Raw genomic sequence first — 57,671 nt, forward strand, 5'->3', positions numbered from 1 at the left:
TTGATTCCGTAATCATCCAGCTTAACCTGGTAATAGCCGGCTCTTGCCGATTCATGGTCATGCGAAAACCTTGAGCCATAGCCGCTGCCCGCCTGCTGGGCGTTGCCTGCGCGTGTTTTTTCATCACCGGTGTATGGCATAAACAAAATATCAAACAAATCCGGCGCGCCGGTACCACTTAAATGGGTGTGACTAAAGCCCGCTATGAAGTTGTCATTATGATCGTACCCGCAAGCCGCGTCCCATTCTGGTTCGTCGCGCGTATCGGGGCTTAATTGTACCATGCCAAAAGGAACAGTTGCTCCCGGGTAATTATTGCCCGATAGACTGCCTTTCACCGCGCCCGTGCCTATAAATGGGTTTACATAGGATGTAAGTTTAGGGTTTATTTGTGCCGATGTAAACAGGGGCAGGCTACAGCTTAAAGCAAGCAAATACTTTAGTAATGGCTTTGGTGTCATAAAATTATCCGCAGATTATAATTGATTTAATCAAGGCCGACCGGCATATGTTAGTGCCAACCTCAATACCGACGAAAGTATGACGCATGGCGTGCCCCGCCAATAGATAAAACGGTGAAAAGAATGGACAATTATTTGATTGCAAATGGCCGGGATAGATAATGTTACCCTTAACCCGTATTTTTTGCAGTAATGCGGTATTGCTCTGGCGATGAACCAATGTACTTTTTAAAAATGCGCGAAAAATAATAAGGATCTTCATAGCCCAACTCGGCTGCTACTGCTTTTATTTTGTCGCCGTTGGCATAAAGCAGTTGGCAGGCCTTCTGCATTTTCAGATGGATAAAATAGTCAATAGGCGGCATTCCGGTAGCCTTGCGAAAAAGGTTTGAAAAATGCGATACCGATAAATTATGCTTGCCGGCCATATCCTCTACACTTAATTTCTTGTTCAGGTTATCGCGCATGTTGTGGATGGTTTTGGTAATGATGTCGCCTTCATCATCTTTATCATTCTGTATATGTCGTTCGGGCATTAAAAATGTAGCTATAATATGATACAGGCAAAAGCACGCGCTATTAATGTTTTCCAGGCTATAACCCATCTCTAACGTTTGGTAAATATTATGCCATATGTTTATCGCGTTTTCATTAAAGGGAGTTTGTACCGGGCCGCGATTAATGCTTAAATTGAGCGAGTTGTTGAACTCCTGGATCTTATCGCCGGTAAAATGTACCCAATAAATAGTCCATGGATCGTCATTATCTGCCCAGTAGCGCATGTATTTATCTGTGGCTGGTATCAGGATGTATTGGTTGCTGCGCACCTCGTAGCGCTTATTATCTACAATAAAGTAGCCTTTGCCTTGTAAGCAATAAATAAGGATATTGTCTTCACAGCCTTTGCGCCGTTCGCGGTAATGGAACGATGCTTTGGGGAAATAACCAATATGGGTTATATAAATATGGAAAAGCTCAGGATCGCGCTCTTTGGCATCGCGCAGCACTTTTTGAGGAATGCTGATAAATTTTTCACCCTCAAAACCCTGCCGTCTTTTAAAGCTGTTACTCATCAAAATAATATTAGGTGTAATTGGTATTACAGTGGGATACTACATTACCTAAAATGCACGGCCCGGTGTATATGATGCTATTATAGATAAAACAATCTGTAAATGCAATCATTTATACCTAATTGCAAACTATTCACACCATTATGCCAATAAAACATATTTTAACTGGTTGCTTAGTGGAATAATCCATTAAAAAAAATGTTTTACCTATTATAATCACCAAAGCAGGGCTTTACTTTTGGTTTGTTCATCATAACCAATATAACCAGGTCTGCAGATTGATATTTTTAAAGTTTCTTACTAATGCTGTTTACGGCAATAAACTTAAACTGTCTGCAAATTTTTTATAAGGTAATACCATGGTGGTTTAAACCATAAAGTTTAGGCGCATTGAATTTTACGTCTCAGCTTCAACTTTTATATAATATGCTACTAAAAAACAAAGTGATTTTTTTAACCGGGGGTACCGAAGGTATTGGCTTTGAGTGCGCCAAAATATATAACGCGGCTGGGGCAAAGCTCAGCATCGTTTCCAATTCGGAGCGAAGCATCGAGGAGGCCCGCCTCAAACTACAAACCGAAGATATCCTGTATATAAAAGCCGACGTAGCCGTTGCCGCCGATATTCAGCAGGCTATTATTGAAACTGTAGGCTACTTTGGCAAGATAGATGTGATTCATAATAATGCAGGTATCAGTAACCCGTCAAAGGCCTTGCACGAAACTACCGAGGACGAATGGAACGCGCTATTTAATGTAAACGTAAAAGGAGTTTTTAACACCACCCGCTATGGTATTGAGGAACTGAAAAAAACAAGGGGCAACATCCTGAACACCGGCAGCCTGGTGGGTGAAATAGGACAGGAGATTCACGCCGCCTATAGCGCTACCAAAGGCGCTATAAGTGCCCTTACCAAATCAATGGCATTGGATTACGCCCCGTATGGTATTCGGGTAAATGCCGTGGCGCCTGCAGGTGTGTGGACACCCATGCTGCGGGTATGGAGCCAGCAACAACCCGATGCAAATTCTATTGAAAACTACCTGGATGATATTCATGCCCTAGGTTATTGCCCCGAAGGTGATGTGGTGGCCGATGCCTGTTTGTTTTTAATATCAGACCAGGCCCGCTTTGTTACCGGTTGTATTTTACCTGTAACCGGTGGTGCCGAGCTGGGCTATCGCCGGGTAATTAACCAAACTGTTCAAGCTATCCAGGAAAAAAACGACCATATTTAAGATGATCAAAAATATACAAGTTGATGATGTTCGTTACGCCCTTGATGGCGCCGCGGGCAGTGATGCCATCCATACCGACCCAATTTACTCTTACGCGGTAACCCGTTTATTTGACGATAGTGGCCATACCGGCGTTGGCTTCGCCTTTACCTTAGGTGAAGGGAACGACCTGGTTTGCAAAGCCGCTCAATATTACGCCGATAAGATTAAAGGTAAAGACATTGAAGAAACCATGGCCAATTTTGGTGAGTTGTTTAAAAGCTTATCAAACGATCAGCAATTTCGTTGGTTGGGGCCGCATAAAGGCGTGGTGCATTTGGCTTTAGCATCGGTCACCAATGCCTGTTACGATCTTTGGGCCAAAAAAAGGGGCGTGCCGCTTTGGAAGCTGTTAATCGATCTATCGCCAGAGCAAATTGTAGCAACCCTTGATCTGAGCTATTTAGAGGATGAACTAAGTCATGACCAGGCTATCCAAATGCTGCGCTCCCAACAATTAACCAAAAGCAGCAGGGAAGGTATCCTGGAAAAAGGTTACCCAGGTTATGATACCTCAATAGGCTGGTTCAATTACTCTGACGAAAAGGTGCGTGAGAATTGTAAGATAGCGCTTGCCGAAGGTTTCACCGCCATGAAGCTTAAAGTAGGATCGATAAATCCCGAGCGCGACATTCGCAGGGCGCACATTGTACGGGAAGTAGCTGGCGATAGTGTTAAGGTAATGCTTGATGCCAACCAGCAGTGGAATCTGCCACAGGCCATATCTATTTGCAATAAACTGAAAAGCATGAATCCTTACTGGATAGAGGAACCTACTCATCCGGATGATGTAATCGCTCATAAAACACTGGCCAAAGCCATATCGCCATTAAAACTGGCCCTTGGTGAACATGTACCCAATAAGATCATTTTTAAGAATTATCTGCAAACCGCCAGCGCATCATTTATTCAGGTAGATGCCGTAAGGGTAGGGGGAGTGAGCGAATTTATAACCGTAAGTTTATTGTGCAAAAAGTACGGCGTCCCAGTGGTACCACATGTAGGTGATATGGGGCAACTGCATCAGCACCTGGTATTGTTTAACCACATAGCTATGGGGCATGAAGCATTGTTTTTAGAACACATTCCACACCTGCAAAAACATTTTGTAAACCCGGTGAATATTGAAGGCGGCGTATACAAAACCCCGCAAACACCGGGAAGCAGTTGTGATTTGAAGATATTAGTTTAAAAAGAGAGTCAAGAATTAAGAGTCAAGAAGCAAGACGAGGGGAAATACAAAATGGCGAAAGACTTACGAAATTTTTAAAACTTCGTAAGTCTGGGTTCTATACCCATGTCATTGCGAGGCACGAAGCAATCGCACGCCTGGTTGGCGTACCTGCATAGTTCGCGATTGCTTCGTGCAATGACATAAAAGAAAACACTTGCAAAAAAAGTCTTAATTCTTGATTCTTAACTCTTGATTCTATTCCCAAAAGATATGATACATACACCCGATCTGATCATTAGTGCCTTGTACATAGCCGTAATATTTATTATTGGCTTGTGGTCGGGTATTCGTCATCAGCACCGAACTAAGAATAATAATAATGAGGCCGGAGAGTATTTCCTGGCAGGTAAAAAGCTGCGCTGGCCTATGATAGGCCTGGCGTTGTTTGCTACTAATATTTCTTGTGTCCACTTGGTAAGCCTTGCCCAAAGTGGTTTTGATACCGGCCTCCTTAATGGCGATTTTGAATGGATGGCGGCCTTTACGCTTATCCTGCTGGCACTGTTTTTCGCACCATTTTATATCAAATCCGGTGTATCTACGTTGCCCGATTTCCTGGAGAAGCGATATGATCGTGCCAGTCGCGATTGGCTGGCCATAGTATCTGTGGTGTCGGCTATCCTCATTCACATCGCGTTTTCCCTATTGGCGGGTGGCATAGTATTACATACGCTATTTGGGGTTGATATGTATACCAGCGTTATTGTAATCTCTGTAATCACTACCATATATACGGTTGTAGGCGGTTTAACCGCGGTAGTGGTAACAGAATCTATCCAAACCATTGTATTGCTGGGCGGCGCCATTATTATGAGCATCGCAGCCTACACCAAAATGGGCGGTTGGGAACCAATGGTTGATGTACTGAAACATACCGGCGAATTAAACAAACTATCCATGTTAAGGCCGCATGGCGACGCAAGTGGCATGCCCTGGTACGCTGTATTTTTAGGTTACCCGGTATTAGGTATCTGGTACTGGTGTGCCGATCAAACCATTGTACAACGGGTATTGGGTGCTAAGGACGAGAACCATGCACGGGTCGGTCCGCTGTTTTGCGGCTTTATTAAAATTTTGCCGGTTTTTATTTTTGTTATGCCTGGCCTGTTTGCCTATACGTTGGCGCAAAGCGGTCACCTGGATATATCGGCTTTAAAAAGCATCGTGAACGGTAAAGAAGTGGTAAACAGCAAAGGGATCTACACCTTAATGATCACCCAGCTAATCCCGCCGGGATTAATAGGAGTGTTGGTTGCCGCGTTATTATCCGGGCTGATGAGCCAGATCTCTGGCGCGCTCAATTCTATATCAACCATTGTAAGCTACGATATTTATAAAAGGTACCAGCCCCAGGCTACTGATGCCAAACTGGTAAACGTTGGTAAAATAGCAGCAGGCGTATCGCTGATAGTTTCGCTGTTGATGTTGCCACTTCTTAATAATTACGAAAGTATTTTTAACGGCCTTAACGATATTATAGCTCATATAGCCCCACCTATAACCTGTGTGTTTTTGCTAGGTGTATTCTGGGAAAAAGCATCAGCAGTATCAGCTAAATATACCTTATGGGTAGGGTCGGCAATTGGAGTGGCTGTATTTATAATTGGTAAAGTTTACCCCACTGGTTTCATCGGGTCGATACCATTTATGATGATGGCCTTTTACCTGTTTTTGGTTTGCCTGTTTATGCAGGTTGTACTATCATACCTATACCCGGTACAACATACTAAAGAAAGCCAAACCCTTTACTGGCGATCACCATGGGAACCGCTTAGGGGCGTGGCGTGGCCCGGTCTGGGAAATTATAAAGTATTATCAATACTGTTGATCGGTATCATGGCTGTTTTATTTTACATCTTCAAATAAAAAATTATGATAAGAAAAGTTAATTTCATCAACGTATTTTCCATCATCTTTATAACTGTTTGTATCTCATTGGCCGCTTATAACCATAGCAGGATAGATAAGGCCAGGCAACAGAATACTGCATCAACTGTACAGCCGCAAGTTAAAATACAGCGTTTTGGGATGGTAACCGGGTTAAAACCCGAGAAGATGGCCTATTACAAAAAACTACATGCCAATGCCTGGGCAGGGGTGCTCAAAAAGATAAAGGAATGTAACATTCGTAATTACTCTATCTACCTGCAAAAAATAGATGACAAATACTTCCTGTTTAGCTATTTTGAGTATGCCGGCACTAATTTTAAGGCAGATATGGCCAAAATGGCCTCAGATACCACTACGCAGCGCTGGTGGAAAGAAACAGACCCAACGCAAATTCCACTCCCCGAAGCTACCGCTAACAAGCAGCAATGGCAAAATATGGAAGAAGTTTTCCATACCAATTAGCACAACTCCATTTTTTAGTTTTTATTGCTTTTGATGAATTATTAACTTTTTCGATACAATTTTGCCTGATTCGTAAAGCTTGGGTGGTAATGTTACAAGGATGTTAATAGTAGCTGTACTATTTGATGGCAATATAGCTTTTAAAGATAATAATCCATCAACTCAGATACTTTTTAAAATTTTTAAGTAAGTTTTATATAGGGAGTTATGTGTATGTTGTACAATTATTATTAATGCAAAAAAAGTTCTAAAAGAATAGCATAGTCCATCAAATTTAAAGATTTATCCATTTCAAATGGGGCCGGGGTAAATTAGTTTTACTAAACCAATAGTAACCAATTTAAAACTTAGAAATATGCAGCACAACTACTTTCAGTTAAAACCTATCTGACTCTTTTTATTAATTGCCAAAAAGCCACATTGGATAATTAACCTTTAATACTTGTTGAGTTTTCACTGTTCAAAGTATTAAACCGGTAAGCTACTATCCTGTAAAGCTTTATGATTTTTTACATAGCTAAAATTACGTTTTACCACGTGAGGGCATCGCTTTGCCTTTTTTATAGTAAAAAATAAATAAACTGTAAAATATACATTAATCAGCAACGGAGTTAATCAGGAACGTCTTTCAATATAAACCAGTTATAATACCCCATAAAATAATGATCAAAAAGTATTACCCTAATTTTTCACTAAACCAATTAACTAACCAATAATTAACCAATTTATGAGAAAATTTTACGATGTATTCAGGCGCCTTTGGGTGTTAAAAATTCCTTATAACTCACTAACAGCCGCCTGCGTGCTGGTTTTTGTGTTTGTAGGTTTTGGATCTGTTAACCATGCCGCGGCGCAAACAAAGGTTACTGTAATAGGCAGCGTTGTTGATACGCTTGGCGCGCCAATAATAGGTGCCAACATTGCGCCGGTGAACAAAAAAGGCAACAGCACTGCAACAGACGGTAACGGTAAGTTCCTGTTAGATGTTGAAGTAGGTACTGTTTTGAAAATTAGCTATGTAGGTTACATTGCCAAAGAAGTTACTATTACCGCAACCCAAAAAGTAATTAAGGTAATATTATCTGAAACCAAAAACCAGTTTGATGATGTGGTTGTAACCGCTTACGGTCGTAAGCAGTTAAAGGAGGCGGTTGTTGGTTCTGTTACCACGGTAAAACCAGGTAACTTGAAAATTCCGGCCAGTAACCTAACCAATGCGCTTGCCGGGCAAGTGGCAGGTGTTATTGCTTATACCCCAAGCGGACAACCAGGGCAAGATAATGCCCAGTTCTTTATCCGTGGTGTAACTACTTTTGGTTACAAACAAGATCCTTTGATTTTGATTGATAACGTAGAGCTGACAACAAATGATCTGGCGAGGTTAAATGTAGATGATATCGAAAGCTTTTCAGTATTAAAAGACGCGAGCGCTACAGCATTATACGGTGCCAGGGGTGGTAACGGCGTAATTTTGGTGAAAACCAAAGAAGGTAAAGCAGGTAAAGCCCAGATTAATTTCAGGGTTGAAAATTCATCTTCAAGATCGGTAAAAACACTTGAACTTGCCGATCCTATTACCTATATGAGAGATTTTAACGAGGCTACCCGCACACGTTATCCGTTAAATCCGCTGCCATATAGCGAAAATAAGATCATTAATACCGAAAATACCATAAACCATACTCCGGGTAGTAACCCTTACGTATACCCGGCTGTAAACTGGATGGATTTATTATTTAAAAACCACACCAACAATCAGCGCGGCGATCTGAGCCTGCAAGGTGGTGGTGGTGTGGCCCGTTACTATGTAGCAGGTTCATATAATAATGATAATGGTATATTAAGAACTGATATCAGGAACAATAATAACAACAACGTTAATTATAAAACTTACCAGTTACGTTCAAACGTAAACATTAATGTTACTGCCAAAACCGAATTGGTGGTACGTTTATCTGGTACATTTAGCGATTATAATGGTCCGCTTACCAGCGATGGTACACAGCAAACCCAGCTTTATAACCTGGCTACACATACCAGCCCGGTTGATTTCCCAGCCTATTATCCACCAGATTCGGCCAACGTACTTACCAAGCATATTTTATTTGGTAACGTAGCGTCCGCATCGGGTAGCGATGGCGCAAGTCAATACCTTAACCCGTATGCCGAATTGCTGAAAGGACACCAAAATTCGTCAGAATCAAGGATGCTGGCACAATTAGAGTTAAACCAAAATCTCGATCTTATTACTTCGGGTTTAAATTTCCACGCCATTTTAAGTACCAACAGGTATTCGTTCTTTCAATCATATTTGGCTTATTCACCTTTTTATTACCAGGCTACCAACTATGATAAAGCAAGTAATACTTACCAGTTACAGTGGATCAATAGTTTACCTACCGGTAACAACGTAGCCAGGGAATATCTTCAGTATTCAACATTTGGTAATAACGTAACGTCTGCCTTTCTATACCTGCAGGGCGTAATGGACTACTCGCGCACTTTTGCTAAAGATCATACAGTAAGTGCAGCACTGATAGGTACAGAGCAGCAAACACGTTATAGCAATGCCAGCAGTTTGCTGGGTTCTTTGCCATATCGTAACCAAACAGTAGCAGGCCGTGCCACATACTCTTATAAAAGCAAGTACTTTTTAGAGGGCAACTTTGGCTATAACGGTTCTGAGCGTTTTTCTGCCAATCACCGCTTTGGTTTCTTCCCTACCATTGGTGCTTCTTGGATCATCAGCGAGGAAAAATTCTGGGGCGACCTGTATAATGTATTTGATCGCTTTAAAATCCGCGCCAGCTACGGTTTAGTTGGTAACGACCAAATAAGCGGACAAAGATTTTTTTATGTGTCTGATGTAAACCTTAACGGCGGTAACCCGGCATCATTTGGTACAACAAATGGTTACACCCGTAATGGTGTAAGTATCAATAACTACGAAAACGACGATGTAACCTGGGAAAAATCAAAACAAACTAACTTGGGCCTTGAGTTTACTGTGCTTAAAAAGGTAAATGTTATTGCCGAGGTTTATAATAACGATAAGTACGACATTTTGCAAAACCGTTCATCCGTACCAACAACTCTTGGTCTTGAATCGGGTATAGCTGCAAATATTGGTAAAGCTAATTCAAAGGGTATTGATATCTCTTTAGATGGTAAGCAAAATATAGGTCGTGATTTTTCGATAGCGGCACGTGGTAACTTTACTTATTCTGAAAATAAATACACACAATATGAACAGCCAGCTTATCCCGAAGCCTATAGAAGCAATATTGGGCAGCCAATAAACCGGGCCTACGGTTACGTAGCCGAGCGCTTATTTGTTGATGACAATGAGGCGGCAAACTCGCCTTCACAAATTTTTAGCAACGGCGGCTTTGCACCTAAAGGTGGCGATATCAAATACCGCGATTTAAATGGAGACGGTAAAATAGATGGGGCAGATCAAACCTTTATAGGTAACCCAACTGTACCGCAAATAGTATACGGTTTTGGTGTCTCGGCTACTTACAAAAACTTCGATCTTTCCGGATTTTTCCAGGGACAGGCTAAAGTTTCATTCTTCATCAATCCGGGTACAACATCACCATTTATCAAAAGTCCCGAGTCTCAGTATACTGGTAACACACAATTGTTAAAAGCTTATGCCGATGATCACTGGTCTGAAGATAACCAAAACTTATATGCTTTGTATCCAAGGCTTGGTCCTGATGGTGCAGTTATTGAAAACAACAGGCAAAATAGTACCTGGTGGTTGCGTGATGGCAGTTTCCTGAGGCTTAAATCTGTAGAGTTTGGCTATACAATCCCTACACGCATTGCCAAAGCCATACGGGTAAAAAATCTAAGGATCTATTTTAACGGCTTGAACCTGTTAACCTGGAGCCCCTTCAAATTGTGGGATCCTGAACTTGGAGGCAACGGTTTTGCTTACCCAATTCAAAAAGTATATAACATAGGTATCAACGCCAATTTATAGCATTAACTGAATATAATTCAATATATGAAATCATATTATAAATATCTGTTCATGGCAATTCTCGCAGTTTCTTGCGTGTCATGTAAAAAGTATCTTGACGTTACGCCTGATAACGTAGGTACCATAGATTATGCCTTCAGGAACCGTAACGAAGCAGAAAATTATCTTTTTAGCTGCTACGCCACATTACAGCAATTAATTTATCCGCAAAATAACCCTGGTTTTACAACATCGGCCGAAATTATTTTCCCAAATAACCTCACCGATAACCAGGGAATCGATCCTACCGGGTTTAACCTTATCCGTGGTACCCAAAGTGCCCAAAACCCGGGCCTTAACTATTGGGATGGTCAAAACGGTGGACAGGCTACTTTCAGAGCTATCAGGCGTTGCAATACCATGCTTGAAAATATTGACAAACCGGTTGATTTGGGTGCTGATGAAAAAAAGCGGTGGATAGCAGAGGTGAAATTTTTGAAAGCATACTATCACTTTATTTTATACCGTATGTATGGTCCAATACCTATTACGGATGTAAACCTACCCATCAATGCTTCAACCGAACAAGTAAAGGTAAAAAGAGACCCGGCAGATTCTGTTGTAAACTATATGGTTAGATTGCTTGATCAGGCTACACCTAATTTGCCTGCCGTAATTCAAAACCAGACAAAAGAGCTTGGTCGTATTACCCAGCCAATCGCATTGGCTGTAAAAGCGCAAATACTTGCAACCGCTGCAAGCCCCTTATTTAACGGCAATCCCGATTATACAGGTGTCAAAAATAAGGATGGCAAAGTGTTATTTAACTCGGCTTATGATGCTACAAAATGGGATAAAGCTGCTGCCGCTTGCTTAGCCGCAATCCAATCGGCCGAGGCTAATGGCAATAAGCTACATACATTTATAGCGCCCGCAAATATCACTACTCTTTCCGATTCGTTAAAAACAGTACTTGACCTGCAAACGGCTATTACCGAAAAATGGGATCTCAATACCGAGATCATCTGGGCTTTAAACCCCTATTTTCCGGGCCAAACCTATTGCGGACCAAGGTTAACGGCTAAGGCGGCTGCCAATCCTCAATTTCAGGGAACATTTGCAGTGCCTATTTCAGAACAGGAATTATTTTACAGTAATAAGGGTGTGCCCATTAATGAAGATAAAACATTTGATTACACCAACCGATATAGCCTGCAAACCGGTGATAAGGCAAATCGTTTTTACATAGCCAACAACTACACTACTGTTAAGGGCCACTTTAACCGCGAACCCCGGTTTTATGCCGATTTAGGTTTCGATGGCGGTATATGGTTTGGTAACGGTTTGGTTGGCCAGGAAAGTTTGTATTCTATCCAGGCGCGCGGCAGTGGCGACCTTGCCGGCCCAACCGATAACGTAAGGTTAAATATAACCGGTTACTGGCCCAAAAAACTTGTTAATTATTTAACTGTTTATGACGATGGCTATACTATAGCCGATTTTCGTTTACCAGTTATACGTTTAGCCGGTTTGTATTTACTATACGCCGAGGCGCTGAACGAACAAGGAAAATCATACACTGAAGTAGTGACTTACCTTGATAAAGTACGTTCAAGGGCCGGTTTGCCAGGGGTTGTTGATGCCTGGAGCAACTACTCAAATAATCCAACAAAATATACTACCAAAGATGGTTTACGCCAGATCATTCACCAGGAATCGCGTATTGAACTTGCTTTTGAATGCCAGCCGGGCTGGGATCTGCGCCGCTGGAAAGAACTGCAAGCTGTTTTAAGCCAACCATTGCAGGGATGGAATATTTATGAGCCGGATGCCATAAACTACTATCGCCCAAGAACATTGGTTGCTCCGGTATTCAATGTGCGTAATTACTTATGGCCAATAACCAATGACGATCTGATAGTTAATGATAACCTTGTCCAAAACTTAAACTGGTAATCAAAAAATAGTGATCATCAACATATTAAAAGGTATGAAAAAGATTAAAAATTGTGCATTTCTGCTCGTAATGGGTTTGATAATGACAAGCATGTATGCATGCAAAACGGATAACGGAGATAGGGAGCCTATATCGACAGATAAAAGCAAACCAGGTGTTATTACCAATGTTAAAATAACCAACTACGAGGGAGGGGCTTATATAACTTACACGCTGCCAAATTCCGATAATATTTTGTACGTGTCGGCCCAATATAACATCAGGGATGGGGTTTCAAGGCAAACTAAGTCATCCTATTATTCTGATACCGTAAATGTAGAGGGATTTGCAAAAGAGGCAGATTATGATGTAACGCTTTATACTGTATCAAGAGCAAATGTGCAGTCAGATCCGGTAAAAGTTACGGTGCACCCAAAAACTCCGCCTTATATTTCAATCAAAGCTACTACAGCTATATCTGCCGATTTTGGTGGCGTAAACGTTGTGGCTTTAAATCCGCTGAAAAAAGAAGTAGGTGTAATAGTAACCGCTTTTGATAAATCAACCGGGCAAATGGAGATCCAGGACCAGCACTATACCAAATCTGATACCATCAACTATTCGGTAAGGGGCTATAATACTGATCCTCGTAATTTTGGGGTTTATATTACCGATAGGTTTGGCAATATATCTGATACCCTTAAACAAGCGATAACACCATTATTTGAGGAACTTTTGGATAAAAGCAAATTTAGTGTTTACCAATTGCCAACAGATACAGAGATTGGTTACGGCTGGGTGCTTCCAAACCTTTGGGACGGAAAAACTGATGGAAGTTCTGCAGGCTGGCACACTAATCCGGGCCATGTACCTCCATTTGTATGTACCTTTAACGTTGGATTGAGTTATAAATTAAGCCGTTTTATCATTTGGGAAAGACCGGATGACGGCTCAAATTTGTATGCCTTTGGACATGGTAATCCACGTAAGTTTACTATTTGGGGTTCAAATGCTGCTTCACCTAAAGATTCGCAATTGCCAGCATCATCAATAGTTGGTACTGTGGTGGGCGATTGGACCAATATAGGTAACTATACCTACCCTGATCCGCCATCGGGCTTACCTCCCGCTGCTCACAATTCGGCCGACAACGCGTTTGTATTGGCTGGGGTTAACTTTAACATCCCGCTTACTGCACCGCCGGTTCACTTCATACGTGTTGGGGTTAATCAAACATGGTCGAATGGTAACTTCGCCCACATTATGGAGCTCTCATTTTATGGTAAACCACAATAGTAATTAAAAACATGAAAAAGCTTATATTGATACTAATTGGCTGCGCAATGCTGGCCACGTGGTATGGTTGCCAAAAAGATAACCACGCTACAGATTATAAAAACTTTTATAACGGCCACGAAATTGTTTATACCGGTGCAGTTGGCCTGGCTATTGTACAGCCCGGTAACCTTGAGATTGGCCTGAAATGGAAAGCAAGCAGCGACCCAAGCATTGTTAAGTATGTAGTATACTATAACAATAAGGCCGACTCGCAGATTGTAGCCGTTTCTGGTAAAACGGATACCATCAGAACTGTAATTAAAGGCTTGTTGGAGTACACCTACACTTTCACTATTTACTCTTATGATGCAAAGGGCAATAAGTCAATTCCCTATGAAGTAAATAATGCGAAAGTATATGGTCCTATCTACCAGTCGACCTTGTTAAACAGGGCTTATAACGCAACTACACCCTATACTGTAGATGCCAAAGGAAATGTTACGCTTAACTTTATAACACCCGATACCATAAACGTTGGTACTAAAATAAAATATACCAATCGCGCAGGCCTGGTAGTTACCAAAGTTTTAAGTGCAGATAGCTCGTCAATAACCATCCCCGATTATAAGGGAGGTACAGCGCTTACGTACAACTCGGGCTACATCCCTCAGCGTACAGCTATTGATACGTTTTATGCGGCCAGGTATGATACATTCCCTACTATTTTAGGTTATGCCATGTGCGATAAGTCGTTATTTAAAAAACTGAAATTGCCTAACGACATGAACCCTTATGAAGGCGATACCGATATCGACAGGCTTTGGGATGGTTACACTACGCCGCAAGGTTATCCGCAAATCTTCCACAGTGATGGTGCGCACTCATTACCGCAAACATTAACTTTTGATATGGGTAAACTGTATAACAAACTTACCCAGGTTGAAGAAATTGGCCGTAACTGCTGCCACAATCCAGACGATTTTGAAGTTTGGGGAATTGCAGATATCACCAATGCCGCCACAACCTTGCAACCAAATGATGCAGGCTGGAAAGCAGAAGCTATTTCAAAAGGCTGGAAATTGCTGAAAGAAGTTAAAAGAACAGATGATGGCCAGGCACCATTAAAAACTGATCTGGATAACGTTAATGCGCCAATCCGTTACATCAGGATAAGGGTTATCCATAATTCTGACAACGAAGGCAGCTATACCAACATGACCCAGGTATCATTATTTTACGATGTGCTTAACTAAGCTAAAATTGAGTACTTAATTTGGGCAATTATAATTAGTATGTGAAAAGAGAGTTCCCGGGTATTTGTATCCGGGACTTTCTTTTTTATATTGGTTTGTGATCCCCAACTGCCACATAAAATACCTGGAAAAGTTACATCCAATGTTATAATACCATAGTAATTTGCCAAGATAAGTGTTAGATGAAGTCCAATTTATATAGATATTTAAACCATCCAATTTAAACTGAACATGATTAAAAAGATACTTGGTATAGCTGCGTTAACACTTGGTATTGGCCTTGCAATAACGGCAAACGCACAAGAAGATCGCGGTGGATTACCCCGCAGGGATTTAACTATTTGGGCCGATAAACCTGCTAAAACATGGATGACTGAAGCCTATCCTATGGGTAACGGCCGCTTTGGCGGGATGGTTTTTGGCGGTATAGCACAGGAACACATTCAGTTTAATGAGATCAGTTTATGGACCGGCGACGAAGAGGAGACCGGTGCTTACCAGGCTTTTGGCGATCTGTTCGTCAATTTTAATGGTAAGGATACCAGTATGGCTGTGCCTGCCGGTTATAGCCGCAAGCTGGATATCAGCCAGGCTGTGCAGCGGATTGCGTATTCTGATAATGGCGTAGCCTACAAACGCGAATACTTTTGCAGTTTTCCGGATAAGGTAATGGCGCTGCATTTTGCCGCTAATAAAAAAGGCGCGTATTCGGCCATTGTAGGATTGAAAGATGCGCATGGCTCAAAAGTTACCGGCGCAGGCACCACACTTCAATTTGAAGGCAAACTGGATAACGGGCTGGCATACCAGGCATCTATTCTGATAAAAACAGAAGGCGGCTCGGCAGTGGTAGAGAGTGATGGCAAAGGCGGCTCGCAATTAAATATCAGCAATGCCGATGGTTTTACCATTTTGCTTTCGGCCGCTACAAATTATAGTAATAAACGTGAACAGCACTGGCGTGGTGAAGCCCCAGGGATCAAAATAAAACACGATTTGGATGCGGCATCAGCCAAAACATATGGTGAGTTATTACGCAATCATCTTGATGATTACCAAAACCTGTTTTACCGTGTAGATTTAAACCTGGGTAAAACTCCGGAGCAGATAGTATCGGCGACAACTTTCAAACGCCTGGTAAATTACAGGAAAGAAGCCGACCCGCAGTTAGAAGCTTTGTTATTTCAATATGGCAGGTACCTGCTTATCAATTCATCAAGAAAAGGCGGTTTGCCCGCTAACTTGCAAGGCCTTTGGAATGAGAGCAACAATCCGCCATGGCGAAGTGATTACCACTCCAACATCAACGTACAGATGAACTATTGGCTGGCCGAACCTACCAATTTATCTGAATGCCATTTCCCGTACCTCGATTATATTAACAGCATGCGCGAGGTAAAAAAAGTAAGTACCCAAAAGCAATATCCCGGTGTACGCGGCTGGACAGTTAAAACCGAAAACGGTGTGTACGGCGGTGGCAGCTTTTTATGGAATACACCAGGCAGCGCCTGGTATGCGCAGGGTATTTGGGAGCATTATGCCTTTACAAAAGATAAAAGCTATCTGCAAACCTTTGCCTACCCAATCCTGAAAGAGATAGTTGAGTTTTGGGACGATCATTTAAAACGCCGCCCCGATGGTACGTTGGTTTCGCCGCTGGGCTGGTCGCCGGAGCATGGGCCTACCGAAGATGGGGTAACTTATGACCAGGCCATTGTTTATGACCTGTTTACCAACTATGTTGAAGCAGCCGATGTTTTAAAAATAGATAAAAGCTATCGCGATCATGTTGCCGATATGCGTGAACATTTACTTAAACCTAAAATTGGTAAATGGGGACAGCTACAGGAATGGGAAACCGACAGGGACGATCCTAAGGATACACACCGTCATTCTTCAAACCTGTTTGGGTTGCACCCGGGGAGGCAGATCAGTACCATAAAAACGCCCGAGCTTGCGCAGGCAGCTAAGGTAAGTTTGATGGGCCGTGGCGATGTGTCAACAGGATGGTCAATGGCCTGGAAAATGAACTTTTGGGCACGTTTGCAGGATGGTGATCATGCTTATAAGATCCTCAAAAACTTTATTACTCTTGTTGGTGGTTCCGGTGTGGATTACAATGAAGGAGGGGGCGTATATTCCAACCTGTTTTGCGCGCACCCGCCGTTCCAGATAGATGGTAACTTTGGCTACACCGCAGGCGTTACCGAAATGCTGCTGCAAAGCCAAACCGACGAGATTCAATTATTACCGGCATTGCCAAAAGCATGGCCTACCGGCAATGTTAAAGGTTTAAAAGCCCATGGTGATTTTGAAATTGATATGGATTGGAAAGATGGTAAGGTAACAAGGATCACTATTAAATCACTTGCAGGTGGTATCTGTAAAATACGGGTTCCTAACGGTCTGAAAACCAATTTTACGGCGATTAAGAACGGCAAAGCCGGTACCGATTATCAATACAGTTTCCAAACCCGGGCAGGCAAAAGCTACGTTTTTAAAAATATTGATTAAGTAATCACTCAAAACGGAAAAGGGATCGTAATACGGGTTATAAAGTTCTTGGACTGTGAAGGGGACACAGCATAAAAAGTTTTGGCATCCTGAGGAACGAAGGATCTTCTTCGCTCTGCTCATTGCAGACTTTTCTAACGAAGAAGATCCTTCACTATGTTCAGGATGACAGATGTTTTTACGAGACATCATGGGTGGCAGGAACAACGAAGCAATGACGATTTTTTTTGATAATAATATTTTTGCGAAACCATTTTTAAACAGTTACTAAGTAATGGCTAAAATTGATCCGGCTCAAAATGTGGCCTATCGTTATTTTTTATTGTTGATATTGTTCTTTTGCGTACATGCCAATTTATCGGCACAAAACGCCAATAACTATAACGGTGTTGACCATAGGACTGTTTCGCGTGGCAACGTTACCTACTACGTAAACCCTGCAAACGGCGATGACAATAGCAATGGTAAAACAGCTAATAAAGCATGGAAAACATTTGCTCATGTAAACGGCATCATCTTTTCTGCCGGCGATAAGATCATGGTAGCGGGAGGCGGCGATTTAAAAGAATCGTTATATCTGGTGGCACGCGGCAATAGTAAGAGCCACGTTAAGGTGGTCTTTTCAGAAGGTATTTATAACTATTACCCGGAAACAAGTTTTAAAAGGCAGTTTTTTATAACCAACACTAATGATGATGCTTATTCGCCAAAAGCCATTGCGATTTATATTGATAGTTCGGCATATGTAGATGTTGAGTCGCGTGGTGCTAAGTTTATTATGCGTGGCAAAATGATAGAAACCTGTGTTGACCATAGCGAAAACGTCAGCTTGCATGGTATAACGTATGATTATAAAAGGCCAACCGTATCTGAATTGAAAGTGTTGAAAACGGATGCCAACTATGCCGATTTGCAAATCCATCCCGATTCTAAATACAGCATCAAAGATAGCCTGCTTACCTGGGAAGGGGAGGGTTGGCGTTGTAAACCGATCTGGCTGTGGCAGGAGTTAAACACCACCACCAAAGAATTGCAACGCCTCGACATCAGCATGGATAATTTAAAGTATGCCGAAACCGGTAAAAACCAGGTTAGGGTATACTTTAAAAGCAACCCCGGCTTTAAAACCAATTTTATTTACCAAAGCCGCGATATCACCCGCGATTGCAGCGGCATATTTTTGGTGCGAAGTAAAAACCTGCGACTAAAAAATATAAATATTAATTTTATGCACGGCATGGGAGTGGTGAGCCAATTTTGCCAAAACCTGCTGCTCGATTCTGTAATTGTTAAGCCTGCTGCAAATTCCGGTCGCACATCATCGGCCTGGGCAGATATTTTGCATTTTTCGGGTTGTAGGGGGAAAATCACAATCAGCAATTCGTATTTATCGGGTGCTAATGACGATGCCGTTAACATCCACGGAACTTACCTGCGCATCATCGAAACTCCAAAGCCAAACCAGGTTTTGGTGCGCTTTATGCATAGTCAAACATTTGGTTTTGAGGCTTTTGTTCCGGGCGATAGCATTGGGTTTATTCACGCTAAAACGCTGCTGCAATACGGGCTTAATGTGGTACAGGGGGTAAAACGTGTAAATGACAAAGATATCCTGCTTACGCTTAAAAACCCTGTGACCGAAAAGCCTGAAGCCACAGATGTAGTAGAAAATATCACCTGGACACCGGAGGTTTGGATCCATCATAACACCATCGCTCAAATCCCTACCCGGGGTGTGTTGGTTACTACCCGCCGTAAGACTGTTATTGAAAATAACGTTTTTTTGCATACACATAACAGCGCCATTTCGGTAGCCGATGACGCGGCAAGCTGGTACGAATCGGGCATGGTCAATAACATGCTGATCAGGAATAATAAATTCAATTTATGTGGCGAGCCGGCAATTCTCATCGAGCCGGAAAATACCCAAAATGAAACCAGTAAAGTACACAGCAATATCGTGATTGCTCATAATTGGTTTCAGCTACAGGGCTCCGGTGCGGTATCGGCAAAAAGTACATCAAACATCAGTATAATCAATAACTATTTTAACGTCGTGGACTCGTCAAAAAAAGAGACCGACATGGTGAAATTTAAGGATTGCGTAAATACTTCGGTGTCACAAAATAAGGTCATCTACACAAAAAATATTCAATAACAGGCTTCATTGCCATTTTTGAACCGCATATGCCATTATTTTAGATAACAATTGTGATACAATTATTGTGCGAAATAATCACGTCGCCTGAATTTTACAGTAAAAAGGACAAATATCCCCATATAACAGGATAGTTTATGTGGATAGCGTTTTAAGCAATAATTCATCAGTGGATTATCCATCTTTTTAGAAGGTTTATCCATTTTTTGAAACCAGATAAGCCAATACATTTACCCTAACCAATAATAACAAGTTCTGGTAAATGTAGCTTTTTTTTAATAGATGTGCCCGGCCGTGCTTTGTAGTAAATACATATCATTTGTTTGGTGCCCACATGAAATACATTAAATCATTTAGCCATTTATCAAAAACGAATAATCAATGTTAAAGCCCAAACACTACATTATTTTATTGCTCTTAACTGTTGCTTTTGCACCTGCAAAAGCCCAGGATAAAAACAACCTATGGAAAGGTTTTGAAAAGGTACAATTAAACATAGCCGGTCACGATGCCTATTACGTAAAACCGGCTAACCCGCTGCCCGGTAATCCCTGGGTGTGGCGTACATCGTTCCCCGATTGGCATACCGAAATGGATAGCATTTTGCTCGCCAAGGGTTTTTATATCGCTTTTATTAATGTAGATAACCAGTATGGTGCACCCAACGCTATCAATTTTTACGACGTGTTTTACAAGTACTTAACCACGCAAGTAGCCTTTGCCCCAAAAGTTGCAATGGAGGCTGTGAGCAGGGGAGCGTTATACGCCTATGCCTGGGCCAAACGTAACCCTGATAAAGTTACCTGCATTTACGCCGAAACACCGGTTTGCGATTTTAAAAGCTGGCCGGGTGGCAAATTAAAAAGCCCCGGTGATGCCGCCGCATGGAATGAATTAAAGCAGGTTTATCACTTTACCGAAGAACAAGCGCTTGCTTATAACGATAACCCTATTGATAACCTGGAAGGCCTTGCGTCATTCCGCGTGCCTATATTGCATACCATCAGTTTAGAAGATAAGCTTGCACCGCCTGCCGAAAACAGCGACGTTTTAGCTAAAAGATATATTGCTTTAGGTGGCCCTATCAGCATCCACCCTATAACCCAAGGTTCGCTTGAATTGCAGGGGCATCATTTTACGGTAGATAGGCCGGAATATTATGCCAATTTTATTTACAATAACTCGTACCCGGTACAAAAAATACTGCCTTATACCAATTATGTTAAAACCGCGGGTGGCTTAAATAATTTTTATTACGCGGTTACGGTTAAAAAGAAAGCTACGGTTTCCTTCCTCGGCGGTTCTATCACTTTTAATCCCGGCTGGCGCGATAAGATCTGTAAGTACCTGAAAGAAACTTACCCCGAAACTGATTTCCATTTCATAGCAGCCGGTATTCCATCGCTGGGTAGTTTACCACACGCTTTCAGGCTGCAAAGGGATATTTTGGACAGTGGTAAAACCGACCTGCTGTTTGTGGAAGCTGCCGTTAACGACCGCGGTACCGATAGCACCACACAGGTGCGCGCCCTTGAGGGTATTTTACGGCACGCCAAATTAAGCAACCCCATGATGGATGTGATCATGATGGCCTTTGTCGATCCGCAAAAGATAGATAACTACGCCAAAGGCAAAGTATCGCCCGAGTTATTGAATCACCAACTGGTTGCCGGTCATTACAACCTGCCTTATGTAAACCTGGCACTTGAAGTAAACGATAAGATCAAAAATAAGGAGCTAACCTGGGCCGATGATTTTAAGGATATTCATCCCTGGTATCACGGGCAGGAAATCTATTTTGAAACCATGAAAGCTTTGTTGCAGGAATGTGTTGCAGCTAATTACACAATACAGGTAAAAGCTGTTTTGCCCAAACCAATTGATAAGGCCAGCTATAATAATGGCAGTTACTACAATATCAACAACGCTAAGCTGGATAAAGGCTGGTCTATCCATCCAAAATGGAACCCGCGTGATGGGCTTTCAACCCGCCCCGGTTTTGTTGATGTACCTATGCTGATAGCTACCGAGCCTGGCAGCGAATTAACCCTGCCGTTTAAAGGTACAGCCGCGGGCATTGCTGTAGTGGCAGGGCCGGATGCCGGCATCATATCCTATTCGGTTGATGGCGGGGCATATAAGGAGCTGGATCTGCTAACCGAGTTTTATAGCTGGATTCACCTGGGCGTTTACCATTTATTGGCCGATAACCTGACTAACGGCAATCACACCATCAGAATTAAAATAAGCGATAAAAAGAACAGCCAAAGTAAAGGGCATGTCTGTAGGATAGTTAACTTTTTTGTAAATAGATGAGTTGATTAGGTTGGATTAAGTTGATTAGGTGAGTGGTTGATTAAGTGGAACGGTCAAGATAATTAACCGAACTCAACCAACTAACCTAACTTAATCCAATCTAATCAACCCAATCAACATAATCCAACTTAAAAAAATATGAAAAGAAAAGCAGGGCTTGTAGCGGCCCTTTTATTAAACACCTGCCTGGCATTTGCCCAGCTCAAAACACCTAAAGCGGTGATGGACGAGTTTATGGATAAGCGTTTTGGCATGTTCATTCACTTTGGGCCGGTTACACAGCGCGGTACCGAAATTGGCTGGAGCCGCAACGATCAGGTGCCCGAAGAAGAATACGATAACCTGTACAAAGAATTTAATCCGACGTTATTTAATGCTGATGCCTGGGTAAAAGCGGCCAAAGATGCCGGTATGAAATACCTGGTGATCACCGCCAAACACCACGATGGCTTTTTGCTGTGGCCAAGCGCGTTTTCTGATTATAATGTTTCCAAATCGCCATTTAAGCGGGATATAGTTGGCGAACTTGCCAAAGCCTGCAAAAACCAGGGCATGACCTTCTGTATTTACTGTACCGTGCTTGACTGGCACGATAAAGATTACCCCATTGATAACCCCCATCATCCGGAAATAAACGCCCGCACAGGCGATATGACTGCTTTTAAAACCCGCATGAAAAACGAGTTAAAAGAGGTGATCACCAAATACCATCCCTTTATGCTTTGGTTTGATGGCTACTGGGAAAAACCATGGACCCAGGCCGATGGTAAAGAAATTTACGACTACATAAAAAGTGTTAATGTTAACGTAGTTGTAAACAATCGCCTTGGTAAAATAAGCGATAAGTTGGGCGGCGATGCTGTAGGCGATTTTTTAACGCCCGAGCAAACCATTGGCAAACTTAATATGGATGAGCCATGGGAAAGCTGCATCACCATTTGTAACCAATGGGCCTGGAAACCAAACGACCAGATGAAATCATTAAAACAGTGTATTCAAACCCTGGTTACTTCGGCATCGGGCAATGGTAACCTGCTGTTTAACGTTGGGCCGGCAATGGATGGCCATATGGAAGCGAGGCAGGTGGCACGTTTAAAAGAAATGGGTGCGTGGTTAAGGCAAAACGGCGAGGCTATTTATGGTACCAAAGGTGGTCCGTATGTGCAAACTGCCGATTATGGTGCTACCCGTAGCGGCAATAAGATCTATATCAACGTTTTTCAACGTAAGGATAGCACGTTGAATATTCCGTTGCTGCCAAACGCGAAAGTTTTAAAATCCTATTTCCTTAACGGGAATGCTGTCGCTATGAAATCGGATAGTAAAGGGTACCATATAGAACTGCCTGCTACTTTACCCGATGAAAATTGTACCGTAATTGTATTGGAACTGGATGTAAACGCGTTAGATATCCCCGTAATAAAATCATAAACTACTCATGAATTTAAAAAGCTTTATACCTGCCACAACAGCGTTTTTACTGGTATCGGTTGTGGCGTTTGCACAAAAGCAGCCGCTTACATTACATTATGATAAACCCGCCTCGCGCTGGGAAGAAACATTGCCATTAGGTAACGGCAGGCTTGGCATGATGCCAGATGGGGGAGTTGCCCACGAAAAAATTGTATTGAACGATATTACCTTATGGTCTGGCTCAGTGCAGGATGCAAATAATTACGATGCCTACAAAAAACTGCCCGAAATTAAAGCGCTTTTACTGGCAGGTAAAAACGTAGAAGCACAGGCGCTGATAGATAAAGACTTTGTATGTAAAGGCCCGGGATCTGGCGGCAGGCAATGGGGATGTTTTCAAACCCTTGGCGATCTGAACCTTGATTTTGATTATAAAGGTGCCGATGCCACGCAATTTAGCAATTATGAAAGGGAACTTTCACTTGATAACGCGGTAGCCAAAAGTACATATACTGTTAATGGCGTAACCTATAAACGGGAGTACTTCACCAGTTTTGATGATGATGATGTAGATGTTATCCGCCTTACCGCCGATAAACCCGGCATGCTTAATTTAAGCATCGGTATAAATCGTGCCGAGCGGTCAAAAACTAATACCATAGGCAATACCCTGCAAATGGAAGGCCGTTTAGATAATGGCACCGACGGTAATGGCATGCAGTATATTGCCAATGTAAAAGCAAAGCTAACCGGGGGGACTTTAACAACTACCGATAATAGCCTGGTGATTAAAAATGCCACCGAGGTGATCATCTACGTATCTGCAACTACCGATTTTAAAAGTCCCGGTTTTAAGGTAAAAATGGAGCGGAGCTTAGCCGCTGCCCTTGCAAATCCTTACGCTGTACAAAAGCAGCAGCACATTGCTAAGTTTCAAAAAATGTTTAACCGCGTTAGCATTAATTTAGGTGGAGGTGATACTAAAGAAACTACCGACCAGCGTTTGATCAGTTTTCACAAAGCCCCTGCCGATGACAAAGGTTTACCTGTTTTATTTTACCAGTTTGGCCGGTATTTAAGCATTTGCAGTACCCGGGTTGGCCTGTTGCCACCAAACCTGCAAGGCCTTTGGGCCAACGAAGTGCATACCCCCTGGAATGGCGACTATCACCTGGACGTGAACGTACAGATGAATCATTTTCCGGTCGAAGTATCCAACCTCTCAGAACTTAACTTACCCTTGGTTGAACTGGTGCGCGGACTGGTAAAAAATGGCGAGCGTACAGCTAAAGCCTATTACAATGCTGATGGCTGGGTAGCCCACGTAATTACCAACGTTTGGGGATGGACGGAGCCCGGCGAAAGCGCTTCATGGGGAGTAACCAAAGCAGGATCGGGCTGGTTGTGCAGCAACATATGGGATCACTATGCGTTTAGCAACGATAAAAATTACCTGAAAAGCATTTACCCTATCCTGAAAGGCTCGGCGCAGTTTTATAGCAGCATTTTGGTGAAAGACCCTAAAAGCGGTTACATGGTAACAGCCCCATCATCATCGCCAGAGAATAGTTTTATGATGCCCGATGGGAGCGGCAACCACGCCAGCATTTGCATTGGCGCAACTATTGATAATCAAATAATGCGTGAGCTGTTTACCAACGTAATTACCGCTTCAGAAACACTGGGTATCGATGCTGCTTTCAGGAAGGAGCTTCAGGTAAGGTTAAAACAGATCCCTCCGGCTGGTATCATCAGCAAGGATGGCCGTATCCAGGAGTGGCTGGAAGATTATCAGCAAACGGATGAGCATCATAGGCATATTTCGCACCTGTACGGCATTTACCCGGCATCAGAAATCACGGCCGATGGTACGCCTGCGCTGGCTGCCGCGGCCAAAAAAACACTGGACGTACGTGGCGATGATGGCCCAAGCTGGTCTATAGCCTACAAACTTTTGTTTTGGGCCAGGCTGCACGATGGTAACCGGGCTTATAAATTATTTACCGAGATCATGAAACCAACCACCAGCACAGGGATCAACTATGGCGCGGGCGGCGGGATATATCCAAACCTGTTATCGGCTGGGCCGCCGTTCCAGATCGATGGGAACTTTGGTACCACGGCCGGTATTGCCGAAATGCTGATCCAAAGCCATGAAGGTTATATCAACCTCATCCCGGCCATCCCCGATAGCTGGAAAGCAACAGGCGAGGTAAAAGGCCTGCGTGCCCGTGGCAATTTTACAGTTGATTTTAAATGGAAAGATGGTAAAGTAACCAGCTACCGCATTACCTCAACCACGCCGCGCAAGGTTAAAATAAAAGTTAATGGGGTTGTGAAGGAAGTAATGGCGCAGAAGGTGTAGCGTTTAAACGATAATTAAAAGCACGGCCTTGTGCGAATCCCCTCTTCAGAGGGGCGGAGGGGTGTGTTCTGCACGCGAATAGAACGCTGGCTAACACACCCCTGCCAATGCTCATTTCGGCGCGCCCCTCTCAAGAGGGGATTAAAAATGGTTAACCCGCACTTATGTCATTGCGAGTTTTTCAATCCTCGGACTGTGAAGGTGGAAATGACAAAACAAAACGCGTCATTGCGAGGCAGGAAGCAATCCCCGACTGTGCAGATCCGCCCTGTAAGTAGGGGATTGCTTCGTCGTTCCTCCTCGCAATGACGGGATATTTAAGTTGTCATGGGTAGGAACGAAGCAATCGCGAACTATGCAGGTCCGCCCTGTAAAGTATGTGATTGCTTCGTACCTCGCAATGATATAACGCATAAAATAAACTACAATAAATGAAGATACTGTTCAAGCTCACATTCATCCTGCAAGCGGTAATACTACCCTTTATCACCCTTGCATCACCAAAAAAACAAACGTCTACTATTACCATCCCCTATGGTACAGGCAATACCATTGTTTACGATTTGAAAACCGGTATCTACAATGTTTACAAAGACAAAATCGTTATCTTTTCAAACGTGAGTTCAACTTTTAAAGTGAACGGTGCGGCTGTTTCCACTAAGGATAACCTGGCACGGAAGTATAGTAAAACCAGCATAACTGACGGCTTTGGTAAAGGCGAAAAACATGTAATTACCCTAACAGGCGATCATCTGCCCAAAACCGAACAGGTATTTTACATTTATCCCGGCCGGGAGTTTTTTCTGACGCAGATTGTGTTGATTGGGAAAGATTTGAGCAGTAATTCTATCATCCCCTTCTCGGGTAATATCCCGGCAGTTACCGGCGATGCACGCAGCATTTTTGTGCCTTTTGATAACGATACTTTTATCCGCTACAATGCCAAAGAATTTAAAGCCCCTTTTAACAATGTAAGTGCCGAAGTAGGGGCGGTGTACGATAACAACTCCCGTAACGGATACATAGTAGGATCGGTAGAGCATGAGGTTTGGAAAACGGGCATCCGCAGTGTATCAAAAGCCGATGTAGGCAATAAATTAGTGGCATGGGCCGGTTATACCGAACTAAGCGTAACCCGCGATCATATAGAACACGGAGACGTTAAAGGCAATGTGGTAGCATCGCCCAAAGTTTTTATTGGTTATTTTGACGACTGGCGCACCGGTATGGAAACCTATGCCAAAGCCAACCGCATTGCCGAACCTCCTTTTGTTTTTAACTGGACAAAGCCTACACCCGTTGGCTGGAACAGCTGGGGCGTAATGCAGGAGAAATTAACCTACGAGAAGGCCACCAAAGTAGCCGATTTTTTTGCTGATAGTATCCCCGCTTTCCGTACAGGTAACACCGCTTTTATCGACCTGGATTCTTACTGGGATTTTATGCTGAAGGGTGGCCTGGAAGGTGATTACAGCAAGTTAAAGCAGTTTGCCGATTACTGTAAAAGCAAAGGCCTGCAGCCAGGTGTTTACTGGGCACCGTTTACCGATTGGGGTTGGAAAGATGGCCCCAACCGCAAAGTGGCCGGAACTAATTATACTTATGGCGAAACCTGGACAAAAGTTGGTACAGGCTATAACGATATTGATGGCGCAAGGGCGGTTGACCCAACGCACCCGGCAACTTTAAAACACATCGACCTGATGATAGGTAAGCTGAAAGAATGCGGTTTTAAGATGATTAAGATCGATTTTCTGGGGCATGCCACTACCGAATCGAGCCATTTTTATGACCCTGCCATAACTACTGGTATGCAGGCCTACCGTAAGGGTATGGAACACCTGGTTACACAATTGGGCGATCAGATGCTTATTTACGCGGCCATTTCACCAGGTTTGGCTACCGGGCGTTATGTGCATACCCGCCGCATTGCCTGCGATGCGTTTAAAAGTATCGATAACACCCAGTATACTTTAAACAGCGTTACCTATGGCTGGTGGCAAACCTTTTTGTACAATTATGTTGATGCCGACCATGTGGTATTATCAACCGAAAGCGAAGGTACCAACCGCGCCAGGATGCTCTCGGCCATCATCACCGGCACATTTATAACCGGCGATGATTTTTCTGTACACGGTCCATGGAGCAGCCGGGCAAAAACCTGGTACCAGGACCCCGAGCTATTAAAAGTGATTCAAAACGGCAAAACCTTTAAACCAGTGGAAGGCAATACCGGCGAAAATGCATCGGAAATATTTACCCAAAAAATTGGGAATAGTATCTATATTGCCGTGTTTAATTACGGCAAGGATGCTAAAACCTTCGCGTTTAATGGCAAACGTTTAGGGCTTAGCGGTACGGCTTCTTATGAGCTTCATGAGCTATTGCAGGGCAATGTTTTGGGCGGCACCCTTAGTTTTAAACTCGATGGCAGCGATGCCGCTTTATATAAATTAGATCTTAAAAAATAACCAATATTATAAACGTGAGAAGAACACAAAAAAAGCTGATCATCCCGGTTTGCCTTACCATGGCCGGTATGCTGGCAGCGGCTACCAGCTACGCGCAAACCGTAACTATCCCTGTTGAAACACAAAACAATGCCCTGGTACTGCAAACCGATGGCGATAAGAACCTGAAAATGGTTTATTTTGGCCATAAGTTGGGTAATGCCAAAGAATATGAAAGCATTTTGGGCATGTATAAACAAGCCGATGATTCGGGCGTATTGAACGATGCCTACATGCCATCAGGTTCTGCAAGCCTTGCCGAGCCGGCCATTACGGTTACCCATGCCGATGGTAATAAATCGCTCAACCTGGTTTATGTAAGTCATACCGTTACCAAAATAGACGACGATATCAGCTTGCTGACTGTTAACCTTAAAGATCCTGCATATCCGTTTGAGGTCACCCTTTACTATAAAACCTATTTTAAAGAAGATGTAACTGAACAATGGTCGGTTATTAAGCATAATGAAAAGGGTGTGGTAACGCTTAATAAATTCGCCTCGGCCAACCTTAATTTAAAAGGTAATGGCTTTTGGCTAAAACAATATCACGGCAACTGGGCGCTTGAAATGCAGCCCGAAGAAGCCAAACTAACCCATGGCATCAAAACTATCGATAGCAAATTAGGCACCCGTGCTAACCTATATGAACCATCAATGTTTATGGTGTCTATGGATCAGCCGGCTACCGAAGATGAGGGTAAAGTGATGTTGGGCGCGCTGGAATGGTCGGGCAATTTCAAGATCGACCTGGAACTGGATGTTTCCAATAACCTAAGGGTGATTGCCGGCATGAACAACGCGGCGTCGGAATATCACCTTAAACCTGGCGAAGACTTTACAACTCCCGCTTTTGTTTATACCTATAGCGATCATGGTAAAGGCGATGCCAGTCGTAAATTACAGCGCTGGGCGCGCAAATACAAAATTGTTGACGGCGAGGGCGACAGGCTTACCCTGCTCAACAATTGGGAAACCACCTACTTTGATTTTAACGAAGCCAAACTTGCCGACCTGATGAAGGACACCAAAAAGTTAGGTGTTGATATGTTTTTGTTAGATGACGGTTGGTTTGGTAACAGTCACCCCCGCAATGGCGACAATGCCGGTTTAGGCGATTGGCAGGAGAACAAACAGAAACTGCCGAATGGCATCAGCTCGCTGGTGAAGGAAGCTACTGCCAATGGTGTAAAGTTTGGTATCTGGATAGAACCCGAAATGGTTAACCCGACCAGCGATCTTTATGTTAAGCATCCGGATTGGGTGATCAAACAACCCAATCGTCCCGAAAAATATTTCCGCAACCAGTTGGTGCTCGATTTGGCCAATCCGCAGGTGCAGGATTTTGTGTACGGTGTAGTTGATAACCTGTTTACCAAAAATCCAACCCTGGCCTACATTAAATGGGATTGCAACGCGGTAATTTATAACGCTTATTCGGCGTATTTAAAGAAAGATCAATCGCATTTGTATATAGAGTATGTGCGGGGGTTATATAAGGTGCTTGAAAGGGTGCGCGCGAAGTATCCAAAGGTGCCGCTAATGCTATGCTCAGGTGGTGGCGGGCGTGTTGATTACGGCGCGTTGAAATACTTTACCGAGTTTTGGCCAAGCGATAACACCGAGCCTTTAGAAAGGGTGTTCATCCAGTGGGAATACTCGTTCTTTTACCCTGCCATGACCAGCAGCAACCATGTTACCGATTGGGGCAAACAACCACTAAAATTCCGTACCGACGTAGCCATGATGGGCAAATTAGGTTTTGACATTGTGGTAGGCAGGTTGAGTGAAAACGATTTAGCTTATGTACATGGCGCGCTAAAAAGTTATGACTACCTCAAAGATGCCATCTGGCATGGTGACCAATATCGTTTGCAAAGCCCCTGGGATAATGACGCGGCATCTATTATGTATGTAAACGATAGCAAAACCAAAGCGGTTATGTTTAATTACCTGGTAAATAACAGGTATGGTACCGGTACCAAAGTGCCCATCCGTTTAAAAGGGCTGGATCCGCAGAAAAAATACCAGGTTAAGGAGATCAATCTTTACCCCGGCAACAATTCATCTATAGGTAATAACCTTGCTTTTACCGGCGATTTTTTAATGAATGTAGGTATTAACCCGGATGTTAACAGTGGCCGTACAAGTGTTGTAATACAACTTGACGAGGCAAAATAAACGGCATTTCAGCTAAACAAAAAGCCCCGGTAACCAAAAGTGCCGGGGCTTTTTTATATCTCCTGGCTATTTTGTTTGGAGCAATATGTAACAACATTATTATGTAACATGTCTGCAACAAGTTATAATAAACAATAGGGCATATGTACTTTTATAGCAGCATGTAATTAATGTCAGCTTAACAGTATTGAGTAACAGATTAATTACATGCTATAAACCATTACCTGTGCACATCCGCCTTACCATATGAAGAAAATTCTACTCCTGTTATTTATCGCCACTCTTGGAAATATTACTTATGCCCAAAACCGTCGGGGAGGTGGCGGCAATGGTAATGGCAATTTTCAGCAGCAACGGCGCTCAAAAGATCAAAAAGGACCGTTGCCTTTCAGAGAAGTTTTAGGTGTGGTTAAAGATACTGCCGGCAAAAAAATGGAAGGTGCTACTGTAAAATTAGTATCGGCTACTGATAGTATGGTTACAAGTACAGGGCCTACGGGTAAGTATACTTTCAGGAGTGTTAAATCGGCAACTTTTGTTATTACCGTTACCAGTATCGGCTTTCAAACCGTGGTACGAAAGATGCTGAATAATGACGAAAGCCGCAGTCTGGAACTTGATCCGTTTATATTAAAACCGCAATCGCATATGTTGGGCGAGGTTGTGGTTAACGGCGAGCCAAGTATCACTTATAAAACAGATACCGTTGAGTATCGCGCCAGCGATTACAAGGTACGCCCCAACGCAACGGTTGATGAACTGATCAAAAAGATGGAGGGGGTTGAAGTGGCTAAAGACGGTACAGTTACACACCAGGGACAGGCTGTAGTGAAAGCGAGACTAAACGGTAAGGATTATATAGGTGGCGATGTAGCACAGGCAATTCAAAACCTGCCTGCCGATATAGTAGAGAAGATTCAGATAATTGATGATTATGGCGATCAGGCCGCCCGTACAGGTATTAAGGATGGCGACCCTCAAAAGGTGCTTAATATTACTACCCGGCCCGATAAATCTGTAGGGAACACTGGTCGTTTAAATACGGGTATAGGTAGTGACGACCGTTATGATAATCGCTTATTTTTTCAGCGGCTTAACGGTAATGAGCAAATAGGGGTGATAGGTAGTTTTGTAAATACCGTAAACGGCGTTACCGGCGGTAGTGGCGGTGGCAGCGGTGGCACAACAAAAACAGGCGGTCCTAATGTTAGCTATCGCGGCTATCTCACAAAAAAAATACAGATCAATGCCAGCTACAACTACAATTTCAGGGATGTTAACTCCATTAATCATAGCGATGGGCAGCAATTTAGCACACTGGGTACCACCAATTTTATCAGGAACAGCAATGCGCAAAACGACAACAAAACCCATAGAATTAACCTGGAACTGGAGTATAATATAGATAGCGCAAATTATTTAAAAGTAACGCCAAGTTTTAGCTACACGGGCGCAAACTCATCCAACACATCCCAATATTTCCGAACCGGGTTAATACACCAGGATATTGCTGGTATAACCAATAGTAATAATACCGTACCTACTTACAGCGGTATTGTGTTTTATCAGCATTTATTTAAAAAACCTAAGCGTAATTTATCCTTACAGCTAAGTTATACAAGGGCCGATAACGAAACGGTTAACGGGCAGGATAATAACATTATTTACTACCAGGATTCAACTGATCACGTATTGAAGGATTCTTTGGTGAACCGCTACATTAGTCGCACCAACCTGAGCAAAAGTTTCAGGACCAGCTTTACCTATGTTGAGCCGCTTAGCGATGTGTCACAATTGGAATTTAACGCGCAGGTAAATTCACGTAGTTATGATAACCAGGCTTATACCTATAATATAGATTCAGCAGGTAGACGTAGCCTGGTAGATTCACTAAGCAATGTTTTTAAATACTCGTTTACCGAAACCCGTTTGGCCCTTAACTACCGGATACAGGAAAAAAAATATAATGTATCCTTAGGTGTTACCGCGGTACCCACTGTATTGGATGGCACAAAAATTAGCGGTGGCGTAATAAGTACCCATCGTAACGATTTTAATTTAATCCCGATAGCGCGCTTTCAGTACGTGTGGTCAAAGCAGGAGCGATTTTCAGTCAATTATTCTGGTAGCCCGCAGGAACCATCGTTTAATCAAATTCAGCCGGTAAGGGATGAATCAAATCCGCAAAACCCGGTTGTGGGTAACCCCGATTTGAAACCATCGTTCAGCAACTCTATCAATTTTCAATACAACAACTACCTGGTAGATTCAAAGTTTAACGTATCGGGCAATGCCAATATCAGTTTTATCAAAAATAAAATAGTTACCAATACCGTGCAGATTGCCGATACTTTAGGTGCTCTAAAAAACGAAACGCATTACATCAACTTAGACGGGAGCTACAGCATTGGAGGCAATTATAACATCTCTAAACAGTTTGATGATCGTAAATATAACCTGTCGCTTAATGGTACCATCCAGTATACTCATGGGGTATCTATGAGTAATAACATACAAAACTTCACCACAATGTGGCATTACAATGAACGTTTTGGTCCGCAGATCAACCCAAATGAATCTATCGAGATTAATCCATATGTATCTTACGATGTAGCCAAATCATTTTTTACACTGCCACATTCGGTAAATACGAATATCCGCACTACGGCGCTGGCTATTGATGGTAAGTTTTACTTTTTAGAAGGCCGTACGGCTACATTTGGGTACAATGCCAGTAAGAACTTTGTGACGGGAGTATCGCAAAACCTAACCCGTAATCCGTTGGTTATTAACGCTTATATCGAGAATCAGTTTTTCAGGAAGCGTAACCTCACTATCAGTTTCCAGGTGTTTGATATACTAAAACAAAACAACTTTGTAAACCAGGTAACTACCGAAAACTCGGTAACCAACACGCTTAGCAATGCGCAAAGTCGTTATTTTATGTTGAGCGCAAAGTTGAATCTTCAAAAATGGAGTGGTGCGCCCATGCGCCATGGACAACGGATGAAGAGGAGAGGGGATGGAAGTTTTATTGAGTAAGAGAAAGCCCCTCTAAATCTCCCCTGAAGGGGAGACTTTTGATTAGCAAGGTTTAATAACTTCTCAGCCCTTCTTTTAAAGTCCTCTCCTTTGGAGAGGATTTAGGTGAGGCTTGTTCTTTGGAGAGGGCAGGGTGGGGCTGGCCCTATATCTTAATCAAATCCTGTTTCAAAGCGGCTATCACCAGGCCGGTTCTTGATTTGGTATCGAATTTTTGGAACAGGGCCTCGCGATAATTGTCTATGGTATGTGGGCTTAAGTTCATTATATCGGCTATTTGCTTGTAGGTAAGATCACTACAGCAAAGTTCAAGAAATTTTAGTTCGTTGGCGTTTATTTCTACCTGTTGGGTTTTTAGTGGCTGATTATTTTGAATGTTGCGCAATAATTTGCCGCTCACCAGTTCATTAATATAAAACGATTGCTGGGCTATACCGGTAATGGCTTCAATCAGGTCGGCCGCTTTTGATTGTTTTAGCATATAGCCGCCGGCACCACTTTTTAGCATGGCTATAATGGGTTTGTCCTCTTCAAACATGCTTAAGGCCAGTACTTTAATTTCGGGGTGATGTTGCTTGATCCATTTGGTGCTTTCATAGCCATCCATTAAAGGCATGGTGATATCCATCAATATCACTTCGGGCAAAGGGTTTTGGGATATTTTTTTAATCATATCCTGCCCGTTCTCGGCATCAAATAGTACGTTTATCTTGTCGGAGTCGTTAAGCAAACTGGCCAGGCCTTGTCTGAAAAGCGTATGATCGTCAACAATAGCGATGTTAATTTTTTCGGGGTACATCAATATCTAATAGGGTATAGTTACAACAATTTCAGATCCGCTACCTACGGTTGAGGTTATTGAGGCTATACCACCTATCATTGCAGCACGTTTCGTTATATTATGAAGCCCCATTCCTGTTTTGCGTTTCAATGTTTCATCAACATTAAAGCCAGCCCCGTTATCGCGAATGATTAACTTAAAGGCATTTTCAATCTGCTCTAAAGTTATAAAAATTTCGGTTGCCCGGGCGTGCTGAATAATGTTATTTATGATTTCCTGGAACAGGCGAAAAACAATGGTTTCCTTAGCACCATCCCCGCTAAATACGCCAAAGTTTTCTTTTTCAAAGTGGATTTTAAATTTATCTGAACGTTTTAGCCATTCCAACTCAAATTCAATGGCGGCGGCCAAACCGCGGTTTACCAGCTCTTCGCCGTGCAGCAGGCGTGAAAGGGCTTTCACTTCCTTGATAGACCGGTTGGTAAGGTCATCAACAAAAGCAAGTTTCTCGGCTGCTTTATCCTTGTTGTTTAAATCGATAGAACTTAGTGTAATGGTAGTGATGCTTAATAGTTGGCCAATGTTATCGTGTAAATCATAAGCAATTGTTTTTAATGTTTGCTCCTGTACTTCAATCTGTGTTTTAAGTAGTTCATTTTCAAATGTTTTTTGCAGCAGTAGTTTCTCTTCCTGGTGTTTCTTTTTTTTGCGGTTATAGGAAACCACATAAATGATGAGGAAAAGTGGGGCTATTAAAAATATAAGCGATGTAAGCCCTATGAGGAAAATGATCTCCTCTGAAGATATCTGCATAAAAAAGCGTATGACCAAAATGAGTATAGTATTATATTTAGTAAAATAAAGATGTAATACCGGATGGAAAGTTGATTGTTAATAGGTTTTATTTGAGAAAGATAATCGAAAAATATATTGCAGGTAGTACTGCCAAAGTAAAAAAATAACGCGCCGCTAACCCACCAGAACGGTGCCGAAAATGCCAGCCGCTCAAAGTTCTCGTCCATCAGTTTAAGATAGTAATAATACAGGCTGGCCAGTACAAATACCACCGACATTACCGATGCAGTTATGGATACAAATGATTTAAAATGGTTCATCACCAGTTCGGCCAAGTAGATTGCCATAAATATAATATACCAGGTAATTAGCCATTTGCCCGTGTTTTTAAAAGGCTTGTACAAACTGTAAAATGTGTAACTGGTAATCCCACACTCCAGCAATAAAAAAACGTTATACAGGTTGTAATTGGGAATGTGTGCTACCTTACGCATATAAACACCCATGGCCTCACAAATGCAGGTTAGCAACAGGTAGGGTATAAATAGCCTCCAGGCTGTATCCTTATCTTTAATTAAAAAGATAAAGGCAGCCAGGAAGCATATAAACTCACCCCCGGTATTTATGGTGATGAACATCATTTGTTTTATTGGATTAGGGTTGCACCAATGCTACTGCAAGTAGCCGGTGGCGGGCATTGTTCGCCACGGTTTTCTGGAGGCGTGCCAACTATAAAGCCGCCGTCGGTTTTGGCTTGGCCTGTTGCTGGTTTACCTTTATAGTAATCCCAATGATATTTATTGGTATCGCCTAACAATTGCCTTGTTGATACCATTACCAGCGTATTAAAACCCCAGAATTGTTTATCTGGCTTATGCCCGCCCACAAAGTCTTTATCATAGTTTTTATCGTAACTGGCCAGGTAAAAACGGATGCCATCGCCGCCTTCGTTCTTGATTTTTTTAACAAGGCTGTCCAAGCGGGCCACACTAAACCAAACGCAGCGGGTGTCTGGTTTATGATAGATTTTACCTAACCCATTTGCTCCAAGTAAACCCGAGTCAACAGTGCCGGCACGGCTTTCATAGTTTTTTACATACCGCAGTGCCGTTTCATAGGTTAAGGTATCAACGATTTGCGCATCCGGATGAGGAGCTGTTACAGCTGGGGTGCTTTGTTTACACGAACTAAAGCCAAGGCCGGCAACTGCCAGCGCTAATAGGGTAATTTTTATTGTCATGATAGTTATTATTTAAGGTGATTCGAAAGTGCTCAATTATAAGTACAAACACAATTTATATCCCACCTTTTTTTACCCTTAAAAAACCCTGTTAAAAAAGCTGATTACACCCTGTTTTACCTTTTGATTAAAACAGACATTTGGAGTGTCATAAAAATGATAAAAAATAAATTGTGCCTTTTGTAAAATAAATTTCGCTGCTAAATATAAACCAGTTCGTAATAATTACAATATGCAATGACAACGATATGGCGATATCGGAAACTAAATTAATCAATAGCTTATATTATTGTAAAATATTGATAGTTAGGTAAATATTTACAGATTTCAGTGTCTCGGTTTATAATTAATAAAATTTTTATCATATAGAATAATATATATTTACCAGGCAATTTGATAATTGTAAACCTGAAAATAACCAATAACTAAAACCTAAAATTTACACACTATGGATCCTTACATTGCAGAAATCCGCATGTTTGCCGGTACCTACGCGCCCCAGGGATGGGCAACGTGCGACGGGCAAATAATGTCAATCGCTCAAAACAATGCTTTATTTGCTTTAATCGGTACAACGTACGGTGGCGATGGCGTACAAACCTTTGCACTGCCCGATTTGAGAAGTCGCGCACCTATTCACGCAGGGCAGGGCAGAGGCCTGTCTTCTTATGTTCAAGGGCAAACAGGTGGTAGTGAGTCTGTTAATTTGTCTCAACAACAACTGCCTGCTCACTCGCATTTGGTAAACGGGGTCTCGACAGCGGCGAATCAAAGCACTCCGGGGGGCTTTTTCCCTGCACTGTCAAATGATCCGGCTGCAGGTACACTTATTAACAGCTACTCTGATGCGAAACCTGATCAACAAATGAACGCAACTACAATTTCATTAACAGGCGGAAACCAACCGGTTGCAACTTTATCGCCGGTATTGGCTGTTACTTTTATAATTGCGCTTAACGGTATCTGGCCGCCAAGACCGTAATATATAATGGAAATGAACAAAATTTTTGATAGGTGCAAATGAAAATTGGCATTGTATCAAATTCTAAAATATGCATGCCCCTGCTTTCTTATTTAAGCAATTATAATAAAGCAGGGGTTATGTTGTACCTGGGGAAATCGCTGCAGCCTGGTATCGCCGCAAATGATATCATAGTTTTTTGCAGGTCAAAAGCGATTAATATTTACACAGAGAGTAATCAAGAAGAATTATATCAATGGCAGCAGGTGTATAGCCCGGATGTTATTTTCTTTTTGGGTTATAGCAATAAGGTAGATATTGAACAATTAAGCGGCGTGCCCAAAGGTATATATAACATACACTTTGGTAAACTACCACAATTCAGGGGGCCATCACCTGTGTTTTGGCAAATAAAAAAAGGCGAGGCCAGTATTGGCCTGGCTATTCACCAAATGACAGATAAGCTGGACAGCGGCCCGGTTGTTTGGGAACACAATATCAATAACGAAGAATATCATACATATAGCTATATCAACGAGGTTTTTAGTGAGTTGCAGGTTAGGGGAGTGTTGGATATTCTTGAAAAAATAGCCAAAAACCAGGTTTTAAGTAAAAAAATACAAGATAAAACCGAGGCTAAATATTACAGCAAACCCAAATTCGCAGATGTGATGATCAATTGGGAGAAGATGGATGTAAAAGAAATACTCAGCTTAATTAAAGCATGCAGTTCATGGAATAATGGGGCTGCTGCGTTGATAAACGGGTATGAACTTAAAATATTGGATGCGGAACAAGCCACCGAAAAGCAACCGAATAGTACGCCAGGGGCAATTATAATAGGAAATAGCAACTTTAATGTGATATGCATCGATAATGAGGTATTAAGCATTAATTTTTTCAATATAAACAGTACCTGTATACCGGCCCGGCACGCAGGTTTTTATGGTTTACAAACAGGGCAAAAATTTATCAGTCGGCTATAAACAAATTAGCAGGCAATGCAACCGGATATTTATTACCTTATTATGAAAAAAACTTTACTTTTCCCAAGGGGCTTTGTATCAAAGCATCTACGTTTTCTCACATTCGCACTCTTGTTGATTGCTGTGATGGGATCGGCCCTAAAGAGCAAGGCGCAGGTATATTATACGCTAAATGATGGCACCGCCAGTGCAACCAGTACAGATGGCGTAGTGCGGGTAGGTTATGATGGAACCAGCGCATCTACGCTTGCATCATCATTTACAGCTTTACCTACATTTACAGCCTATGATTTTCCTGGCAATCGCGCCTTTGTTTATGAGGGAACAGCAAACGCGCTTCAGATACGGGTAGTAAATTTAAGCAGTGGTACATTAACAACTACTATAACTGTACCTACACAAGTGGTAGCACTGCGTTATGATGCAGCAAGTGGTTATATTTATTATTTAACTACGGCCAGCGGTTCTACATTAGCCGCGGGCGACGCGTTGAGAAAAGTAAAGCCCGATGGTACAGGTGATGCGTTGGTTTTAGCTTCAATCACAGCTTCGCCAAAGTATTTGGCACTTGATTTAACTCATGGTCAGGTAATTGTCGAGGATGTATTTGCGACCACAAATATCATGAAGGTAATTAAAATAAGCGATGGTAGCTCAACCACCCTTATTTCAAATAGCACACCTATTAACGCTATTCATTATAATGTTGCTGATAATTACATCTATTACCTTACCAGTGACGGATCCTTTTCAAGTAACGGTGCTAATGATGCGCTTGTTAAAATACATCCAGATGGTACCGGTCAAACAACAATAGCAAGCAGTATAGCCGCAAGTCCCGTTTTATTGGCAGTTGATGCGGGCAATAACAGGGCTTTTATTTATGACGGGGCAGGGCTATCGCCTACCGTAAGGGCAATAAGAAAAATAGACTTAGGTACAGGTTCGGTAAGCGCAATAACCAATATTTCTTCATTGCCAAACAGTGCGGCCATTACAGCTCTAAGCGTACCACAGGCCGCGGTAATTTCAACAACTGCTGCAAGTAGTATTACCGCAACAACTGCCACTATAGGCGGCAATATATCGCAAACCGACGAATCCGTTACCGAACGTGGGGTAGTATATAGTTCTTCAAATACAACACCAACTGTAGGTACCGATACCAAACAAACCATTGGTACTGGCACAGGGACGTTCTCTGCAAGCATAGGAAGTTTAAGCGTTTCAACCACCTATTATTTAAGGGCATATGCAATCAGCTCTGCAGGCACATCATATGGTACCGTGGTTTCTTTTTCAACGTTATCAAATGATGCCACACTTTCGGGGCTTAGTTTAAGTAGTGGTTCATTAAACCCAACATTCGCTTCGGGCACTGTTTCTTATACAGCCTCGGTATCAAACAGCATATCAGCAATTACCATTACACCAACACAAAACCAGGCCAACGCCACTATCAAAGTTAACACTACCATTGTTACATCGGGCTTTGCATCTGCCAGTTTCAACTTAAATATAGGCGATAATCTCCAAACCATTGTGGTAACCGCGCAGGATGGTTCAACTAAAACTTATAAAGTAACTGTAAACCGGGCCAAGACAGCACAAACTATTACTTTTGCTTCAACAGCCTCCAAAACATATGGCGATGCGAATTATGCGCCTGGTGCAACAGCAAGCAGCGGCTTAACTGTGAGCTATAGCAGCGATAACACGGCTGTGGCGACTATAGTGAGTGGTAAAATTCAAATTGTTGCCCCCGGTACGGCAAATATAACTGCCTCGCAGGCGGGCGATGCCAATAACCTGGCTGCAAGCAATGTAGTACAGGCCTTAACGGTAAACAAGGCTGCAATAACAGTAACTGCAAATGCCGGCAGTAAAATATATGGCGATGCAGATCCATCGTTAACTTATTCAGTTACTACGGGCACATTAGTGGGCAGCGATGCTTTCACAGGCGCGTTAACGCGCGATGCCGGTACCAATATCGGTACTTATAATATTACCCAGGGCACGCTGGCCATAAGCAGCACCAAATATACACTCACTTTTGTAAGCGGCGTTTTAACTGTTAACAAGCGGGCTATCAGTATTCAACCTGCTCCTGCAAGTAAGTCATACGGTGATGTGGATCCCAATTACCCTTATTATTATAGAGTGGGCTCATTAGCAAGTACTGATGGGATGACAGGTTCATACGTTCGCGATCCGGGCGAAACCCCAGGTACATACGCTTTGAGTATAGGAACCAAACACCCCGTAAATGCCACAACAGGTGTAGATCAGACTAATAACTACGACATTACTTTTTTACCCGAATATTTAACCATCACCAAAAGGGCCATAACCTTGCAGCCTGCACCGGCCACTAAAGTTTACGGTGATGCTGATCCTGGCTTCCCTTATTATTTTCGGGTAGGTTCACTTGCGCCAGGCGAAGGCATGACTGGTACATTTGGCAGGCAACCGGGCGAAGATGCGGGTGTTTATACGTTAAACCTTGGCACCAAAAGGCCGGTAAATGCTACCACAGGGGTATTTACTGATCAGTATTATACCATATCGTTTTTACCGGATAATCTTACCATTACCAAAAAAACGGTTAGCGTAAATGCGAACACACTAAGTAAAAACTATGGCGATGTTGATCCAACCTTAACTTATAGTTCTGGCGCACTCGGCTTTAGCGATACCTTTGGCGGTGTGTTAACACGTGCCGTTGGGGAAAGTGCAGGTATCTATGCTATTAGCCAGGGTAGCCTTGCTTTAAACGCCAATAACTATAACCTTAATTTTACGGGCGCAAATTTTACTATCAGTACAAAAACAATTAACGTAACCGCCAATGCGCAAACCAAAACATATGGCGATGCGGATCCAGCTTTAACCTACACTGCCGATGCATTGAACAGTGGAGATAGCTTCACAGGTGCATTAACCCGTATTGCCGGCGAAACTGCTGGTAGTTATGCTATTAACCAGGGAAGCCTGGCATTAAACAGTAACTATACTTTAAACTTTACGGGTAATAATTTAAGTATCGGTCAAAAAACAATTAATGTAACTGCCAACGCTCAAACCAAAACATATGGCGATGCAGATCCGGCTTTAACCTATACTGCCGATGCGTTACTCGGTGGTGATACCTTTACGGGGGCGTTAACCCGTGTTGCCGGCGAAACCGCTGGTAATTACCCCATTAACCAGGGCAGCCTGGCGGTGAATAGTAATTACGCTTTAAACTATACAGGTAATAGCTTAACCATTAGTAAGGTTTCATTAAGTTACGTAGCGACCGCTGCAAGTAAAACTTACCTGGCACCTAACCCGGCCTTTACAGGAACAGTAACAGGGTTTGTTAATGGCGATACACGGGCATCGGCTACAACCGGTACATTAAGTTTTACATCCACAGCAACAACCTCAAGTCCGCAGGGAAGTTATCCTATAATTGGTTCGGGTTTAAGTGCAGCCAATTACGATTTTATCCAGGCACCGGCAAATAGCTCGGCCTTAACGGTTCTTTTATCTCCTGATGCCGCTTTATTAAATATATCGGTTTCACAGGGAACGTTAAATGCCCCTTTTGATGCCGGAACATATCAATATTTAGTAAATGTAGATCATAACACTACATCCATTGATCTTACTGCTGTTGTTCATCAGGGTAATGCCACCATGCTTGTTAATGGTATGGCGCTAACATCAGGTTCGGCAATTACCTTACCTTTAGGTGCCGGTACTAACTACTTTACCATAGTGGTAACTGCCCAGGATGGTACCAGTACACAAAGTTACCTGGTAACTGTAAACAGGGCATTTTCTACAAACAACCTGTTAACAAACATTACGCTGAGCGGGGTTACAATTAATCCGGTGTTTGACCCTAACACAACAACATATACGGCTTCTGTAGGTAATCTTGTTAATGGCACAGATATTACCGCGACCGCGGCCGATATTGACGCCAGTGCACAAATAGGCCCCATCAAGATAACCGCAACTACGTCTTACCACTTTCCGTTAAATGTTGGCGATAATTCAATAAATGTTGACGGTGTAGCACAAAACGGAGATATTAAAAGTTATAATATAACTATAACCAGGGCACCATCGTCAGATGCAAGCTTATCATCACTTAATACTACTGTATTAACATTTAATGAACCATTTAGCAGTACCACTTATAATTATACTGCAACCGTAGCTAACAATGTATCACAGTTTAACTTTGTGCCAGTTGCCACAAACAACGCTGCTATTATTACGGTTAATGGTAATACGGTAAATTATTTAGGCGTTACACCAACACTTAATTATGGCGTTAATACTTACACTATAGTAGTTACATCTGAGGATGGTACAGTAACAAAAAATTATACAATAACAGTAACAAGAACGCTGTCGTCAGATAATAACCTGGCTACGCTTTCCATTCCATATGTTACTACAATAAACGAGCCTTTTGATCCCAGTGTATTAAATTATACAGCTACACTGGCTGATTCAACCATAACCGGTTTGCCACTTACCGCTTACTCATACGATCCAAACGCTACCATGAAAATAAATGGTACCGCGGTAGCCAGGTTTGCCAATTATACCATGACTTTACATGGCGGGGATAATACTTTTAATATAGTAGTTACACCACAGGATAACAGCGCCACAAAAACGTACACGCTGGTGCTTACACGTGCCGGACAAGCCCCGCCACTTTTCTCGCCTGATGCCAGCTTAGTGGCCATTGCTGTTTCGGGTACTGGATATTCGCATAATTTCAATTTCGCTTTTGATGCCCTTACGCCGCTCACCGTGGCAAATAAAATTACCGGGGTAAGGCTTTCACCGGTGGCAGGTAATAGCGGCGCAACAATTACCGTTAATGGTGTTGCAGTAGCCCAGGGCAATGCAACTAACCTGCTGTCATTAAATTTAGGCGATAATACTTTTGATATTGTAGTAACCGCTGCAGATGGTGTTCATCAAACAACAACAACCTTACACGTAAACAGGCTGCCGGCAGCTGATGTTAGCCTTGCATCTTTAGCTATAAACGGCGGTGCTTTAAGCCCTGCATTTTCTGGCACTACCTTTACATACACGGCTTCTGTACCTTACAGCTTTAGTACGTTAAATATAACACCGGTTACCAATGCTGCGGATGCAACAGTTACCGTAGGCGCTACAACCATAAGCGCCGGCGCTCCAAGTGCAAGTGTGCCACTTAACACAGGGTTGCCAAACCGGATAAGGGTTACAGTAACAGCAGCCGATGGCGTTAATACCCAGGTTTATGCCTTAAATGTAACCCGTTTAGCGCCGGATGCTACACTTGCCGCTTTAACGTTAAATAACGGTACGCTTAGCCCGGCATTTAGTGGTGCAAATACAAATTATACAGCTTTGGTTGACAATAGCGTAAGTGTTATTTCTGTTAAGCCGGTAGCTATTGATCCGGGTTTAGTTATAACTGTTAACGGTGTATCACCTGATAATGCAGGTAACGTAAATGTATCTTTAAACACAGGCGCAAACACGATAACTACCGTAGTAACTACCCCTGATGGCATAGCAACAAGTACTTATACGCTTACGGTGTCACGTAAAGGACTTGGTTCAAGTTCTGTTGCTATCAGTGATGTAAGAATAAGCTCCGGTACAGTGGCCCGCGTTGCCAATACAGACATCTTTAACGGGTCTGTAACGGCGTCAACAAACAGCACCACTGTGTTGGTCCATACAACAGACAGTCATACCACCATCCAGATCAACGGGGTGACTACCAATAATGGTACATACTCCTTACCGGTACCATTAACGGGTTATACTACCAGCATACCTGTATTAATAACCGCCGAAGATGGGGTGACCACGCGTGCGCTTACCGTACAGGTAAGCAAAACAGGCTTAGGGGATGTTTCAATACAAGGTCTTTCAATAAGTTCTGGCTTATTGATAAGAACCGGAAGTAGCGACACCTGGACTGCCTCATTAAATACTGGCAGTATAACGGTAACTGCAACACCAACGGACAGTAATGCAAGCGTGAAGGTGAACACTGTGCCAACAGGTAACGGCGTAGCTTCTGCACCAATAACGCTTAACGCGGGTATTAACACCATACCTGTGTTAATAACAGCCCAAGACGGCGTAACCACGCGTGCTATAACGTTAGTTATAACCAATCTGTCACCAGATGTATCGATAAAAGGGCTTTCCATTAGTCCTGGTATATTGGTAAGAACTGGTACCAGCGATACCTGGACAGCTTCGTTAACTACCGGCAGTATAACGGTAACTGCAACGCCAACCAATACTAACGCCCATGTAAAGGTCAATAATATAGAAACAGGCAACGGTATAGCCTCTGCGCCTGTAATACTGAACTCGGGCGTTAACACCGTCCCGGTATTGATAACCGCAGAAAATGGTACAGTCACTCGTCAACTAACATTGGTGTTAACCTATGTGTCATCAGATATATCTATAAAGGGACTTTCCATCGGTTCGGGTACGTTGTTAAAAGTGGCGGGAAGCAACACCTGGATAGCCACAGTAAGTCCTGACAGTACAACGGTAAGAATAACGGCAACGCCAGCTAATGATAATGCCCACGTAAAGATTAACAATGTACAAACAGGCAATGGCATAGCATCGGCACCTATACCGCTTACGGGCTTCAGTACCAATATTCCGGTACTAATAACTGCCGAAGATGGTGTAACCACGCGTACACTTACTGTACAAATAAACAAATCGGCTTCATCAGATGTATCGATAAAAGGACTTGCATTAAGCTCCGGACTATTGGTAAGAACCGGCGTCACTGATGTTTGGACCGCCACTGTAAGCCCTCATAGTACAACGTTAACAGTAACCACAACGCCAGCAGATAATAATGCCATTGTAAAGGTTAACAATGTAAACACAGGTAACGGCGTAGCCTCTGCCGCAGTGTCGCTCACTGGCTATACCACCAGTATCCCGGTATTGATAACCGCAGCAGATGGGGTAACTACGCGCACAATTACCATACAGGTAAGCAAAGCAGGTTTGTCAGATGTATCCATAAAGGGGCTTTCAATAAATACAGGCCAGTTGATAAGATCAGGGAGTGCCGATACCTGGACGGCCAGCATAAATGCGGGTAGCATTAACGTAACTGCAACGCCAAATGATAATAATGCCAGCGTAAAGGTAAATGGAATCTTAACGGGAAATGGCGTAGCTTCTGCCGCTGTACAGCTTAGTTCAGGTATTACCACTATCCCGGTATTGATAACGGCCGAAGATGGAGTAACCCAACGTGAGCTTACGCTGCTTATAAGTAAAAGCGATTTATTATCATTCGCAACGACAAATATTACAGGCATAGCCAAAAAATCAAACGATATCACCGGTGATCAACTTATTGTACACCAGGCCCTATCACCAAATGGCGACGGGCAGAATGATATTCTGACGATAGACGGCATCGAAAACCACACTAATAATCACTTATCGATTATGAACGCTGGCGGTGTATTGGTGTATGATGTAAAAGGTTATGGTACAAACGGTAATGTGTTTGATGGCCATTCTAACAAAACCGGTACAATGCAAAAACCGGGGACCTATTATTATTCCTTAGAGTACGCGGATGGTAAAGAAACCAAACGTAAAACGGGATATATCATTATCAAATACTAACGTGTAAAATATCCAATTAAATATTAACCCCGGCCTATGATCTATGAAATCAACGGCCGGGGTTATCTATTGTTAAGGGTTAATTATAGCTGAGACAGAATTTGAAAAGACACGAAGGGTGTAGACGCTTTTTTTTAAGCAGGTATTCACCCTTATATTATGGTGTGAAAAAGGGGGAAATCAGCCTGAAAAAAGATTTGATTTAGGTGAATATGCACTTTTGGTAACTCAATAATTCAACCTATCATTACTTAAGTTTTACCATGTGTCAATTTACATATATGGCCCTGGTAATAAAGCCCGAAAAATATCAATACTCAATAAATAGCGCGATCATATTAAATGTACATGTTTACTAAAAAAATAATTATAGTATTTAGTTTTTTGCTGATATCGATGAGCTACAGCAAGGTTTTTGCGCAGCAACAGATATACAGCTACAGCCAGTATGCCGATAATCTTACTGCTATAAACCCAGCCTATTCGGTACTGGACAAAGCCGGATCGGTAAGTGTGCTGGGCCGTAAGCAATTTATTGGGATTGACGGTGCGCCAAGCAGTGTTATGGTAAACGCCAATTTTCCTATCGAATCTATAAACGGAGCGGCTGGTTTATATGTACTTAATGACCAGGCCGCCATTGAACACCAGGTTGAGGTTAACGCCTTTTTTGCAAAAAGTATTCAGCTAACAGAAAGCGATTACCTGGCTGTATCATTAAACGCGGGTGTGCGCAATTATGTAGGTAATTACTCGCAACTTGACGCATCTGACCCTCAGTTTATGAATGATGTAAGGGAAACCAAGCCCAATATTGGGTTTGGGGTGATGCTGTACAGCGCCAATTATTATCTTGGTTTATCGGTACCTGAATTAACCATTCGCAGTTTGGGCAACGCGTCAGAGCAGCAGGCCAATTACCTGCGCACCCATTACTACTTTACAGGTGCCTACCTTGCCGACGTAAGTGACGATGTGAAATTTAAACCGGCAACACTGGTAAGCTATGTAAGAGGCTCATCGGTACTGGCCAATGTGTCTGGTACCTTATATCTTAAAGAACAACTGGGAGTAGGGCTAAATTACCGTACCGATAAAAAAGCAGCAGCAATGTTATCGGTTATTGGCAAGGCATTTAAGGTAGGATATAGCTACCAGTTTGGTACATCATCAAATAACCTGGGCGGTGTAAATATAACCACTCATGAAGTAAGTATAAGCTACAGGTTTGGCAACGTAACCGGTTCCAAGCTGCTGTAAACAACCAAAGGTGATATTTGACGAAGGATTAATAGCATTAAAAAATGCTAAACAGGAAAACTTTGCTTTTAATTTTTAAACGAAACCAACAGGCGAAAACCGAAAAGCCTTAATAGAGTAGGTATGAAAATCAACCTGAATTTTAATAATCATGGCATCTCCCATCACAGAACTTACCCCTGCCGAACAGCAGCACTTGCTTTTCTTGTTTTTACCTGTAAAAAAAGGCCCTTCAGAAGCCATCACTGAAGTGGTTACCGGTCTTAAAAATTCATTGCTGGCAAAAAACGCCGCTGGCGATGACAGGCGCGCGGCAACAGGCGTGCATTTTTTTCTGTTTTACATCCTGGAACATGGCAAAAGCGCCGGCCTGCCAATTCCAAGCTTTCAGGCGATGGAAGACAGAGGCTTATTAGTAGTCCAGGCTATTTATGATGCTGATTTTGCACCATATATTGGTTCTTTTGTTGAAGATAGTGATATCGCAAAAGGGCTTAACTTTGTATTAGCCATAATGGATGAAACCGGTATTATTGATCCATCGGACCCAACTTCCGCCGCATATATCCTGGCAAAAGGTGGTGTGCAAAGCAACCCTGGTGCTTTTAACTGTTTACTGATGCGTTATAACTTTGCCGACCCCACAATACCGGCAGCTACAACGGGTATGAAGAATAAAAAATACTTGTTTGGCGGAACCTTCCCCGGTTTAACTGTAGGTAACATACTGCAAAACTACCCTGATGCCGAAAGCCTTTGGCCATCAACCCCGGTAGACATAACGTTTGATGATTCTGAGCAACCCGAGTGTTAATAATAATTAGAGCCTGCCGAATGGCGGGCTTTAATTATATAAATCCATTTTTATGAACAGCAATGCAAATGATCTTGAAATGAATGCTGAGCCCACGCTTCAGCTTAGTGATATACAGGGGTTGATATTGCGCGGTTATAATTTCGCCTTTGTGCGTTATCTTATATTTACTATAAATGACGTTGCCGGAACACAGGCATTTTTAAAGGAAATTTTACCTGGCAGTAATGCGCCATTGAATATTACTACTGCAACGCCCTGGAAAAATGGTGAAAAACCTGGCTATTGTTTAAATGTGGGCGTAACCTCATTTGGACTTAAGCTACTTATTGGCGAGAAACAATTTAACACAGTTGCCGGCGGCAGTTTTGATCTTTTTCAGCTATTTAAATCCGGCGCGGCTGTAAACGCCGGAAGGGTTGGCGATACCGATGATAGTGCGCCTTCATTATGGTGGAAAAGATCGGGTGGATGGAAAGCACCTTCAGAGCCTGTTGCAAACGGCTCTGATTTGCACATTCAGGTCAGCCTTTTTGCGCACAATGCAGATAGCCTTGAGAGTTATTACCAAACATTGTTAAAAATGATCCCTTTGGCAGCAAATAAGCCATCGATGGTTTCTGTTTTTAGTAAGGATTCGGTGCCTTTACCCAAAGGGGATGACTATATCCATTTTGGATATAAGGATAGTTTTTCTCAGCCAAGATTAAGCAAAGTGCCATGGAATACTACCACCGGGCGTTTATTGCTGGGCAAAAGTACAGTAGATGACCGCCCTGTGGTACCGCCTTATAACTTTGCTATCAGTTTAGACAGGTATCCCCAAAATCCCGACGGCCCAAGGTATAATGCACATCCATTACTTCAAAACGGAAGCTTTGCGGCATTTAGGCTATTATACCAGGATGTGAAGGCATTTAATAACTTTATAAACAACAAAACAAACGGCATTACTCCCGAATTGATGGCCGCTAAAATGTGTGGACGTTGGTTTGATGGTACACCATTGATAGTATCGCCGGATAAGCCTAATCCGAATCTTAAGGATTTTGATTTTACTAATTTTAATTATATCGAACCTACGCTAAACCAGCAGGGAGGAGGGAATGACGACCTTGGCCAGGTGTGTCCTTATGCCGCCCATATCAGGCGCACCAACCCGCGCGATGACGCCAAGGTAAAGGGTAATGTAAATTCTGAAGGATTGCCGGCTTATGCCGAGTCGCGGCGCATCATGCGCAGGGCAGGGCCGTATGGGCCGGATTATGTTGAAAACGAACCGGCGGGTATCCAAAGAGGGTTAATCGGCTTATTCATATGTTCTAATTTAACTGAGCAATTCCAGTTTATAATGCAAACATGGATAAATCAGGGTGGTTTTAGGCCAGGTGCCGATAAAAGTCCCAATCAAAGCGGTTTCGATCCGTTATTTGGGCCGCCAAATAAAAAAATGTCGCAGTACAATGAATTTGATTACCTGCCTGAAGGGGCAACCGATCAGCCTTATAAACGAGTGCCGGGACTTGAACGTTTTGTACGTACCGATGGGAGTATGTTTTTGTTTTTGCCGGGGATAACCGGATTGGAATGCTTATCCAGGGGCGTAATCCCGCCTGCACTTACACCACAGCCATAAAACTTAATACTTTAAACATGAAAAGTACCTTACTATTTACGCACGACGACCGGCTGAAGAATCGGCCGGTGTCTTTTAAAGAGGTTGACGAACAGGCCCTGCATGCCATTGTGCAGGCCGCCGTTAACGTTGAGTTGTTTACCATCCCATTGTATATGACCTCGTTGTACTCCCTGCAGGGAATGCATGAGATGAACAGCAAAGGGAATGATTTTTACCTTGGCCGTACCTGGCCGGGTATGGCTGCAACCGCCAACCCCACCACAGATAATGAAAAGGCCTTTAATGCCGTGTTTAGCGTTTTTGTGGCCGAAATGCTGCACCTGCAAATTATATCAAACCTGGCCAAGGTGGTAGGTTACGAACCTAAATTTACCTGCGAGCCACTGCAGGACGAGGAAACCTACGCCTGGAAATGTTATGGCGCTGATAAAACCGTGCTGCCTCACATCCTGGATTTTGAAGATTGCGTTGAGCCATTCAATAAAATAAAAGTTAAAACCGGCCCAATGAACCTGGAGCAAATGGAACTGTTTTTGGCCATTGAGGAAACCGAGGGCGACGCGGAAAAAGTTATTGACCCCAATAAAATGGCAAAGTACAGCCAAAAAGCGCCATTTGATAATTGGAAGCCGGGTACAGATTTGCCATGGTTTGGATCGATAGGAAACATGTACCTGCAATTGTGGAATTACCTATCTATAACCTATACCGATGGTTTAACACTTTGGGATATTGTTTTTGAAAAAGGAAAAGTGAATGGAGGCCCTGCGGTACAAAAGGAGATCTTTAACCCCGAAAGGATCGATCCGCCCGTAAAACCACATCCAATAGTTGATACAAACGATTGCGATGCCAAAGACGCCGGGGATGACGAATATCCGCACATAGCTACCAGCATTCAAAACACCGAATCGGAAGCTGCCTTGCTGGATGCCATGAACATGATTAATGGTATTACCGATCAGGGTGAAGGCGGCGGCGTAATTAAAGAGATCCTGGAGCGGATGAATAAAAATAAAAGCGCCAACGCACCAATGAACCTGAGTGCTGTGCAGGAACAGTTTAGGCCAAGTTGCCCTGTATTAAAAAATAAATACCCGTCATATACTGCTACAGGTGCCGATGCGCCATCTGCTAAAGCCGACGCGAGGCATACATTTGGTAAAATGGATCATTTTGAAACTTTTGGTTTTGTAAAGAAGCTGATTGAAAAGGGCGATATTACCACCTGGGATCAATGGCATGCGGCAGGGAACTCCTGGTCGGCAGAATCATTGCAGACCGCGGTTTATAACCCGGCACACAACCCGCAACTGCCGGCTTCCGGCGATATTGCAGGTGCTTTAAACCGGTTAAAACTTAATGACACAGCCGATGGTAAAAACTTTGAGTTGTTTAGCCGTGCTTCAACCGGTGCAATAGCCGGCGTAACCAAGGTACTTAACGACTATTTTAAGAATCCAAAAACCAAATTCCCATACCCATCTATGGGGGGCTCTGGCGATAGGATATCTATTTGCTGGGCTGTTTTTGGTAAAGCACCAGATATAAGTTTAGGTGTTACCTCGCCGGATGATAAACCGATAGACCGCGCCGAGCACCTTTACCATGCCTGCCAGGGCATGAGCCTGGATGATACCTTGAAGGATGATCCCGAAACCTGTGCAACAACGGCCATTTACCATACCTGTAAAGGATCAAATGATTGTAAAACCGAAGGTGGCTGCGGCTTTGTTCAGTTAACTACCGGCGGAGGACTGTGCGGCGGCAAAGCCACCGCGTTTTACAAAACGCAGCCCGGATGGCTGGAGGCTAACGCGGCCTTACCTTTTAGCCCGCCGGCAGATAATGCCTGCAAAACTTTAGGTGGTTGCGCGGTGCCTATTTCGGCATCACAAATGTACCCTGCTCTAAAGGATGGGGAGGAGTACCGTATGCAGCTTTATGATTTTGGCGATAAACCTGGTTTTAAACCAAAATCGTTCGGGATTTTGGAGTACGAAAAAGGGGAGCTGGTTTATGATGTAGCCTGGAAAGCCTACCGCGCTGTTTTAGAAAAACGCGGCCTGCCGGTTCCCGAAAAACCAAAACCAAGTGATCTGCGTTTGGCATTTCCACCATCAACCTAAAAAATAATACCCCCGATGAATATACCCGTTTTACCACGCCTTGGCCTACCCAATTTGGGCCTGGGCGTGGGTTTACGCAACAAACATTTTAACTACCTGCTCCATAATCCGGCGCAGGTTGACTGGTTTGAGATCATCACCGAAAACTTTATGGATGATTTTGGCTTTGCCCGCCATGTGCTGATGCATGTGCGCAAGCAGGTACCGGTAGTAATGCACGGCGTATCGTTATCTGTAGGTAGTACCGATCCTATCAACTTTAAATACCTGGAAAAACTGAAGGCGCTGGCCGAAGCGATTGAGCCAGTATGGATCAGCGATCATTTATGCTGGACAGGTGTTGCGTACACCAACACACACGATTTACTACCCATGCCCATGACGCAGGAAAGCCTTACCCATGTTGCCGAACGCGTAATGCGGATTCAGGATTATTTGAAGCGACCGCTGATATTGGAAAATCCATCAACCTATTTGCAGTTTAAAGCATCAACTATTTCCGAATGGGGTTTTCTGTCGTCATTGGCCAAAACTACGGGATGCGGTTTATTACTGGATGTAAATAACGTTTTTGTATCGGCCAATAACCATGGGTTTGATGCACCCAACTACATCAATAGCCTGCCTCACGAGCACATTGTACAAATGCATATCGCCGGCCCAACGGATTGCGGCGACCTACTGATTGATACCCACGACCAACCCGTGCCATCCGAAGTTTGGAAACTGTACGCTCAGGCGCAACAATTAACAGGAGGTGTGAGCACCCTGTTAGAATGGGATTCCAAAATACCCGATTACCCGGATCTGTTGATTGAACTATATAAGGCCCGTGAAGCTTTAAAAGGCAATATCCCGGTTCAGGGTGTTAACCGGTCAGAACAGGAGCCGGTATCAAATCCTGTCAATTTTCAACTACAAGCGGCAAATGGCTAAAGGGCAAAAATTGGCATTATTGCAAAACTGGCTCAAAACGGTAGTCACCACACCAGGTTACTTGTCCCAAAAACTGGGGCAGGCCAGGCATATGCATGGCCTGGATGAAACCGAAGTGGTGAGCGACCAGGGTAAAGCATCCGTATACGCCCGGTTAAATGTTTACGCGTCTGGCTATTTGCTGCGCCTGTTAGATTGTATGTATGCCGATTATGCCATCAGCAAAAAGTTTATGGGTGATGAGGTTTTTGACAGTTTTGCCAAAGCCTACCTGCTTTATCATCCTTCCACATCTTTTACCTTGTATGATTTGGGTAAGGCTTTCCCTACATTTTTAGCTAAAACAATGCCGCCCGCGCAGGAGGAAAGTGACCCCGCATTCGAAGAGTTTATGGCCATCCCCATTGCCCTGGCCCGGCTGGAACGAGCCCGGCAGGAAGCTATGCGTGCCCCCGGAACGGAGGATAAACCTCAGCTGGGACATGAAATTAGTGTTCAGGATATTTTATTTAACACCTTGAGGGTATCTACTCCCGGCTGTCTGCAGTTATTGGAACTGGATTTTCCGATGGTCAAATTTTTTACTTCGGTTTATCGGGATGAGGAGTATGAGCTGCCATCGCCACAAAAAACGTTCACGGCGGTAAGTCGTAAAAATTACAAGGTTACCATGTACGATATCACCGAAAGCCAGCACATGCTGCTAACGTTAATCCAAACCGGTGATACCCTGTACGATGCTATTAACACTACGGCATCATTTTGTAAGATCCCGGCATCAACTCTGATGGCCGATGTTTACCTGTGGCTTCCCAAATTTCAAACAAATGGGCTTATTTACTTTCAATAAGATCATTACTCGGTAAAACTAAACGATAGGAGTAGGCTGATAATGATAAAAGCCAAAGACGGGAAGCATAAAATATATCGGGTTGGTCCCGTTTATACTCTATCCCTAAAGCTTCCCGCCTTTGGCTTTTTGTGCTGTTTTTAAAAAGCTTAATTGCTTTGTCCCAACACCTAAACGCATTTGTTTTTGACGTGGGAGGGCCTGTCAGTCTGAGCCTTTCGAAGACTCGTGCGAAGAGGCCTTTACCCGCTATCCTTCGACGGCTACCCATGACATGTTGTAGTTCCCAGACTTACGAAGTTTTGAAAACTTCGTAAGTCTTTCGTCGCTTTGCCATTTTCCCTTCATTATCAATCACCCTTTTCGCTCTCTGCTTTAAGCCTTCCGCTTCCTCCCTACATATTTGCCAGCTTCACAGTAAACTTACCATCAAGTGTACCCGTCGTTCCGTAACCTTCCAGTTTGGCGTGTACCGTGCCCTTGAACGTACCGTCGGTAAAGCTTACGATATTGATATTGCCGCCTGCGCAGTGAATCCCTTTTTCGTCGGGGTTCTTTTTAGGATCATTGGCGCAACCAAAGGCTTGCTGGTTATCGGTGTATATCATATACGCTGTGTTTTCTTTAGCCCGCTTTATGGCGTATTGCCCAGGGGCCATCCCCCTAAAAGTAAGGGTGAACATAATTTGTTTTACGCCGGCGTACCTTGCATTTTTTGTTACCGTAAAATGGCCCATAAATTGCATGGTAGTAATGTTGCTTTCACGTGCGTAAATGGCCTTGGCATTGCTCATGGCTACATCCATATTAATGCCCTTAGCTGCTGTGGCAGCCCGGGCCTGTTGGGTTACCTGGGCAAGTTGAGCTTGCAAAGCGGCCATTTTTGCCTGTTGGGCGGCGCTTGCACTTGGCGGTAACTGCATGCCTGCCAGTTGGTTCATTTGGTTATCGTTTGGTTTTATAATGTACTTTTCCTGCATAATGCCTGCTGTTGGGGCATCAAAGTAAAATACAATAGGATTGTCTTCAATATAAATGGTTTGCAGCAATATTATTTTTGCCAGGCCCGGGCGGTTGGGCACCAGTTCAACACTGATGGTTGCACATCTGCCGGCGGGAATGGTAGCCGGCGCTTTGTAAGTAGCAAAATCATCGTTTACGTTTAGGGTGCCCGCGCCCTGCTCCATTATTTTCCAGTTTTTTATTTTGTAAGGCTCGCTTGCGGGGTTGCTGGTATCGTACCGATAATCCTGTCCGTAATTGGCGTCGCCGGGGTTCATGGTTGCCGGATCGCCGGGGAAGATCTGCAATTCAACATTGACCTGGATCTGCTCGCCTGTTTCTACAATCTCTTTGTCGGGTTTTAAGGCAAACGCCACCGCCCTGCGGGCAATAGCCTGATCAAGCTGTTGCGGGGTATATTGCTGCGCTTTTGCGGCCTGTAAACTGCAGATGGCAATTGCTATTAAGAATATCTTTTTCATTCTTTAGGTTTAATTTATGTTGATGCTTGTTTTGGTTATTACTCTGACGGTTATTATTTTGATGTTGCAGGATTGTTTCGTGCCTACCCATGAAGTATCCGGTTTTACTCAACCATTCGCTTGAACGCTGGCCACAACTCATCCCGGCTACGCTTCGCTGGACCACCCTCTCTCCGGCTAAAGCCGCAAAGAGGGTAGGGAAAACAAAAAACTTTTTAGCCCCTCTATGCGACGCAGTCGGAGAGAGGGGCAGACGGGCGGAGCCTCGTCGGGGTGAGTCTTCTGCGCCCGGTTTACGACATGCTCTCCTCCACAGCCCGCGGATTTAAAATTTGCAATGACGTGTTTTTATCAATCATTTTTTTGCCTTAGGTCTTAACTCTTGATTCTAACCTCTTGATTCTATCTTCCCCCCTCCAGTACCCAGCGCGAACTTTCGGCATCATCCCATATGGCGGTGCATTGTAAAGCGCCGCTTTCCATATTGAGGTAGGTGCTGTTACCTACATTCCTGATCCTTACCCTATCGGAGTTAGGTACAGGCTCAATGTACCACATGCTGCCGGCGTATTGGGTATTGGTATTGAGCTCGACAGTACCCGGTTTGCCGCTGCTTAAGCAGGTGTACATGCCCTTGGCTTTAATAATGTAATAGTTGGCCCCGTTAACGGGGATTATTTCCCATTGCAGGTTCACGTGGGTTTGATCGGTATTGTTGGTACTTAAAAAACCGGCGCGGTTATCTACATAAGTGCCCTTCCAACTGTTACGAATAGCATAAAAAGAGCCCCTGTTAAATCCATATGATACAGGTGGTGGTGGCGGCAACACCCCGGCGTTTTGTGTGTTTAACACCGTACCCACCGGCGACCCGGCATTCATGAGGTAGGTGGCCGTTATTTTCGGTTTTTCATTAAGCGGTACAATCACAATAGCGGTTGCGCTAATAGTTTCGCCGGCTTTTATCCAGTAACCGATATCAACAAAGCGTTTGGTTTTTATCGTTTTGTTTTGATCCTTGGAGTCTTTATCATCAACGTGCGCAAGTACAGTACAGGGGTTTGCCTGCAAAGTTGCCTGTTTGGAGGTAAAACGTGCGCCGGTTGCGTTCAAAACATCAAACTGAACAATGTACGGCGCTATCTCATTCAATAATATAAACCCGGTACGGTACAAAATGATCTTTGATTCGGGCGAGGTATTGGTCACAAAAAATTTTACCGAAAACCTACTGAAATCGCCTTTATCGCTTACTTTTTTTACTTCTTCGCTGTTAATGTGGTAACCCATGGTAAGCCCGTTCACCTCTGCGGGCTGGGTATCGGTAACATCATATACCTGTTGTTGCTGTTGTGCACGCAGGGGTGCCGCAAATGCAAAAGCTGCCCAAAGGCAGATGAATAATTTGGCTTTCATATCATTTGGTTTTAGGGTTATCAATAAGCTGCTGAATGTTTTTAAGGTCGATATTGGCCAGTACTTTTGCAATCAGGTCGTTACCGCCTTCTACCATCACCTTTAAATTAAAAACAGTGATTTTGTTAACAGTGGGTGCGTAAACAGGAGTAATACTTTTGATGCTGTTACCTCCGGCAGCCCCTGAGTTTACCACATTGAATTTGCCGTAGTAGATATAAACTTTATTGGGTGTCCAGGAACCATCCTCATCACGATGGGCGGGTACATAAATATCAAAAGCCGAGCCGGGTATGGTATGCCGTACAACCGGCCGATACCTTTCACCGGTTACACCGCGCGCTGCTTCATCGGCATATAATGAATTGATGATCACTTTTAGTTTTACACTGCCCTCCATTTCCATCTGCTTTGTATCGGGCATGCTGGTGCTTAGCTTTTGCATGCCTTCAAGCATAATCTTTTGCTGCTGCAGGGCGGTGATCTTGTTGGCCTTAAGCAGGCGGGAAGTTGAATCTGACAAGGCCCCGATCTTTTTACTGTAGGATTGTACATTAAGCGGCCCGTTATTAAAATCGGGTAATTTAAAAAACGACAGTCCATAAGTATCCTGCGTAAAAGGCCGGGTAGCCGCGTTTACACTTACCACGGCGCGCCGTTCGTTATTAGGGTTACAGGGATCAACTGTAGACAAGGGGCCTGTAACATCAATAGTAGCCCCGGTTTCGCGATAAATCAAATCGCCGGGCGCTCTTTTGCCTCCTGCATCTTCTCTGAAGCTTATTGCGGGTACCAGGTTGTTAAATGCTTTTTGAATACCGTTAAAAACTCTCCATAATAATGCGTTTTCACAGGCTGATGGTGTACGTCCTATCTCCTCGTCATAAAACTTAGCGTATACGGTAGGGTCGCAGTTACAGCCGGGCATTTTATCGGTTTGCTCATATTTAGGTTCGCGAAACAGTTGCAGCGTGCCCGATATAAAACCATGAACATGATCGATAGTGCCCGGCGATGCACCAGGTTGGTCATAAACGGCATTACCTGCAAATGTCAGGTAGATCTCGCCGGCGTTAAAAATGTTGTAATGCACGCGCATAGGCCGGTGGTCATTATCCGGGTGGATATAAAATTCTGTTTTGGTTTTACCAAGGATGTTAAACTGATCGCCCTGGTATTTATCCTGGTAAACTACGTTGGTATCGGCGCGGTCATCTAAAATAATAATGCCGATATCTGATGATCCGTTTACCATCAGGTGCCTGGCACCGGTATTGGGGTTTACAAACCAGTAGGTGTTGTAATTTTTGTATTTGACCAGGGGCACCGCTATCGATTTTTTTACCGAT

The 57,671-nt window shown here is 43.3% G+C and carries 34 protein-coding genes (2 of these 34 running past the window's edge); 25 read left to right on the top strand and 9 right to left on the bottom strand.

What is annotated here, in order from left to right; all coding sequences use genetic code 11:
- Both FHS10_RS01850 and FHS10_RS01855 read right to left on the bottom strand, forming a co-directional pair.
- Positions 1 to 461: the 5' end (the start) of a GH92 family glycosyl hydrolase gene (locus FHS10_RS01850; protein ID WP_259087090.1), read on the bottom strand. The gene continues 1,825 nt to the left of window position 1, outside the view; 461 of the gene's 2,286 nt are visible here — the first part of the coding sequence; it begins with the start codon at positions 459 to 461; the stop codon falls past the left edge of the window.
- Positions 462 to 631: 170 nt separating this feature from the next.
- Positions 632 to 1,534 (bottom strand): AraC family transcriptional regulator, encoded by a 903-nt coding sequence (locus FHS10_RS01855; protein ID WP_259087091.1) that lies wholly within the window; start codon positions 1,532 to 1,534, stop codon positions 632 to 634.
- A gap of 426 nt (positions 1,535 to 1,960) precedes the next feature.
- Here FHS10_RS01855 and FHS10_RS01860 point away from each other — a divergent pair, with 426 nt between their 5' ends.
- From FHS10_RS01860 to FHS10_RS01935, 16 genes are all read left to right on the top strand, one after another.
- Complete coding sequence (locus tag FHS10_RS01860) at positions 1,961 to 2,773, top strand: SDR family NAD(P)-dependent oxidoreductase (RefSeq protein ID WP_259087093.1); 813 nt, start codon at positions 1,961 to 1,963, stop codon at positions 2,771 to 2,773.
- Between the two features lies 1 nt (position 2,774).
- Positions 2,775 to 4,004 carry an enolase C-terminal domain-like protein gene (locus tag FHS10_RS01865; RefSeq protein ID WP_259087094.1) on the top strand — a complete coding sequence of 410 codons (1,230 nt, stop codon included), beginning with the start codon at positions 2,775 to 2,777 and terminating at the stop codon, positions 4,002 to 4,004.
- Positions 4,005 to 4,256: 252 nt separating this feature from the next.
- A complete protein-coding gene (locus tag FHS10_RS01870; protein WP_259087095.1) occupies positions 4,257 to 5,912 on the top strand; it encodes a sodium:solute symporter in 1,656 nt (551 codons plus the stop codon).
- A 6-nt stretch (positions 5,913 to 5,918) separates the two neighbouring features.
- Positions 5,919 to 6,398 carry an L-rhamnose mutarotase gene (locus FHS10_RS01875; RefSeq protein ID WP_259087101.1) on the top strand — a complete coding sequence of 160 codons (480 nt, stop codon included), beginning with the start codon at positions 5,919 to 5,921 and terminating at the stop codon, positions 6,396 to 6,398.
- Positions 6,399 to 7,125: 727 nt separating this feature from the next.
- On the top strand, positions 7,126 to 10,389 hold the full coding sequence (locus FHS10_RS01880) for a SusC/RagA family TonB-linked outer membrane protein (protein WP_259087103.1): 3,264 nt from the start codon (positions 7,126 to 7,128) through the stop codon (positions 10,387 to 10,389).
- Between the two features lie 51 nt (positions 10,390 to 10,440).
- Entirely contained in the window at positions 10,441 to 12,324 is a 1,884-nt protein-coding gene (locus FHS10_RS01885; protein ID WP_259087105.1) for a RagB/SusD family nutrient uptake outer membrane protein, read from the top strand.
- A 34-nt stretch (positions 12,325 to 12,358) separates the two neighbouring features.
- Positions 12,359 to 13,600 carry a DUF5000 domain-containing lipoprotein gene (locus FHS10_RS01890; protein WP_259087107.1) on the top strand — a complete coding sequence of 414 codons (1,242 nt, stop codon included), beginning with the start codon at positions 12,359 to 12,361 and terminating at the stop codon, positions 13,598 to 13,600.
- Between the two features lie 11 nt (positions 13,601 to 13,611).
- The gene (locus tag FHS10_RS01895; RefSeq protein ID WP_259087109.1) at positions 13,612 to 14,835 is read left to right on the top strand and encodes a DUF4998 domain-containing protein; all 1,224 of its coding nucleotides are present in this window, start codon (positions 13,612 to 13,614) and stop codon (positions 14,833 to 14,835) included.
- A 231-nt stretch (positions 14,836 to 15,066) separates the two neighbouring features.
- On the top strand, positions 15,067 to 17,349 hold the full coding sequence (locus FHS10_RS01900; protein WP_259087110.1) for a glycosyl hydrolase family 95 catalytic domain-containing protein: 2,283 nt from the start codon (positions 15,067 to 15,069) through the stop codon (positions 17,347 to 17,349).
- A gap of 274 nt (positions 17,350 to 17,623) precedes the next feature.
- On the top strand, positions 17,624 to 19,507 hold the full coding sequence (locus FHS10_RS01905) for a right-handed parallel beta-helix repeat-containing protein (RefSeq protein WP_259087111.1): 1,884 nt from the start codon (positions 17,624 to 17,626) through the stop codon (positions 19,505 to 19,507).
- 381 nt (positions 19,508 to 19,888) lie between these two features.
- Positions 19,889 to 21,823 carry an SGNH/GDSL hydrolase family protein gene (locus tag FHS10_RS01910; RefSeq protein ID WP_259087113.1) on the top strand — a complete coding sequence of 645 codons (1,935 nt, stop codon included), beginning with the start codon at positions 19,889 to 19,891 and terminating at the stop codon, positions 21,821 to 21,823.
- 138 nt (positions 21,824 to 21,961) lie between these two features.
- Entirely contained in the window at positions 21,962 to 23,254 is a 1,293-nt protein-coding gene (locus tag FHS10_RS01915; RefSeq protein ID WP_259087115.1) for an alpha-L-fucosidase, read from the top strand.
- Positions 23,255 to 23,261: 7 nt separating this feature from the next.
- Positions 23,262 to 25,601, top strand: coding sequence for a glycoside hydrolase family 95 protein (locus FHS10_RS01920; protein ID WP_259087116.1), 2,340 nt, complete (start codon positions 23,262 to 23,264; stop codon positions 25,599 to 25,601).
- Between the two features lie 431 nt (positions 25,602 to 26,032).
- Positions 26,033 to 28,072, top strand: coding sequence for an alpha-galactosidase (locus tag FHS10_RS01925; RefSeq protein ID WP_259087118.1), 2,040 nt, complete (start codon positions 26,033 to 26,035; stop codon positions 28,070 to 28,072).
- Between the two features lie 14 nt (positions 28,073 to 28,086).
- Positions 28,087 to 30,291 (top strand): alpha-galactosidase, encoded by a 2,205-nt coding sequence (locus FHS10_RS01930; protein ID WP_259087120.1) that lies wholly within the window; start codon positions 28,087 to 28,089, stop codon positions 30,289 to 30,291.
- A gap of 246 nt (positions 30,292 to 30,537) precedes the next feature.
- On the top strand, positions 30,538 to 33,333 hold the full coding sequence (locus FHS10_RS01935) for an outer membrane beta-barrel protein (RefSeq protein WP_259087121.1): 2,796 nt from the start codon (positions 30,538 to 30,540) through the stop codon (positions 33,331 to 33,333).
- 145 nt (positions 33,334 to 33,478) lie between these two features.
- Here FHS10_RS01935 and FHS10_RS01940 read toward each other — a convergent pair whose 3' ends face one another.
- The 4 genes from FHS10_RS01940 to FHS10_RS01955 are packed head-to-tail and all read right to left on the bottom strand — an operon-like array spanning position 33,479 to position 36,149.
- A complete protein-coding gene (locus tag FHS10_RS01940; RefSeq protein ID WP_259087123.1) occupies positions 33,479 to 34,132 on the bottom strand; it encodes a response regulator transcription factor in 654 nt (217 codons plus the stop codon).
- Positions 34,133 to 34,138: 6 nt separating this feature from the next.
- Positions 34,139 to 34,927 (bottom strand): sensor histidine kinase, encoded by a 789-nt coding sequence (locus tag FHS10_RS01945; RefSeq protein WP_259087128.1) that lies wholly within the window; start codon positions 34,925 to 34,927, stop codon positions 34,139 to 34,141.
- The gene (locus FHS10_RS01950) at positions 34,891 to 35,550 is read right to left on the bottom strand and encodes a hypothetical protein (protein WP_259087130.1); all 660 of its coding nucleotides are present in this window, start codon (positions 35,548 to 35,550) and stop codon (positions 34,891 to 34,893) included. Before FHS10_RS01950 ends, FHS10_RS01945 begins: the two co-directional genes overlap by 37 nt.
- A gap of 5 nt (positions 35,551 to 35,555) precedes the next feature.
- On the bottom strand, positions 35,556 to 36,149 hold the full coding sequence (locus FHS10_RS01955) for a hypothetical protein (RefSeq protein WP_259087131.1): 594 nt from the start codon (positions 36,147 to 36,149) through the stop codon (positions 35,556 to 35,558).
- 448 nt (positions 36,150 to 36,597) lie between these two features.
- Here FHS10_RS01955 and FHS10_RS01960 point away from each other — a divergent pair, with 448 nt between their 5' ends.
- The 9 genes from FHS10_RS01960 to FHS10_RS02000 all read left to right on the top strand — a co-directional run bounded on the left by FHS10_RS01960 (position 36,598) and on the right by FHS10_RS02000 (position 53,422).
- Positions 36,598 to 37,131: a phage tail protein gene (locus FHS10_RS01960; RefSeq protein WP_259087133.1), complete on the top strand. Its 534-nt coding sequence runs from the start codon at positions 36,598 to 36,600 to the stop codon at positions 37,129 to 37,131.
- Positions 37,132 to 37,169: 38 nt separating this feature from the next.
- Positions 37,170 to 38,096, top strand: coding sequence for a formyltransferase family protein (locus FHS10_RS01965; RefSeq protein WP_259087135.1), 927 nt, complete (start codon positions 37,170 to 37,172; stop codon positions 38,094 to 38,096).
- A gap of 42 nt (positions 38,097 to 38,138) precedes the next feature.
- Positions 38,139 to 45,794: a cadherin-like beta sandwich domain-containing protein gene (locus tag FHS10_RS01970; protein ID WP_259087142.1), complete on the top strand. Its 7,656-nt coding sequence runs from the start codon at positions 38,139 to 38,141 to the stop codon at positions 45,792 to 45,794.
- A gap of 348 nt (positions 45,795 to 46,142) precedes the next feature.
- Positions 46,143 to 47,054: a PorP/SprF family type IX secretion system membrane protein gene (locus tag FHS10_RS01975; protein WP_259087146.1), complete on the top strand. Its 912-nt coding sequence runs from the start codon at positions 46,143 to 46,145 to the stop codon at positions 47,052 to 47,054.
- A gap of 151 nt (positions 47,055 to 47,205) precedes the next feature.
- Positions 47,206 to 47,868, top strand: a complete 663-nt coding sequence (locus FHS10_RS01980; protein ID WP_259087147.1) for a hypothetical protein — start codon at positions 47,206 to 47,208, stop codon at positions 47,866 to 47,868.
- Between the two features lie 52 nt (positions 47,869 to 47,920).
- The gene (locus FHS10_RS01985) at positions 47,921 to 49,504 is read left to right on the top strand and encodes a Dyp-type peroxidase (protein WP_259087148.1); all 1,584 of its coding nucleotides are present in this window, start codon (positions 47,921 to 47,923) and stop codon (positions 49,502 to 49,504) included.
- A 17-nt stretch (positions 49,505 to 49,521) separates the two neighbouring features.
- Positions 49,522 to 51,636 (top strand): ferritin-like domain-containing protein, encoded by a 2,115-nt coding sequence (locus tag FHS10_RS01990; protein WP_259087149.1) that lies wholly within the window; start codon positions 49,522 to 49,524, stop codon positions 51,634 to 51,636.
- 15 nt (positions 51,637 to 51,651) lie between these two features.
- Positions 51,652 to 52,572, top strand: a complete 921-nt coding sequence (bufB, locus tag FHS10_RS01995) for an MNIO family bufferin maturase (protein WP_259087150.1) — start codon at positions 51,652 to 51,654, stop codon at positions 52,570 to 52,572.
- Positions 52,565 to 53,422 (top strand): HvfC/BufC N-terminal domain-containing protein, encoded by an 858-nt coding sequence (locus FHS10_RS02000; RefSeq protein ID WP_259087152.1) that lies wholly within the window; start codon positions 52,565 to 52,567, stop codon positions 53,420 to 53,422. The genes bufB and FHS10_RS02000 overlap by 8 nt, the downstream gene beginning before the upstream one ends.
- A 395-nt stretch (positions 53,423 to 53,817) precedes the next feature.
- Here the strand turns inward: FHS10_RS02000 and FHS10_RS02005 are convergent, their stop codons facing one another.
- From FHS10_RS02005 to FHS10_RS02015, 3 genes are all read right to left on the bottom strand, one after another.
- Entirely contained in the window at positions 53,818 to 54,906 is a 1,089-nt protein-coding gene (locus FHS10_RS02005) for a hypothetical protein (RefSeq protein WP_259087153.1), read from the bottom strand.
- Between the two features lie 402 nt (positions 54,907 to 55,308).
- Positions 55,309 to 56,322 (bottom strand): RICIN domain-containing protein, encoded by a 1,014-nt coding sequence (locus tag FHS10_RS02010; RefSeq protein ID WP_259087155.1) that lies wholly within the window; start codon positions 56,320 to 56,322, stop codon positions 55,309 to 55,311.
- A gap of 1 nt (position 56,323) precedes the next feature.
- Positions 56,324 to 57,671: the 3' portion of a hypothetical protein gene (locus FHS10_RS02015; protein WP_259087156.1), read on the bottom strand. It continues 104 nt past the right edge of the window; only the last 1,348 of its 1,452 coding nucleotides appear in the window; its start codon lies beyond the right edge, outside the window; it ends in the stop codon at positions 56,324 to 56,326.

It is taken from the genome of Mucilaginibacter dorajii (genome assembly GCF_024808255.1).
GTDB classification, from domain to species: domain Bacteria; phylum Bacteroidota; class Bacteroidia; order Sphingobacteriales; family Sphingobacteriaceae; genus Mucilaginibacter; species Mucilaginibacter dorajii.

What these genes read in the sequence shown, in the direction of transcription:
- FHS10_RS01960 (WP_259087133.1), top strand. Translation starts at nt 36,598, where the DNA reads ATGGATCCTTACATTGCAGAAATCCGCATGTTTGCCGGTACCTACGCG.
- FHS10_RS01940 (WP_259087123.1), bottom strand. Translation starts at nt 34,132, where the DNA reads ATGTACCCCGAAAAAATTAACATCGCTATTGTTGACGATCATACGCTT.
- FHS10_RS01875 (WP_259087101.1), top strand. Translation starts at nt 5,919, where the DNA reads ATGATAAGAAAAGTTAATTTCATCAACGTATTTTCCATCATCTTTATA.
- FHS10_RS02010 (WP_259087155.1), bottom strand. Translation starts at nt 56,322, where the DNA reads ATGAAAGCCAAATTATTCATCTGCCTTTGGGCAGCTTTTGCATTTGCG.
- FHS10_RS01885 (WP_259087105.1), top strand. Translation starts at nt 10,441, where the DNA reads ATGGCAATTCTCGCAGTTTCTTGCGTGTCATGTAAAAAGTATCTTGAC.
- FHS10_RS01970 (WP_259087142.1), top strand. Translation starts at nt 38,139, where the DNA reads ATGAAAAAAACTTTACTTTTCCCAAGGGGCTTTGTATCAAAGCATCTA.
- FHS10_RS01950 (WP_259087130.1), bottom strand. Translation starts at nt 35,550, where the DNA reads ATGATGTTCATCACCATAAATACCGGGGGTGAGTTTATATGCTTCCTG.
- FHS10_RS01980 (WP_259087147.1), top strand. Translation starts at nt 47,206, where the DNA reads ATGGCATCTCCCATCACAGAACTTACCCCTGCCGAACAGCAGCACTTG.
- FHS10_RS01860 (WP_259087093.1), top strand. Translation starts at nt 1,961, where the DNA reads ATGCTACTAAAAAACAAAGTGATTTTTTTAACCGGGGGTACCGAAGGT.
- FHS10_RS01900 (WP_259087110.1), top strand. Translation starts at nt 15,067, where the DNA reads ATGATTAAAAAGATACTTGGTATAGCTGCGTTAACACTTGGTATTGGC.
- FHS10_RS01975 (WP_259087146.1), top strand. Translation starts at nt 46,143, where the DNA reads ATGTTTACTAAAAAAATAATTATAGTATTTAGTTTTTTGCTGATATCG.
- FHS10_RS01955 (WP_259087131.1), bottom strand. Translation starts at nt 36,149, where the DNA reads ATGACAATAAAAATTACCCTATTAGCGCTGGCAGTTGCCGGCCTTGGC.
- FHS10_RS01925 (WP_259087118.1), top strand. Translation starts at nt 26,033, where the DNA reads ATGAAGATACTGTTCAAGCTCACATTCATCCTGCAAGCGGTAATACTA.
- bufB (WP_259087150.1), top strand. Translation starts at nt 51,652, where the DNA reads ATGAATATACCCGTTTTACCACGCCTTGGCCTACCCAATTTGGGCCTG.
- FHS10_RS01855 (WP_259087091.1), bottom strand. Translation starts at nt 1,534, where the DNA reads ATGAGTAACAGCTTTAAAAGACGGCAGGGTTTTGAGGGTGAAAAATTT.
- FHS10_RS02000 (WP_259087152.1), top strand. Translation starts at nt 52,565, where the DNA reads ATGGCTAAAGGGCAAAAATTGGCATTATTGCAAAACTGGCTCAAAACG.
- FHS10_RS01985 (WP_259087148.1), top strand. Translation starts at nt 47,921, where the DNA reads ATGAACAGCAATGCAAATGATCTTGAAATGAATGCTGAGCCCACGCTT.
- FHS10_RS01910 (WP_259087113.1), top strand. Translation starts at nt 19,889, where the DNA reads ATGTTAAAGCCCAAACACTACATTATTTTATTGCTCTTAACTGTTGCT.
- FHS10_RS01920 (WP_259087116.1), top strand. Translation starts at nt 23,262, where the DNA reads ATGAATTTAAAAAGCTTTATACCTGCCACAACAGCGTTTTTACTGGTA.
- FHS10_RS01865 (WP_259087094.1), top strand. Translation starts at nt 2,775, where the DNA reads ATGATCAAAAATATACAAGTTGATGATGTTCGTTACGCCCTTGATGGC.
- FHS10_RS01870 (WP_259087095.1), top strand. Translation starts at nt 4,257, where the DNA reads ATGATACATACACCCGATCTGATCATTAGTGCCTTGTACATAGCCGTA.
- FHS10_RS01915 (WP_259087115.1), top strand. Translation starts at nt 21,962, where the DNA reads ATGAAAAGAAAAGCAGGGCTTGTAGCGGCCCTTTTATTAAACACCTGC.
- FHS10_RS01965 (WP_259087135.1), top strand. Translation starts at nt 37,170, where the DNA reads ATGAAAATTGGCATTGTATCAAATTCTAAAATATGCATGCCCCTGCTT.
- FHS10_RS02005 (WP_259087153.1), bottom strand. Translation starts at nt 54,906, where the DNA reads ATGAAAAAGATATTCTTAATAGCAATTGCCATCTGCAGTTTACAGGCC.
- FHS10_RS01880 (WP_259087103.1), top strand. Translation starts at nt 7,126, where the DNA reads ATGAGAAAATTTTACGATGTATTCAGGCGCCTTTGGGTGTTAAAAATT.
- FHS10_RS01990 (WP_259087149.1), top strand. Translation starts at nt 49,522, where the DNA reads ATGAAAAGTACCTTACTATTTACGCACGACGACCGGCTGAAGAATCGG.
- FHS10_RS01935 (WP_259087121.1), top strand. Translation starts at nt 30,538, where the DNA reads ATGAAGAAAATTCTACTCCTGTTATTTATCGCCACTCTTGGAAATATT.
- FHS10_RS01895 (WP_259087109.1), top strand. Translation starts at nt 13,612, where the DNA reads ATGAAAAAGCTTATATTGATACTAATTGGCTGCGCAATGCTGGCCACG.
- FHS10_RS01945 (WP_259087128.1), bottom strand. Translation starts at nt 34,927, where the DNA reads ATGCAGATATCTTCAGAGGAGATCATTTTCCTCATAGGGCTTACATCG.
- FHS10_RS01905 (WP_259087111.1), top strand. Translation starts at nt 17,624, where the DNA reads ATGGCTAAAATTGATCCGGCTCAAAATGTGGCCTATCGTTATTTTTTA.
- FHS10_RS01890 (WP_259087107.1), top strand. Translation starts at nt 12,359, where the DNA reads ATGAAAAAGATTAAAAATTGTGCATTTCTGCTCGTAATGGGTTTGATA.